The organism is Nonomuraea sp. NPDC050540 (assembly GCF_044457485.1).
Lineage (GTDB): Bacteria > Actinomycetota > Actinomycetes > Streptosporangiales > Streptosporangiaceae > Nonomuraea.
In genome coordinates this window covers 338,066-389,901 of sequence record NZ_JBITHA010000008.1, presented here as the reverse complement: position 1 = coordinate 389,901, position 51,836 = coordinate 338,066, and the positions used below count along the sequence as shown (strand labels likewise).

General features: G+C 70.4%; 46 protein-coding genes and 1 tRNA gene (1 of these 47 cut by a window edge). 28 read left to right on the top strand and 19 right to left on the bottom strand.

Annotated elements, in window-relative coordinates:
* Nucleotides 1-431: 431 nt before the first annotated feature.
* Complete coding sequence (locus ACIBI5_RS28705) at nucleotides 432-1,400, top strand: D-alanyl-D-alanine carboxypeptidase family protein (protein WP_397251839.1); 969 nt, start codon at nucleotides 432-434, stop codon at nucleotides 1,398-1,400.
* Here ACIBI5_RS28705 and mscL read toward each other — a convergent pair.
* The 3 genes from mscL to ACIBI5_RS28690 are packed head-to-tail and all read right to left on the bottom strand — an operon-like array spanning nucleotide 1,397 to nucleotide 3,158.
* Nucleotides 1,397-1,795, bottom strand: coding sequence for a large conductance mechanosensitive channel protein MscL (gene mscL / locus ACIBI5_RS28700; RefSeq protein WP_397251838.1), 399 nt, complete (start codon nucleotides 1,793-1,795; stop codon nucleotides 1,397-1,399). The two genes, ACIBI5_RS28705 and mscL, sit on opposite strands and share 4 nt — an antisense overlap.
* Nucleotides 1,796-1,818: 23 nt before the next feature.
* Entirely contained in the window at nucleotides 1,819-2,361 is a 543-nt protein-coding gene (locus ACIBI5_RS28695) for an SAF domain-containing protein (RefSeq protein ID WP_397251837.1), read from the bottom strand.
* The gene (locus ACIBI5_RS28690; protein ID WP_397251836.1) at nucleotides 2,358-3,158 is read right to left on the bottom strand and encodes an S-methyl-5'-thioadenosine phosphorylase; all 801 of its coding nucleotides are present in this window, start codon (nucleotides 3,156-3,158) and stop codon (nucleotides 2,358-2,360) included. The genes ACIBI5_RS28695 and ACIBI5_RS28690 overlap by 4 nt, the downstream gene beginning before the upstream one ends.
* 129 nt (nucleotides 3,159-3,287) lie before the next feature.
* On the opposite strand from ACIBI5_RS28690, the gene ACIBI5_RS28685 reads away from it, so the two are divergent.
* Nucleotides 3,288-5,255, top strand: a complete 1,968-nt coding sequence (locus tag ACIBI5_RS28685) for an MFS transporter (protein WP_397251835.1) — start codon at nucleotides 3,288-3,290, stop codon at nucleotides 5,253-5,255.
* Here ACIBI5_RS28685 and ACIBI5_RS28680 read toward each other — a convergent pair whose 3' ends face one another.
* The 3 genes from ACIBI5_RS28680 to ACIBI5_RS28670 all read right to left on the bottom strand — a co-directional run bounded on the left by ACIBI5_RS28680 (nucleotide 5,256) and on the right by ACIBI5_RS28670 (nucleotide 7,717).
* A complete protein-coding gene (locus ACIBI5_RS28680; RefSeq protein ID WP_379637789.1) occupies nucleotides 5,256-5,552 on the bottom strand; it encodes an FmdB family zinc ribbon protein in 297 nt (98 codons plus the stop codon). It lies immediately after the preceding gene.
* 67 nt (nucleotides 5,553-5,619) lie between these two features.
* The gene (locus tag ACIBI5_RS28675) at nucleotides 5,620-7,125 is read right to left on the bottom strand and encodes a potassium/proton antiporter (protein ID WP_397251834.1); all 1,506 of its coding nucleotides are present in this window, start codon (nucleotides 7,123-7,125) and stop codon (nucleotides 5,620-5,622) included.
* 22 nt (nucleotides 7,126-7,147) lie between these two features.
* The gene (locus tag ACIBI5_RS28670; RefSeq protein WP_397251833.1) at nucleotides 7,148-7,717 is read right to left on the bottom strand and encodes a 5-formyltetrahydrofolate cyclo-ligase; all 570 of its coding nucleotides are present in this window, start codon (nucleotides 7,715-7,717) and stop codon (nucleotides 7,148-7,150) included.
* 24 nt (nucleotides 7,718-7,741) lie between these two features.
* Between ACIBI5_RS28670 and galU the strand changes: the two genes are divergently transcribed.
* From galU to ACIBI5_RS28625, 9 genes are all read left to right on the top strand, one after another.
* On the top strand, nucleotides 7,742-8,644 hold the full coding sequence (gene galU / locus ACIBI5_RS28665; protein WP_397251832.1) for a UTP--glucose-1-phosphate uridylyltransferase GalU: 903 nt from the start codon (nucleotides 7,742-7,744) through the stop codon (nucleotides 8,642-8,644).
* Nucleotides 8,631-9,818: a gephyrin-like molybdotransferase Glp gene (glp, locus tag ACIBI5_RS28660; RefSeq protein WP_397251831.1), complete on the top strand. Its 1,188-nt coding sequence runs from the start codon at nucleotides 8,631-8,633 to the stop codon at nucleotides 9,816-9,818. Before galU ends, glp begins: the two co-directional genes overlap by 14 nt.
* Entirely contained in the window at nucleotides 9,815-10,282 is a 468-nt protein-coding gene (gene moaC / locus ACIBI5_RS28655) for a cyclic pyranopterin monophosphate synthase MoaC (protein ID WP_397251830.1), read from the top strand. Before glp ends, moaC begins: the two co-directional genes overlap by 4 nt.
* Entirely contained in the window at nucleotides 10,282-10,770 is a 489-nt protein-coding gene (locus ACIBI5_RS28650; RefSeq protein ID WP_397251906.1) for a molybdenum cofactor biosynthesis protein B, read from the top strand. The genes moaC and ACIBI5_RS28650 overlap by 1 nt, the downstream gene beginning before the upstream one ends.
* 40 nt (nucleotides 10,771-10,810) lie before the next feature.
* Nucleotides 10,811-11,455 (top strand): GNAT family N-acetyltransferase, encoded by a 645-nt coding sequence (locus tag ACIBI5_RS28645; RefSeq protein ID WP_397251829.1) that lies wholly within the window; start codon nucleotides 10,811-10,813, stop codon nucleotides 11,453-11,455.
* A 136-nt stretch (nucleotides 11,456-11,591) separates the two neighbouring features.
* The gene (locus ACIBI5_RS28640) at nucleotides 11,592-12,194 is read left to right on the top strand and encodes a hypothetical protein (RefSeq protein WP_397251828.1); all 603 of its coding nucleotides are present in this window, start codon (nucleotides 11,592-11,594) and stop codon (nucleotides 12,192-12,194) included.
* Between the two features lie 49 nt (nucleotides 12,195-12,243).
* Nucleotides 12,244-12,317 (top strand) — tRNA-Ala (locus ACIBI5_RS28635).
* A 504-nt stretch (nucleotides 12,318-12,821) separates the two neighbouring features.
* Nucleotides 12,822-13,712 carry an FtsX-like permease family protein gene (locus ACIBI5_RS28630; RefSeq protein ID WP_397251827.1) on the top strand — a complete coding sequence of 297 codons (891 nt, stop codon included), beginning with the start codon at nucleotides 12,822-12,824 and terminating at the stop codon, nucleotides 13,710-13,712.
* 99 nt (nucleotides 13,713-13,811) lie between these two features.
* Complete coding sequence (locus ACIBI5_RS28625; protein WP_397251825.1) at nucleotides 13,812-14,420, top strand: dihydrofolate reductase family protein; 609 nt, start codon at nucleotides 13,812-13,814, stop codon at nucleotides 14,418-14,420.
* Nucleotides 14,421-14,604: 184 nt separating this feature from the next.
* On the opposite strand, the gene ACIBI5_RS28620 is transcribed toward ACIBI5_RS28625, so the two are convergent.
* Nucleotides 14,605-15,372, bottom strand: a complete 768-nt coding sequence (locus ACIBI5_RS28620; protein WP_397251824.1) for an acyl-CoA thioester hydrolase/BAAT C-terminal domain-containing protein — start codon at nucleotides 15,370-15,372, stop codon at nucleotides 14,605-14,607.
* 60 nt (nucleotides 15,373-15,432) lie between these two features.
* Between ACIBI5_RS28620 and ACIBI5_RS28615 the strand changes: the two genes are divergently transcribed.
* Nucleotides 15,433-16,530, top strand: a complete 1,098-nt coding sequence (locus ACIBI5_RS28615; RefSeq protein WP_397251823.1) for a winged helix DNA-binding domain-containing protein — start codon at nucleotides 15,433-15,435, stop codon at nucleotides 16,528-16,530.
* Nucleotides 16,531-16,621: 91 nt separating this feature from the next.
* On the opposite strand, the gene ACIBI5_RS28610 is transcribed toward ACIBI5_RS28615, so the two are convergent.
* Nucleotides 16,622-17,803 carry a hypothetical protein gene (locus ACIBI5_RS28610; protein ID WP_397251822.1) on the bottom strand — a complete coding sequence of 394 codons (1,182 nt, stop codon included), beginning with the start codon at nucleotides 17,801-17,803 and terminating at the stop codon, nucleotides 16,622-16,624.
* 114 nt (nucleotides 17,804-17,917) lie between these two features.
* Nucleotides 17,918-19,534 (bottom strand): dolichyl-phosphate-mannose--protein mannosyltransferase, encoded by a 1,617-nt coding sequence (locus ACIBI5_RS28605; protein WP_397251821.1) that lies wholly within the window; start codon nucleotides 19,532-19,534, stop codon nucleotides 17,918-17,920.
* Between the two features lie 78 nt (nucleotides 19,535-19,612).
* On the opposite strand from ACIBI5_RS28605, the gene rsmI reads away from it, so the two are divergent.
* Complete coding sequence (rsmI, locus tag ACIBI5_RS28600; RefSeq protein ID WP_397251820.1) at nucleotides 19,613-20,461, top strand: 16S rRNA (cytidine(1402)-2'-O)-methyltransferase; 849 nt, start codon at nucleotides 19,613-19,615, stop codon at nucleotides 20,459-20,461.
* 10 nt (nucleotides 20,462-20,471) lie between these two features.
* The gene (locus tag ACIBI5_RS28595) at nucleotides 20,472-22,043 is read left to right on the top strand and encodes a dolichyl-phosphate-mannose--protein mannosyltransferase (protein WP_397251819.1); all 1,572 of its coding nucleotides are present in this window, start codon (nucleotides 20,472-20,474) and stop codon (nucleotides 22,041-22,043) included.
* Here the strand turns inward: ACIBI5_RS28595 and ACIBI5_RS28590 are convergent.
* Nucleotides 21,994-23,514, bottom strand: a complete 1,521-nt coding sequence (locus tag ACIBI5_RS28590) for a hypothetical protein (protein WP_397251818.1) — start codon at nucleotides 23,512-23,514, stop codon at nucleotides 21,994-21,996. The genes ACIBI5_RS28595 and ACIBI5_RS28590 overlap by 50 nt on opposite strands.
* Before the next feature lie 100 nt (nucleotides 23,515-23,614).
* Between ACIBI5_RS28590 and ACIBI5_RS28585 the strand changes: the two genes are divergently transcribed.
* The 3 genes from ACIBI5_RS28585 to ACIBI5_RS28575 all read left to right on the top strand — a co-directional run bounded on the left by ACIBI5_RS28585 (nucleotide 23,615) and on the right by ACIBI5_RS28575 (nucleotide 26,830).
* Entirely contained in the window at nucleotides 23,615-24,838 is a 1,224-nt protein-coding gene (locus tag ACIBI5_RS28585; protein WP_397251905.1) for a glycosyltransferase family 2 protein, read from the top strand.
* A gap of 115 nt (nucleotides 24,839-24,953) precedes the next feature.
* A complete protein-coding gene (gene cseB, locus ACIBI5_RS28580) occupies nucleotides 24,954-25,646 on the top strand; it encodes a two-component system response regulator CseB (protein ID WP_397251817.1) in 693 nt (230 codons plus the stop codon).
* Nucleotides 25,643-26,830 carry an ATP-binding protein gene (locus ACIBI5_RS28575; protein WP_397251816.1) on the top strand — a complete coding sequence of 396 codons (1,188 nt, stop codon included), beginning with the start codon at nucleotides 25,643-25,645 and terminating at the stop codon, nucleotides 26,828-26,830. The genes cseB and ACIBI5_RS28575 overlap by 4 nt, the downstream gene beginning before the upstream one ends.
* A gap of 2 nt (nucleotides 26,831-26,832) precedes the next feature.
* On the opposite strand, the gene ACIBI5_RS28570 is transcribed toward ACIBI5_RS28575, so the two are convergent.
* Together ACIBI5_RS28570 and ACIBI5_RS28565 are read right to left on the bottom strand one after the other, a co-directional pair.
* On the bottom strand, nucleotides 26,833-27,999 hold the full coding sequence (locus ACIBI5_RS28570) for a Cmx/CmrA family chloramphenicol efflux MFS transporter (protein ID WP_397251815.1): 1,167 nt from the start codon (nucleotides 27,997-27,999) through the stop codon (nucleotides 26,833-26,835).
* A gap of 50 nt (nucleotides 28,000-28,049) precedes the next feature.
* Nucleotides 28,050-28,622: a TetR/AcrR family transcriptional regulator gene (locus ACIBI5_RS28565; protein ID WP_397251814.1), complete on the bottom strand. Its 573-nt coding sequence runs from the start codon at nucleotides 28,620-28,622 to the stop codon at nucleotides 28,050-28,052.
* Between the two features lie 72 nt (nucleotides 28,623-28,694).
* On the opposite strand from ACIBI5_RS28565, the gene metG reads away from it, so the two are divergent.
* Entirely contained in the window at nucleotides 28,695-30,485 is a 1,791-nt protein-coding gene (gene metG / locus ACIBI5_RS28560) for a methionine--tRNA ligase (protein ID WP_379622310.1), read from the top strand.
* On the opposite strand, the gene ACIBI5_RS28555 is transcribed toward metG, so the two are convergent.
* Nucleotides 30,421-31,629: an FAD-dependent monooxygenase gene (locus ACIBI5_RS28555; protein WP_397251813.1), complete on the bottom strand. Its 1,209-nt coding sequence runs from the start codon at nucleotides 31,627-31,629 to the stop codon at nucleotides 30,421-30,423. The two genes, metG and ACIBI5_RS28555, sit on opposite strands and share 65 nt — an antisense overlap.
* 24 nt (nucleotides 31,630-31,653) lie before the next feature.
* A complete protein-coding gene (locus ACIBI5_RS28550) occupies nucleotides 31,654-34,701 on the bottom strand; it encodes an ATP-binding protein (RefSeq protein ID WP_397251812.1) in 3,048 nt (1,015 codons plus the stop codon).
* Between ACIBI5_RS28550 and ACIBI5_RS28545 the strand changes: the two genes are divergently transcribed.
* Nucleotides 34,700-35,584 (top strand): TatD family hydrolase, encoded by an 885-nt coding sequence (locus ACIBI5_RS28545; RefSeq protein ID WP_397251811.1) that lies wholly within the window; start codon nucleotides 34,700-34,702, stop codon nucleotides 35,582-35,584. The genes ACIBI5_RS28550 and ACIBI5_RS28545 overlap by 2 nt on opposite strands.
* 65 nt (nucleotides 35,585-35,649) lie before the next feature.
* Complete coding sequence (locus ACIBI5_RS28540; protein ID WP_397251810.1) at nucleotides 35,650-36,576, top strand: ubiquitin-like domain-containing protein; 927 nt, start codon at nucleotides 35,650-35,652, stop codon at nucleotides 36,574-36,576.
* A 5-nt stretch (nucleotides 36,577-36,581) separates the two neighbouring features.
* Here ACIBI5_RS28540 and ACIBI5_RS28535 read toward each other — a convergent pair whose 3' ends face one another.
* The 3 genes from ACIBI5_RS28535 to ACIBI5_RS28525 form a co-directional block, all read right to left on the bottom strand.
* A complete protein-coding gene (locus ACIBI5_RS28535) occupies nucleotides 36,582-37,640 on the bottom strand; it encodes an FG-GAP-like repeat-containing protein (protein WP_397251809.1) in 1,059 nt (352 codons plus the stop codon).
* A 61-nt stretch (nucleotides 37,641-37,701) separates the two neighbouring features.
* Entirely contained in the window at nucleotides 37,702-38,880 is a 1,179-nt protein-coding gene (locus tag ACIBI5_RS28530; protein WP_397251808.1) for a hypothetical protein, read from the bottom strand.
* Complete coding sequence (locus ACIBI5_RS28525; RefSeq protein WP_397251807.1) at nucleotides 38,877-40,544, bottom strand: serine/threonine-protein kinase; 1,668 nt, start codon at nucleotides 40,542-40,544, stop codon at nucleotides 38,877-38,879. Before ACIBI5_RS28525 ends, ACIBI5_RS28530 begins: the two co-directional genes overlap by 4 nt.
* Before the next feature lie 92 nt (nucleotides 40,545-40,636).
* Between ACIBI5_RS28525 and rsmA the strand changes: the two genes are divergently transcribed.
* The gene (gene rsmA / locus ACIBI5_RS28520) at nucleotides 40,637-41,476 is read left to right on the top strand and encodes a 16S rRNA (adenine(1518)-N(6)/adenine(1519)-N(6))-dimethyltransferase RsmA (protein ID WP_397251904.1); all 840 of its coding nucleotides are present in this window, start codon (nucleotides 40,637-40,639) and stop codon (nucleotides 41,474-41,476) included.
* A gap of 280 nt (nucleotides 41,477-41,756) precedes the next feature.
* Complete coding sequence (locus ACIBI5_RS28515) at nucleotides 41,757-42,548, top strand: NlpC/P60 family protein (protein ID WP_397251806.1); 792 nt, start codon at nucleotides 41,757-41,759, stop codon at nucleotides 42,546-42,548.
* A gap of 342 nt (nucleotides 42,549-42,890) precedes the next feature.
* On the opposite strand, the gene ACIBI5_RS28510 is transcribed toward ACIBI5_RS28515, so the two are convergent.
* Nucleotides 42,891-43,706 carry an arginase family protein gene (locus tag ACIBI5_RS28510; protein ID WP_397251805.1) on the bottom strand — a complete coding sequence of 272 codons (816 nt, stop codon included), beginning with the start codon at nucleotides 43,704-43,706 and terminating at the stop codon, nucleotides 42,891-42,893.
* Between the two features lie 136 nt (nucleotides 43,707-43,842).
* Between ACIBI5_RS28510 and ACIBI5_RS28505 the strand changes: the two genes are divergently transcribed.
* Nucleotides 43,843-44,745 (top strand): 4-(cytidine 5'-diphospho)-2-C-methyl-D-erythritol kinase, encoded by a 903-nt coding sequence (locus tag ACIBI5_RS28505; protein ID WP_397251804.1) that lies wholly within the window; start codon nucleotides 43,843-43,845, stop codon nucleotides 44,743-44,745.
* Between the two features lie 456 nt (nucleotides 44,746-45,201).
* Nucleotides 45,202-47,010: an ABC-F family ATP-binding cassette domain-containing protein gene (locus ACIBI5_RS28500; protein WP_397251803.1), complete on the top strand. Its 1,809-nt coding sequence runs from the start codon at nucleotides 45,202-45,204 to the stop codon at nucleotides 47,008-47,010.
* Nucleotides 47,011-47,508: 498 nt separating this feature from the next.
* Here ACIBI5_RS28500 and ACIBI5_RS28495 read toward each other — a convergent pair whose 3' ends face one another.
* Nucleotides 47,509-48,027, bottom strand: coding sequence for a MarR family winged helix-turn-helix transcriptional regulator (locus ACIBI5_RS28495; protein WP_397251802.1), 519 nt, complete (start codon nucleotides 48,025-48,027; stop codon nucleotides 47,509-47,511).
* Between the two features lie 55 nt (nucleotides 48,028-48,082).
* On the opposite strand from ACIBI5_RS28495, the gene ACIBI5_RS28490 reads away from it, so the two are divergent.
* The 4 genes in view from ACIBI5_RS28490 to ACIBI5_RS28475 are tightly spaced (at most 52 nt apart) and all read left to right on the top strand, a layout consistent with a single transcriptional unit that may run on beyond the window.
* A complete protein-coding gene (locus ACIBI5_RS28490) occupies nucleotides 48,083-48,862 on the top strand; it encodes a trans-aconitate 2-methyltransferase (RefSeq protein ID WP_397251801.1) in 780 nt (259 codons plus the stop codon).
* Nucleotides 48,859-49,188: a glyoxalase gene (locus tag ACIBI5_RS28485; RefSeq protein WP_397251800.1), complete on the top strand. Its 330-nt coding sequence runs from the start codon at nucleotides 48,859-48,861 to the stop codon at nucleotides 49,186-49,188. The genes ACIBI5_RS28490 and ACIBI5_RS28485 overlap by 4 nt, the downstream gene beginning before the upstream one ends.
* A gap of 52 nt (nucleotides 49,189-49,240) precedes the next feature.
* Nucleotides 49,241-50,698, top strand: coding sequence for a CHAD domain-containing protein (locus tag ACIBI5_RS28480; RefSeq protein WP_397251799.1), 1,458 nt, complete (start codon nucleotides 49,241-49,243; stop codon nucleotides 50,696-50,698).
* Nucleotides 50,695-51,836, top strand: partial view of a cytochrome P450 gene (locus ACIBI5_RS28475; protein WP_397251798.1) — the 5' portion only. It continues 49 nt past the right edge of the window; the window shows 1,142 of its 1,191 coding nt (coding positions 1-1,142); the start codon lies at nucleotides 50,695-50,697; its stop codon lies beyond the right edge, outside the window. Before ACIBI5_RS28480 ends, ACIBI5_RS28475 begins: the two co-directional genes overlap by 4 nt.

Sequence of the window (51,836 nt, the reverse complement as noted above, 5' to 3'; positions counted from 1 at the left end):
ACTGACGACACTGACGGCCTGACGAGACTGACGGCCGCACGGGCTGGCGGTGCGGTTCCGGGGTGTGGGGGGCGGGTGGGGTGCGTGGGTGGGCAATGGGCGGGAGTGGGGGGCTCCAGGTTTGGTAGGTGGTTGGGTCAAGCGGGTTGAGGCGCTGGGTGGACGGCTAGTGAACTGTGAGGGGCGGGGTGGGGATGCGGGTTAAAAACCCTAAACGGGATATAGCGGCTCTCCGGAGTTGGGTCCGGGCACTCGGGGGGCTGTAGTAACGTGCGTGCCTGACCAAGGTAACGAGTGTGCAAACGGAGGAGTCGAGCGTGCCAACTCCTCGATCAGCGGGTCTGATCGCGGTCGTCGTGGCGATGACTTCACTGTTCGCACCCCCGGTTCGTGCCGAGGCTCCGACCCACGTTCCTCCTGCCGCTGTCGTCGTGGATCCCGGCAGTCTTACGGAGCTTCGCAAGGAGGCCGAGAAGTCGGCCAAGGAGCTTGAGGACGCCACCAAGGCGCTGGAGCAGCGGCGTTCGAAGGTCGCTGCCCAGGAGAAGGAGCTCAAGACCAAGCTGCGCGCCCTCGATGAGGCCGAGAGCCAGCTGGCGGAGATCCGCAAGCCGGTCTCGCGGCTGGCCGAGCTGTTCTATCAGCAGCCCATCGGCGGCGATGGGATCATCCCGTTCCTGTCGGGGGACGCCGGGGTCGGGACGCTTCGGGCCATGAGCGACGCCAGTCAGATCGTCGCCGTCCGGCAGCTGGCCGTTGAGCAGACCAGCCGGCTCTACAAGGAGACGGAACGGCTGGCGTCCGAGGCTCAGGAACTGCGGGCCGGGAACCTCCTGGCCGAGGCGCAGATGGCGGCGGAGATCGACACCCTGCGCCTGCGCTCGGACAAGATCGTGAAGTCGTTGACCGCGGCGCTCGTGAAGATGGGCATCAAGATTGACAAGGTGGGGCGGGCGGCCCTGGCCTGTAACCCGCTGCGGATCACCGCGGCCGACGCCTATCCGAACGGGCTCATTCCTCGTACGCTGCTCTGCCCGCTGCAGCAGCGCGGGCACATGTTGCGGGCGGACGCGGCCATCGCGTTCGTCAGCCTCAACGAGGCCTATCGCAAGCAGTTCGGGCGCCAGATCTGCGTGACGGACGCCTATCGCAGCCTTTCCGAGCAGCAGTCCGTCTACTATCGGCGGCCGGGGTTCGCGGCGGTGCCGGGGCGGAGCAACCACGGGTTCGGGCTGGCGGTCGACCTGTGCGGAGGGGTGGAGCGCTTCCGGTCGGCCGAGTTCAACTGGCTGGAGAAGAACGGCAAGCGATACGGGTGGTTCCACCCCGACTGGGCTTACAGCAGTCCGTTCGAGCCCTGGCACTGGGAGTACGATCCCAAGATCGACTCGCTCATCTAGGCAGGGGTGAGCTCCGAGGTGCAGGCCGGGCAGCGCGTGGCGGCCTTCGGGATCTCCGTGAGGCACTGCGGGCACTCGTGGTGCGTCGCCTCCTCACCGGCGGCCAGGCGGTCCTTGTACGAGGTGTACGGCCGGACGATCAGGAAGTAGACGACCCCGGCGACCAGCAGGAACGAGATCAGCGCGTTGATGAAGTTGCCGTAGTTGAAGCTGGACCGCCCGATCATGAACTTCAGCGAGGAGAAGTCGGGCATGCCGCCGAAGGCGGAGATCAGCGGGGTCAGCAGGTCGGCCACGAACGAGTTGACGATGGCGGTGAAGGCCGCGCCGATGACGACCGCGACGGCCAGGTCGATCACGTTCCCCTGCATGAGGAACTTCTTGAATCCACTCATGTGCAGGGATCGTAGCTTAATGATTACGCAGGGTGAGGCTTAAGGATAACGGAGAGCCGTCCGCCGGACTGGGCCGCGGCGAGCTGGGCGGCCTGTGTCGTCGTGGTGGCCAGCACGATGAGGGCGCCCTGGTCGTCCTCTGTCCTGGGGGTCGAAAGGACCGTGACGTCGTCGGCCACGAGCTGGGCGGACTGGCTCTCCCACGCCGCCAGTACGCCGATCGTCGAGCCGGGTTCGATGAGCTTCGCGGCGTCCGGGTCGGCGATGCGGACGGGCGCGGCCACGAGGCCGGGCGCCAGCCGTACCGGATGGAGGAGGCGGACGTCTGTGAGGGGCTCGCCCCGGCGCATCGGCGCGGCGAGCACGCCGCTCGCGGGCGGCGCGCGCAGGGCGCCGTCGGGAGGCGCGTTGAGCGGGGCCAGGCGCAGGTCGCCTGGGCGCAGTGTGCCGGGGGTCAGGTCGCGGGCGGCCACGACCACGGGGGTGCCGGGCTCGGGGAGTACGGCCAGCAGCGCGGCGAGGGTCGCGGTGGCGGCCAGGACGGCCGCGATCAGGCGGCGTTTCATGGCAGGTCGAAGGGGAGCTTGATGCCGTCGAGGGTGGAGCCGCAGGGGCAGGTGCGCTCCGCGGGCAGGGCCTTCACCGTGTCGGCCACCAGCGTGCGCATGCGGGCGACGTTCTGCGCGAAGAAGGCCAGGACCTCGTCATGGGTGACGCCCGCGCCCGCCTCCACGCCGGCGTCGAGGTCGGTGACCAGCGACAGCGAGGTGTAGCAGAGGGCGAGCTCTCTGGCCAGGATGGATTCGGGGAAGCCGGTCATGCCGACGATCGTCCAGCCGTTGGCGGCGAACCACTGAGACTCGGCGCGTGAGGAGAAGCGCGGCCCCTCGATGACGACGAGCGTGCCGCCGTCGACGGCGTTCCACTCGCCGGCGCGGGCGGAGGACACCGCGACCGCGCGGCCGGACGGGCAGTAGGGGTCGGCGAAGGAGACGTGTACGGCCCCGCCCATGTCGTAATACGTCTGCACGCGGCCGGAGGTCCGGTCGACGATCTGGTCGGGGACGACGATCGTCCCCGGCCCGTGCTCGGCCTTCAGGGAGCCGACCGCGCTCGGCGCGAGGACCTGGCGCACCCCGAGCGAGCGCAATGCCCAGAGGTTGGCGCGGTACGGGATGCGGTGCGGCGGGAAGCGGTGGTCGCGCCCGTGTCTGGGGATGAACGCGACCGATCGCGAGCCGATGCGGCCGATGGTGACGACGTCGCTGGGTGGCCCGTAGGGGGTGGTGAGGGTGATCTCCTCCGCGTCGTCGAGCAGGGAGTAGAAGCCGGAACCGCCGATGACGCCGATGTCTGCACGCATGCCGCAGAGATTAGCGGGAGGGGTTGGGGGGTGGGTGGGGCAGAGCGGCGTTCTGTGGACAGTGGGGTGGCTGTGGACAGAGGCCACTCCGAAAAGTAGTCGAAAGACTACACACAGTACGATCTCGATATGCGGCAAAAAGGGCTGGGCCTCATCATCGTCGCGCTCATGCTGGGCATGCTGCTGGCGGCGCTCGACCAGACGATCGTGTCCACCGCGCTGCCGACGATCGTGAGCGACCTCGGCGGGCTGGAGCAGCTGTCGTGGGTGGTCACGGGGTACCTGCTGGCCAGCACGGTCTCCACGCCGCTGTGGGGCAAGCTCGGCGATCAGTACGGCCGCAGAGGACTGTTCATCGGGGCGATCGTCATCTTCCTCATCGGATCGGCGCTCTGCGGGCTCAGTCAGAACATGGGCCAGCTCATCCTGTTCCGTTCCCTTCAGGGGCTCGGCGGCGGCGGGCTCATGGTGCTGGCCCAGGCGATCGTGGGCGACGTCGTGCCGGCCCGCGAGCGCGGCAGGTACCAGGGCTTCTTCGGGGCCGTCTTCGCCGTCTCCAGCATCGTCGGGCCCCTGCTCGGCGGCCTGTTCGTGGACCATCTGTCCTGGCACTGGGTCTTCTACATCAACCTGCCGGTCGGCGCGGTGGCGCTGTTCGTGATCATCGCGGTCCTCCCCGGCCACGAGAGCAGGACCACACACAAGATCGACTACGCGGGCGTGGTGACGATCGGCGGCGCCACCAGCTGTCTGGTCCTGATCGCCACGTGGGCAGGCACCATGTACGCGTGGACGAGTCCGCAGATCGTCGGACTCGGGCTCGCCGCCGTGGCGCTCCTCATCGCGGCATATTTCGCGGAACGGCGGGCGGCCGAGCCCATCATGCCCCTCAAGCTGTTCAGGCTCAGAGCGTTCTCGATGACGTCGATCGTGGGCTTCGTGGTGGGTTTCGGCATGTTCGGCGCCCTCACCTACCTGCCGCTCTACCTGCAGACGGTCCATGGCGTCAGCGCCACGCTGTCCGGCGTCCATCTGCTCCCGATGATGGCGGGCATGCTGACCATGTCCATCGTCAGCGGGCAGATCATCTCCCGCACCGGCAAGTACCGATTCTTCCCGATCGCGGGTACCTTCATCGCCACCGTCGGCATGTTCATGCTCTCCCGCCTGACGGAGACGAGCGGCACCCTGGTCATGAGCATCGACCTGCTCGTCCTGGGCGTCGGCCTGGGCATGACCATGCAGGTCCTGGTCATCGTGGTACAGAACGCCGTCGACTTCGAGGATCTCGGCGTGGCCACCTCGGGCGCCACGTTCTTCCGCTCGATCGGCGGCTCCTTCGGCGTCGCCACGCTGGGCGCGGTCTTCACCGGCAGGCTCAACGCCGACATGGCGGAACTGGTGGCCAAAACCCCTATCCCGCCCGGCGTCGACCCCGCGAACATCCAGAAGGACCCCACACTCATCCAGAAGCTCCCGGGGCCCCTCGCCCAGGACTTTCTCCACGTCTACGCCGACGCGATCGCCACCGTCTTCCTGGTGGGCACGCCCATCCTGTTCGTCGCGTTCCTGCTGTCCTGGTTCATCCCGGAACAACGCCTGCGCGAGACCACCAAGGCCATGGACTACGGCGAGGGCCTGGGCGCGACCTCCGCCGAGCGCTCCTCGCTCGCGGAGGTGGAAAGAGGTCTGGTACGGCTGGCCGACGCCGACCTGCGCAAGGACTATTACGTACGCCTGGGCCAGCTCGCGGGCCTGTCCGGCCTGCCTCCCCAGAGCGTCTGGGTCATCGCCAGGCTGGGCGGGGAGGGCTGGGTCAAGGCCGCCGACCTGGCGGAACGGGCCAACGTCAGCAGACAGGAGGGCCGGCCGTACGTGGACAGGCTCACCGAGCGCGGACTCGTCACGCGCTCGCCGGACGGCGACTCGCTACGGCTGACCGAGCAGGGCGACGCGGCGGCCGAGCGGCTCCTGGAGCAGGCCAAGGCCGGGCTGGGCAGGCTGGTGGCGGATTGGGGGCCGAGCCCGCAGCTGGTGCGCCTGTGTGAGCGGATCGCGCCCGAGCTGCTCGGCGCGGAAGCCGACCGGCCGGGCTGATCAGCTGGAGGCCGCGGCGGGGGTGGAGGACTTCTCCGACGACGAAGACGAGGTCGTCGATGGGGTGGCGGTCTTCTCCGGAGTGGAGGACGCGGGCGTCGTGGTGGCGCTCGTGGACGACGATCGGTTGTCGGTCTTGTAGAAGCCCGACCCCTTGAACACGATCGCTGCGGCCGAGAACACCTTGCGCAGTTTGCCCTCACAGCTTGGGCAGACGGTCAGCGCGTCATCGGAGAACTTCTGAACGACCTCGAGAGGCTGCCCGCAGTCGTTGCAGACGTACTGGTACGTGGGCACGCATTCCTCCTCAGGGGTTGGCACTCGACCGTGGCGACTGCTAATGCTAACCGATGGGGTCAAACTTTCATTCCAGACCCCGCTCGCCGTACCATCCGGCCAGCTTGCCACGGCGGCTGACCGCCCGCAGCCGCAGCTCGACCTGTTCGCGGCAACTCGCGGTGGTCACGACAAGCAACTGATCTTCCGCCCTGATCCGGGTGGTCGTGGCCGGAACGAACGATCTGCCCTCGCGCACGATCAGCGTGACGTTCGCCCCGGCGGGCAGCCGCAGCTCGAAGATCTCCACGCCGTGCAGCTGCGAGCCCGGCGGCACCTTGACCTGCAGAAGGTCGGCGTTGAGCTCCTCCAGCGGGGCCGCCTCCACCTCCAGGTCGTGCACCTCGCCCGGCGCGCTCACGCCCAGAAGCCTGGCCACGAACGGCAGCGTGGGCCCCTGCAACAGCGTGAACACCATCACGATGACGAACACCTGGTTGAAGATGTCCTCCGACCCCTTCACCTCGGCCGCCCAAGGGATGGTCGCGAGCACGATCGGCACCGCCCCGCGCAGTCCCGCCCAGGACAGGAAGGCCTGTTCGCGCAGACCCGTCCTGCCCATGCGGGCCACCCGGGCCAGAAGCGCCGAGACCATGACCGAGATCGGCCTGGCCAGCAGCACGAGGACCGTTCCCGCGATGAGGCCGGGGATCACCGCCTTGGGCATCTCGCCGGGGCTGGCCAGCAGCCCGAGCATGACGAACAGCAGAATCTGCGCCAACCACGCCGCGCCCTCCGCGAAGCCCCTGGTGGCGGCCCTGTGGGGGAGGCGGGCGTTGCCGAGGATCAGCGCCGTCAGGTAGACGGCCAAAAACCCGGAACCATGCAGGTGTACGGCGCCGCCGTACGCCAGGAAGGTGAGGGAGAGGACCGCGAGCGGATAGAGGCCGGAGGCGGCTAGCGCGACGTGGCGCAGCGCCAAGGCCCCGAGCGGGCCGACGGCCAGCGCCACGACGGCGCCGATGAGCAGTTCGGCGCCGGTCTTCATGACGAACTCGCCGAGGCCGGGGATGGGGTCGGCGACGCTGCTCAGCAGGACGACCGCGATGACCGTGGGTGCGTCGTTGAAGCCGGACTCGGCCTCCAGGATGCCCGCCAGGCGCGGTGGCAGGGGCAGGCGGCGCAGGACGGAGAAGACCGCGGCCGCGTCGGTGGAGGCCAGGACGGCGCCGAGGATCAGCGCGGCCCGCCACTCGTAGCCGAGCAGGCCGGCGACGGCGAGCGCGACGACCAGGATGCTCACGGCCACGCCCACCGTGGCCAGGATCAGCGCGAGCGGCACGGCCCGGCGCACGTGGTTCCAGTTGGTGGTCAGGCCACCTTCGGCCAGGATCACCGCCAGCGCCGTGAGGCCGATGTGCTTGGCCAGGTTCGGGTCGTCGAACTGGATGCCGAAGCCGCTCTCGCCCAGCAACAGCCCGAAGCCGAGGAACAGAAGCAGGCTCGGAAGCCCGCTGCGGTGGGCGATGCGGACGGAGGCGATGGCGGCGATGAAGACCGCGCCACCAAGAAGGAGCCAGAACTCGACGGTCACCTGGCCCCCTCTCTCTTTGCAGTCACATAAGCCTAGTGAGTCCCATAGGAGTCACCGCATAACGGACCCGCTCGTCGTGGGACTCGGCGGGGACGCCGTCGATCAGCTCGCCGTCGTGCAGCAAGGCGACCACGGGGACGTTCGGACCGACCCTGGACAGGGCCCGGTCGTAGGAACCGCCGCCGCGCCCGAGCCGGACGCCGGTGCGGGCGTCGACGGCGAGGGCCGGGACGATCACCAGTGCGGCGGTACGGATCGCGTCCACGCCGCGCCGGGTGTCGATGGGCTCCATGATCCCGGATCGTCCAGGTGCGAGGGTATCTGGCCCGTCGTATACCGCCCAGTCCAGATCGTCATCATCTTTGTGCACAGGCAAGATCACTGTGGCCCCGTGTTTCCACAGGGCGAAGACAAGCCCGTGCGTCTCCGGCTCGCTTCCGATAGACCAGTAGCACGCCACCAGCCCCGCCATCTGGACCCACGGCTGATCAAGGAGGGTTTCCCGGATGCTTGTCGCGTTTGCCCTGCGTTGCTCGGGCGAGAGCGAGGTACGCGCCTCGATCAGGTCCCGGCGCAGCTTCATCTTGTCCACAGGTACCTCCACTAGGGTCTACTCATGGCTGACTTCGACCCTGTGACGAAAGCCGTCGTGCCCGCCGCGGGTCTGGGCACCCGGTTCCTCCCGGCGACCAAGGCGACACCCAAAGAGATGCTGCCCATCGTCGACAAGCCCGCGATCCAGTATGTCGTCGAGGAGGCCGCCTCCGCCGGGCTCCTCGACGTCCTCATGGTCACGGGGAAGAACAAGCGGTCGATAGAGGATCACTTCGACCGCGCCTTCGAACTGGAGGAGGTGCTCGAAGCCAAGGGCGACGAGCACAAGCTGTCCCAGGTCCGCGAGCCCGCCGCGCTGGCGACCCTGCACTACGTGCGGCAGGGCCAGCCGAAGGGGCTCGGCCACGCGGTGCTCTGCGCCAAGCAGCACGTCGGCGACCACCCCTTCGCCTGCCTGCTGGGCGACGACCTGATCGACTACCGCGACGAGCTGCTCAAACGCATGATCGAGGTGCGCGGCACCTATGGCGGCAGCGTGATCGCGCTCATGGAGGTCCCCAAGGAGCAGGTCTCCCTGTACGGCGTCGCCACCATCCAGGCCACCGGCGAGGACGACGTGGTCAGGGTGACCGACCTGGTCGAGAAGCCCCCGGTCGAGGAGGCGCCGTCCAACTGGGCGATCATCGGCCGCTACGTCATCGACCCGGCCGTCTTCGAGGTGCTGGAGAACACGCCGCCGGGCCGCGGCGGCGAGATCCAGCTGACCGACGCCCTGCGTACGCTGGCCGGGCGGCCGAGCTCGGAGGGCGGGCCGGTGCACGGCGTGCTGTTCCGCGGGCGCCGCTACGACACCGGCGACAAGCTCGACTATCTGCGCACCGTGGTGAAGTTCGCCGCCGACCGGCCCGACCTGGCCCCCGAGTTCGTTCCGTGGCTGCGGGAGTTCCTTCGTGAAATCGGTTGACGCGCACCTGGCCGAGATCCTGGCCACGGTGCGTACGCTGGCGCCGCTCGAGCTCGAGCTTGAGCGGTCGCTGGGCACCACGCTGGCCGAGGAGGTCGGCTCCCCGGTGCCGTTGCCGCCGTTCGACAACTCGGCCATGGACGGCTATGCCGTACGCGCGGCCGACCTCGCGGCGGTTCCCGTCACGTTGCCGGTGATCGACGACGTGGCGGCCGGATCCGACGAGCTGCGTGCCGTCGGGCAGGGTCACGCGGTACGCATCATGACCGGTGCGCCCGTTCCGGCCGGCGCCGACACCGTCGTGCCGGTGGAGTGGACCGACGGCGGCACCGTCACGGTCACGATCAACCAGGCCGCGCCCCTGGGCAACGCCATCCGCCGGGCGGGTGAGGACGTGCGGGCGGGCGAGGTCGTGCTCCGCCCCGGCACGGTGATCGGCCCCGCCCAGCTCGGCATCGTGGCCGGCGTCGGCCGCCGCCGGGTGTGGGTGCGCCCGCGCCCGCGCGTGGTCGTGCTCTCCACCGGCGCCGAACTGGTCGAACCCGGACTCCCGCTCGGCCCCGGCCAGATCTGGGACTCCAACAGCTTCACCCTCACCGCCGCCGTCCGCGAGAGCGGCGGCGACGGCTACCGCGCCGCGACCGTGGGCGACGACCCGGCCACGTTCCTGGAGCAGCTCGACGCCCAGCTCGTGCGGGCCGACGCCATCATCACCAGCGGCGGTGTCTCGATGGGCGCCTACGAGCCGGTCAAGGAGGCGCTCGCGCCGCTCGGCACGGTCCGCTTCGAGAAGGTCGCGATGCAGCCGGGCATGCCGCAGGGCTTCGGCGTGGTCGGCGAGGACCAGGTGCCGATCTTCGCGCTGCCCGGCAATCCGGTCTCGTCCTTCGTCTCGTTCATGTTGTTCGTACGGCCGGCGCTGCGTCAGATGCGCGGACTGCCGGCCGGAGCCCCGGAGACGTCGACGGCCTATGTCGTCGGGCCGCTGCGTTCGCCCGCGGGCCGGCGTTCCTACCTGCGCGGCGTGCTGTCGGAGGACGGCACCGTGACTCCGGTACGCGGCCAGGGTTCCCACCAGCTCGCGGCGCTGGCCTCGGCCAACGCCCTCATCCTGGTGCCCGAGGACGTCACCGACGTACCGGCGGGCGCTGCTGTGCAGGTGATCAGACTGTGAGTTTCACCCATCTCGACGAATCCGGCGCCGCCCGCATGGTCGACGTCTCCGCCAAGGACGTCGGCGCGCGCACCGCCACCGCGACCGGCCGCGTCCTGCTGTCGGAGGAGGCCGTGGCGCTGCTGCGCTCCGGGGAGGTGCCGAAGGGCGACGCGCTGGGCGTGGCCAGGATCGCCGGCATCATGGGCGCCAAGCGCACGCCCGACCTCATCCCGCTGTGTCATCCGATCGCGCTGCACGGGGTGAAGGTCACGCTCGACATCGTCGACGAGGGCGTGGACATCACCTGCGTCGTCAAGACGGCCGACCGCACGGGCGTGGAGATGGAGGCGCTCACCGCGGTGTCGGTGGCGGCGCTGGCTCTGATCGACATGGTGAAGGCGGTCGATCCAGCCGCGGTGATCACCGGCGTACGGGTGGAGGAGAAGACCGGCGGCAAGACCGGCCATTGGACACGGCCATGATGCGCGCATTGGTGATCCGGGCATTGGCGATCACGGTCTCCAACCGCGCCTCCGCCGGGATTTACGCCGATAAATCCGGACCTCTTCTGGTTTCGCTGCTGGGTGAGGCGGGGTGTGAAGTGGACGGTCCCGTGGTGGTTCCCGACGGCGATCCGGTCGAGGCCGCGCTGCGCGACGGCATCGCGGGCGGATACGAAGTGATCATCACGACCGGCGGCACCGGGCTAACGCCAATGGATCTCACTCCGGAAATGACCGCCCGGGTAATTTCCCGGGAAATTCCGGGTATTGCGGAGGCCATCCGGCAGGCGAATCGCGAAAAAGTGCCGACCTCGATTCTGTCGCGAGGTCTGGCCGGCCAGGCGGGCGACACCCTCATCGTCAACCTGCCCGGTTCCAGCGGTGGCGTGCGTGACGGCGTGGCCGTACTCGCGCCCATCCTTCAGCACGCGGTCGAGCAGATCCGCGGCGGCGATCACCCGCGCTGATGCGTGGCGACATGACGTCCGATGGGGGGATGATGAGGGTGTGGATCGACTTCGTGGCTGGCCGGCGACTCTGAGCGAAGGGCCAGTGGGTCTGCGGCCGTTGCGGCTGGGAGACGTCCGGGTGTGGCGCGAGACGCGCCTGCGCAACGCCGAATGGCTGCGCCCATGGGAGCCGAGCAACCCGGAGACGCCGCTGTTCAGGACCGGTCTCGGACCGTACGTGTCCATGGTCGGCACGCTGCGCAGAGAAGCCCGCCAAGGCATGGCGCTGCCCTGGGTCGTCACCTATCAGGGGCATTTCGCCGGACAACTCACCGTCGGCGCGATCGTGTGGGGATCCGCCCGTTCCGCGCAGGTCGGCTACTGGGTCGACGGCGCGCTCGCCGGGCGCGGCATCACGCCGACGGCGCTCGCCCTGGCCGTCGACCACTGCTTCTTCACCACCGGGCTGCACCGCATCGAAGCCAACATCCGGCCGGAAAATCACGCGAGCAGAAGAGTGGTTGAGAAGCTCGGTTTCAGGGAAGAAGGCATTCGGCGTCGCCAACTCCACATCGACGGAGCCTGGCGCGACCACATCTGCTACGCGTTGACCGTCGAGGACGTTCCCGGCGGTCTACTCGTGCAGTGGCGTCGCGCGCGTGAGTCAGCGGCTCACGGTGGGTCTCCGGTAGAAGAGGTTTGACGATCTCGCGACACACCGCATCGAATGCTCGTCAATTAGTGACACGCGGTCTTACGGTGCGTGACGTGAGCACATCGAAGACGCCAAGAACGCACAGGCGTTTTCATGCTGCCCTTAATCGTGTCCGGAGGTGGTCGTGAGCAGCGTCCTCCTCTATCTCGCCATCGTCGTCATGTGGTTGTGCGTCCTTGTCCCGATGTGGCTGCGCAGGGACAAGACCAACCTCGCCGAGCTGGCCGAGCTCGAAGAGGAGTACTACACGGGCGAGCACCAGCTGCCGGACCTGGAGCAGGTGCAGGGCGCCTCGCTGATGGACCAGCCGGACACCGGCGAGTACTCCATCGAGGAACCCGCCGCGCCCGTCGTGGACCCTCGGCAGTTCCGCGCGCGGCGACGGGCGATCATCGTGGCCCGGCGGCGGCGGTTGCTGTTCTTCACGTCGTTGCTGGTGATCGCGTCGCTGGTGACGGCGGCGGTGCGGATGATGCCGTGGTGGGGGGTTGCTCCCTCAATCGTGGTGATGGCGGCTTATCTTGGGTTCCTGCGCATCGCCGTACAGGTGGATCAGGAACGGCGGCGCCGCGCCGCCCAGTCCCGTGCCGAACGGCGGCGGCGGGTCCGGGAGCAGCGGCGGCTGGAGGCCGAGCGGGAAGCCGAGATCATCGAGTTCACGGCACGACAGCCGGACGTCCTGTTCGACCAGTACGCGGAACCGCCTCGGCGGGCGGTCGGGGACTGAATCGGTGGCGCGAGGACCCCAGGGAGTTTGCTAATCTGGTCGAGTCCTTGGGGATGTAGCGCAGTCCGGTAGCGCACTTCGTTCGCATCGAAGGGGTCAGGGGTTCGAATCCCCTCATCTCCACCCAGGTCAAAGGCCGCTTCCGAGAGATCGGAGGCGGCCTTCTGCGTTGCTGGGTGACCAACTGAGTGACTACGGGTTCTGATCAGCGGCGGTGAAGGTCCTCAATCGCCAGCACGACGGCTGTGACGAGACATCCCAGGCCCACACCTACCAACGCGATTACCGCTGAGGTCGCGTCGCTCCCCGTTCCCATACCGACGCCCAAAATGAGGAACAACCAGCCGACAAGTACGAAACCACGAGCTCCGCCGCGACGGGCTTCTCTTACGCGCTTCAATGATCACCCTTCGTCGTGTGAAGCTGTGTGATGATCATGCATCATCCGTCTGGAAAGAGCCGATCCATCGCTTCGGCGCCCTCCAGGAGCACCGGGCGGAGCTGCTTGCGGTAGACCGTCTCGGTGACCGTCGTGTTGCTGTGGCCCCACGAGGCGGGAGAAGTTCTCCAGAGTTACGCCTGAGTCCGAGAGCAGCGAGACAAGGGCTGGCGCCGATGGGTGTCCCGGTGAAGGTCACGGCGGGGCCGTTCATCCTGGCGCTGGTGGTGGGGTTGGTGGTGACGCTGCTGGCGGCTCGGGCCGCGGCGCGCAAGGCGGTGGGCGTGGGGCCGCTTGAAGTGCTGCGGGAGAGCGCGGCGCAGCGGCGGCTGCTGCCTTGGCCCAGGGCGGTCTTCGGAGCGGCGGCGCTGCCCGGGGGCATCGTGCTGCTGTACCTGGTGCTGCAGGTGAAGGAGTCGGCCGCGGTGCCGACCGGGCTGGGGGCGACGATGGCGCTCTGCGTGGGCGCGTCCGCGCTGGGCCCTGTCGCGCTGCGGGGGATGGGCTGGCTGTTCGGGGCGGTGGCGGCCCGGCTCGACCCGGGCGCAGGGATGCTGGCCAGGTCCTCGCTGATCACCCAGCCGCGCCGGGCGATGGCGGCCGCGTCCCCGGTGATGCTGACGATCGCGCTCGCCTGCACCTTCTTGTTCGCCGTGGCGACCACCGACGCGGCGGCGGACGTCACCCGCACGGGCCCGGCGGCGTGGGCGGCCCCGGTGCTGGTGGGATCGGCGGTGGCCTACACCGTGATCTCGGTGCTCAACGCGACGGCGATGACGATGGCCGAGCGGACCGAGGAGATCCGGCTGCTGCGCACCCTGGGGACCAAGCCGCGGCAGCTCACCAGGATGGTGTGCTGGGAGACGTTGACCGTGACGTGCGCCGGGACGCTGCTCGGGACGGGCATCGCCGCCGCATCGCTCACCGCGCTCGGCAAGGCCGCGACCGGCCGGGCGGGGTTCGCCTACTCCGTCCCGCAGTACGCGGGGCTGGTGCTGGTCTGCGTGGTGAGTGGCCTGGCCGGAGCGCTGGCCTCCACGCGGAAGGCACGGCGCGGGTCGCTCCGGCCCGATGACTGACCTTGAGGGCTCGTAGGGGAATCGTAGGGAGACCTTAAGCCGCTCCCGGCACGCTGTGGGCACAGACAGAGAGCAGGAAGAAACAGAGGGAGCGGGAAGATGGCGAGCAAGCTGATCGTCGGGACGTTCGTGTCGCTGGACGGCGTCATGCAGGGGCCCGGTGGCCCGACCGAGGACGAGTCCAACGGGTTCACGCGGGGTGGGTGGTTGCCGGCTCACGTCGACCAGGACTTCAACGAGATCATGGCGGACGTGCTCGAGCGGGCGGACGGGATGCTGCTGGGGCGCAAGTCCTACGACATTCTGGCCTCGTACTGGCCGGACGTGTCGGATGAGGACGGCGGCGCCAAGATCAACAGCATGGCCAAGTACGTCACCACCCGCTCGCCCAAGGAGGTGACGTGGAACAACAGCCACGTGCTTCAGGGCGAGGCCGCGCAGACGGTGGCCGAGCTCAAGAAGAGCACCGACGGGGCCATTCTCGTGCAGGGGAGCAGCGACCTGCTGCGCACCCTTCAGGAGGCCGAGCTGGTGGACGAGTATCACCTGCTGGTCTTCCCCGTGGTGGTCGGGGAGGGGAAGCGGCTGTTCTCCGAGGGGACGGCGCCCGCGGGGCTCAAGCTGGCCGCGTCGCGGGTGACCAGCACCGGGGTGGTGCATCTGGTGTACGAGTGGGCCGGGGCGCCGCTCTACGGGACGGTCGCCTAGCCCGGGAATGTTCTTGGCTGGGGGGTGGTTACACAACCCGTAGCCGGTGTGTCCAGTGTCCCAGGGCCTCATTTACCGCCTTCGCGGACTACCGTTCGGCTGGAGCCGCGTTGTGCATTTCGCCGATAGGCGACCTGCGCACCGTCTACTGAAGAAGGGCCTACGCCTCGGCGTGGGCCCTTCTTCATGTCCGCCCCCGAAGTGCCCTGAGGATCTCGGGCCACGCCCTTTCCCCGAGTTCGGCGTCGGCGTGCGGGCTTCCGCCGTACACGTAGGAGGCGGACGGCGCGGGGGCGGGCTCGCCGGGCAGGCGCGGGCGGTGGCCGGCCCGCGGGTGGGAGACGAGGCGGACCTCGCGCCGCGCGGTCAGGGCGTGCGCGAACGTCAGGGATGGCCACATCTGGTCGTCGCCGCCGGCCACGAGGACCACGTCGGCGCGGGAGCGTTCCAGGGGAATGGCGGACTCGGCGGGAGCCGCCGCGAGGCCACGCTCGTAGAACGCGCGGAAGGAGGTGGGCGGGCCGTCGGCCGGCCATTCCGGGGGATAGGGGGCGAAGGGGAGTGGGCGGCCGCGCCAGGTCCACGAGGACCGGTACGGCCCCGCCACGCCGAAACCGGCCCAGACCACCGAGGACGGCGACAGCGCCACCACGGTCTCCACCCGCGGCTCCACACAGGCGAGCGAGAGGGCCGCCTCAGCGCCCTTGGACAGCCCGAGAATGGTCAGCCGGCGCGCGCCCGCCTCGGTCAGCATGTCGAGTCCGGTGACGAATGTCTCCAGCGGAATCTCGCAGATTCCGGGCGACTGTCCCGGTCCGCCGAACCAGCGGATGGACAGAGCCGTCAGACCGTGTGCGGCCAGCAGGTCGCATCTGGCGGAGTCGATCCGGCCGCTGGATCCGGCCAGGACGAGGACGCCGACCTCGCCCGCACCGGCCAGGTGACTTTCCATGGTCATGGATCTTATGAGGTGGATAGTGTCGGTTCGGGCAGAGAGGACGCGGGCGGGTTCATGAACGTCGAACGAGAGCAGGTCATCGCCTTCCGGCTGCGCCGGCACCAGTTGGACGAGCGGGGCACGCTGGCCGACGCCGCGGCTACGGCGCCGCAGAACACGCCGCCCGGGTCGGCGCAGCTGGCGCTGCGGGCTCGGGCCGAGGTGGGCGTGGCGGAGGTCGAGGCGGCGATCGCCAAGCGGCGCACGTTGATCCAGACGTGGAGCCTGCGGGGTTCGCCGTGCCTGGTGAGCAGTGCGGAGTTGCCGCTGTTCACCCGTGGGCTGCTGCCCGACGACGAGGAGTCGTGGCGGGCGCAGATGGCCGGCTTTCTGCCGATGCTCGATCAGATGGGCAGGAGCGCCAGCGCGACCATGGAGCGGGTGATCGAGGCCACCAGGGACGCGCTGGACGGGCGTACGCTCACCAAGCGGGAACTGGGCAGCGCGCTGGCTCCGCGGCTGCCGGCGGAGTTCGCGCCGTGGATGGAGCCGGACATGTTCTCGTCGTTCAGCGCCATTCTCACGCGGGCGGCTTCGCTGACGGGGGAGTTCGCGATCGCGCCCCGGGTCGGCAACGAGGCGTCGTTGATGCGGGTGGATCAGTGGCTGGCCGGGGTGCCGGCGGACAAGGACGCGCGGGCGGGGCTGGTGCGGCGGTATCTGCGGCTCTACGGGCCCAGTACGGCTGACGACTTCGCCTCCTGGGCGGGGGTCAGCGTCCACTACGCGGCGCGCTCCTGGGCGAAGGTCGCGGGGGAGATGGCCGAGGCGGGCGGGGGGTTCGTGCTGGCCGAGGATCTGGCCGAGCTCAAGGGGGCGGAGCGGCCCAAGGGGATGCGGCTGCTGCCGCCGTACGAGCCGTTTCTGCAGTTGCGAGACCGGGGCACGCTGGCGCCTGACCCGGGGCTGCGGCCGCGGATCTGGAGGAAGACCGGCAACCCCGGGGTGATCCTTCTGGACGGCGAGACGGCGGGGTTGTGGCGGCAGCAGAAGAAGGGCGCCAAGCTGATGATCACGGTCGAGGGGGACGTCGATCGGGACACGGTCGCGGCCGAGGCCGCGCCCTACGCGGAGTTCCGCGGGTGCACGGAAGTACAGGTCATCCAGGGCTGACGCGGGGGGTGCGTGGAGGCGAAGGTCGTCCAGGGCTGACGCGGGTGCATGGAAGTGCGGGTCATCCAGGGCTTACGTCGGGGGGCGAAGGTCATCCTGGGCTGACGTATTGGCGTGGGCGGAGCGCGTGCGCCCGTAGCGCGGCCAGGGCGGCCAGGTGGCCGGTGGGCGTCAGCCGTACCACCAACTCGTCGCCGAAGGCGAGGTCGAGCGCGGTGAGTTGTCCGACGAGGTCGGACAGCGGGCGGGAGATGTCCTCGCGGCCGGTCGCCGGGTGCCAGCCCTCGCCCCCGACGATCTCGGCCACGCGGGTGTTCAGTTCCTGAGGCGACATCACGCTGCCGTCGGCGAGCAGCATGAGCGCGGCCTCCCGGACCGAGAGGTCGAACTCGTGGTCCACGCGGGACAGCAGCAGCCCGGTGGCGGTCGCCCACATCTGCTCCGGTGAGCGCAGCAGGCGCCGGCCCTCCTCGGTGATGGTCAGCTTGGAACCGTCGCGCAGCAGCGCCCCGAGGTCGTGCTCGGCCACCTCGCGCAGGCGCAGCGCCTCGGGCGATGGCGCCAGGCGCAGCGGGAGGCTTTCCGAGGAGGCCAGGGTGAGCAGCCGGTGCAGCGCGGGCAGCGGCTGGTGGGGAATGGGGGCGTGCAGGCGCACCTCGAACGGCTGCGCCAGCTCGCGCCTGGCCGGGCCGCGGCCCAGGACCCAGCGGTTGAGGCGCTCGCCGTGCACGCGGTTGAGCCAGCTGTCGCCGCCGAGCTCGGTACGCGGCTCGGTGAGCCAGCGGCGGGTGAGCGCGACGCGGTCGATCTCCTCACCGGACAGGATGGCCAGTTCGAGCGCGGCGGAGCAGGCCACGTGGGCGCCCAGCTCCTCCGGGCCCATGATCATGCTCCAGCGCAGGTCCGGGACGTCGGGAGGGAGCACGCCCGTGGCTTCGAGCGCCTCCTGGTAGGCGGCGGTGCCGGCGTCCTCGCCGTCGCGGGCGTAGGTGCGCAGGATCTGGGTGGTCGTGGGGGACTCGCACAGGGCGGCGTAGCGCTCCAGGCCGCCGATGGCCAGGAGCCTGCCGAGGGAGCGGGCCAGCCGCTCGTGGTCGCCGCCCACCTTCAGCGGAAGCGTGTACCAGAGAAACTCGCATACATCGAGCTGGGTCACCGTCTCCAACGGCTCCCCGCCCGTCAGCCACTCGACTGCGGTCCTGGCATCCTCGGCCAGGTCCGGCTCGGAGCGCTCCAACTCCGTGAGAAGCGCTGTGACATCCGGTGCACTCATGCCTCGAAGTTTGCCGTATGGACCCCAGGCCTGACGATGACCGAATCCGGTGCGTATTGGGTCGTGCACAGTGGCTACCCTATGAATTCATCCTATTGCGGCTTGTGATGCGGGTCAGATCCAGCGTTTGTCGAAGAGCATGCGTGCCTTCCACTCCGCGTAGGGGATCAGATCGGCGGTCAGGATGGGGTGCAACCACCAGAAATTCACCAGAGCCAGTAGGGCGAACGCGCCGACCGCGGCGGCCCCGACGGTACGCCGCATCGGCAGCGGACCGCCCGGAGGCGCCGCGGGGCCGATCAGCAAACCGGCACAGAGCGTGATGGCCAGCACCATGAAGGGAATCATAGGGATCGCGTAGAACAGGAACATCGTCCGGTTGTCCGCGATCGCGTAGTAGAACCACGGCAGCCAGCCCACCGCGTACGCCAGCAGCACCGCGCCCGCCCGCCAGTCCCGCGAGGCGACATACCAGGCGATCAACGCCACCAGCGCGGCCAGCGCCCCGAACCAGATCACCGGCGTGCCCACCCCGAGCACCGCCTCCGAGCAGTCCTTGACGCCGCAGCCGGTCTGCTTGCCCTCGTAGTAGAAGGCGACCGGGCGCAGCAGCAGCGGCCACTGCCACGGCTCCGACTGGTAGGGGTGCGTGGACTCCAGGCCGGTGTGGAAGCCGAGCACCTGCACCTGGTAGTTGAACCACGACTTGGCCGAGTCGATGACGAAGTAGAGCGGTCCTGACGAGGTCGCCTGCGCCCAGTTGCGGCCGTAGCCGTCGGCGCTGGCGAACCAGCCCGCCCAGGTGGCGACGTACGTGAGCGCGGGCACCAGCGCCACCGCGCCCAGCCAGGTCGGCGCGTCCTTGCCGAAGGCCCCCGCGTACGGCTTGCGCAGCCCGACCGCCCGGCGCGCCCCCATGTCCCAGATCAGCGACATGATCCCGAACGCGATGAGGAAGAAGATGCCCGACCACTTGACCGCGCACGCGGCGCCCAGGCACACCCCGGCGGCGATCCGCCACGGCCGCCACCCGAGCCACGGGCCCTCCGGCGTCATCGGCGAGGTCTCGTACCAGTCGACCAGCCGCCCGCGCATCCTGTCCCGGTCGACCACCAGGCAGGCGAACCCGGCCAGCACCCAGAACATGAGGAAGATGTCCAGCAGCGCGGTGCGCGAGAGCACGAAGTGCAGGCCGTCGAGTGCCAGCAGCAGGCCGGCGAAGCAGCCGAGCAGCGTCGAACGCGTCATCCGGCGCGCCAGCCTGGCGATGACCAGGATCGAGAGCGTGCCGACGATGGCGGCGGCGACGCGCCAGCCGTACGGGTTCATGCCGAACAGCCACTCGCCGAAGCCGATCATCCATTTGCCGAGCGGCGGGTGCACGACGTAGGAGGCGCATTTGTCGAGTGCGTCCTGGGTGCATTTCTGCCAGATGTCGGTGTTGCCGGCGAGCAGCGCCTTGTCGGCGTCCTTGATCGCGACCTTCTCGACGCCCCAGGTGATCAGCGAGAAGGAGTCCTTGGCGTAATAGGTCTCATCGAAGACGACGGCCTTCGGATGGCCGAGGTTGACGAAACGCAGCACCCCGCCGAACACCGCGATCAGAAGCGGGCCCACCCAGCCCCAGAGCACGCTGCCGCCCATCGGCGGGACCAGCCGGTCACGCACCGATCGCGGCTGCGGCTTGTTCGGATCGTCCACGGCCTGGTACTGGAAATCGGTCACGGCCATTCGGACATCGTACGGGCCCCAAGCCGTGGAATAGATAAGAAACACGGTGCAATTGGGGTGCCCTGCGACAATGGCCGGGTGACACAAGACGGCAAGTTGGTGCTGGCAGGAGCCCCGATCGGGCAAGCGGGAGATGTCTCCCCCCGGCTGAGACAGGCGCTCGAAAGCGCGGACGTGATCGCGGCCGAGGACACCAGAAGGCTGCGCAGGCTGGCGCATGACATCGGCGCGGAGATCACCGGCCGCGTGGTGTCGTACTACGACGCCAACGAGGCCGGGCGCGCCCAGGAGCTCGTCGAGACGCTCAAGGAGGGGCGCACCGTCGTCGTGATCACCGACGCGGGGATGCCGGGCGTGTCCGACCCCGGCTACCGCCTGACGCTCCTGGCCGTCGAGGCGGGCGTCACGGTCACCGCGCTGCCCGGCCCGTCCGCGGTCACGACCGCGCTGGCGATCTCCGGCCTGCCCAGCGACCGCTTCTGCTTCGAGGGTTTCCCTCCGCGCAAGGGCGGCGAGCGGGCGCGCCGCCTGGGCGCGCTGGCCGCGGAGGAGCGCACGATGGTCTTCTTCGAGGCGCCGCACCGCCTGGCCGGCTCACTGGCCGCGATGGCCGCCGCCTTCGGCGCCGACCGTCCCGCCGCGGTCTGCCGCGAGCTCACCAAGACCTATGAGGAGGTACGGCGCGGCGGCCTGGCCGAGCTGGCGGCCTGGGCCGAGGCCGGAGTCAAGGGCGAGATCACGGTCGTCGTGGCAGGTCATGTGGCCGGGGCGGGCGAGCAGGACATCGAGGCGCTCGTCGCCGAGGTCGACCGCAGGGCCGAGGCGGGAACCCAGCGTAAGCAGGCCGTCGCTGACGTGGCCAAGGAGGCCGGGATTCCCAAACGAGAGCTGTACGACGCGGTTCACAGGAGATCTCCGACGCCATAGGGTGCGCATCGTGAAGAACTGGGGGGTTTCCGCACAGCGGCTGGTTCCGCCGATGCAGGAAGGCGCACTGTGGGGGTGGCTCGGCCCCGCCCTCGTCGCCGCCTTCGGCGCGATCCTGCGGTTCTTCCGGCTGGGCGAGCCGCATGCCGTGGTCTTCGACGAGACGTACTACATCAAGGACGCCTACTCACTCCTCAAGTACGGCGTCGAGCGGACCTTCCTCGGCGACTCCAAGAACCCCATCGCCGACCAGCGCCTGGTCACCGGCAACCTGGACATCTTCAAGCAGTGCGCGGAGTCGGCGGAGTGCGCCAGCTACGTCGCGCACCCGCCGCTCGGCAAGTGGATGATCGCCGTCGGCGAGTGGATGTTCGGCATGACCCCGTTCGGCTGGCGCTTCATGGCCGCCGTCGTCGGCACGCTGTCCATCCTGATCCTGGCCCGCGTCACCCGCCGGATGACCCGCTCGACGCTGCTGGGCTGCCTGGCCGGGCTCCTGCTGGCGCTGGACGGGCTGCACCTGGTGCTCTCGCGCACCGCGCTGCTGGACATCTTCGTGATGTTCTGGGTGCTGGCCGGGTTCGCCTGCCTGGTGACCGACCGGGACCACGCACGGCGGCGGCTGGCCGACTGGTACGAGCGCTCACGGCTGTCGGACCAGGGGCCGCGGCTCGGGTGGCGGCCCTGGCGGCTGGCCGCCGGAGTCTGCATGGGCGCGGCCTGCGCGGTCAAGTGGTCGGGGCTGCCGTTCCTGCTGGCGTTCTTCCTGCTGTCGCTCGTATGGGACATGGGGGCCAGGCGGGCGGTCGGGCTGCGGCAGCCGTACAGGGGAGCCTTCTCGCTCGATCTCGCGCCCGCGATGGGCGCGCTCGCCGCGGTGCCGGCGGCGGTCTTCACGCTCTCGTGGACGGGCTGGTTCGTCTCGGCGCACGGGTGGGGGCGCAACTGGGAGCAGGCGACCTCGTCAGGGCCCGTCTTCTTCGTGCTGGACTCGGTGCGGTCGTGGGTGAAGTACCAGCTGCAGGTGCTCGGCTACCACACCGGGCTGGTCGAGGGGCATCCCTACCAGTCGAAGCCGTGGGAGTGGCTGGTGCTCAAACGGCCCGTCTCCTTCCACTACGAGGGCGATCTGCCGCCGACGGGATGCGGGGCCGACAAGTGCTCGCAGGCCGTGCTCGGGGTCGGCACGCCCGCGCTCTGGTACGCGGCGCTGTTCGCGCTCGTCGCGCTCGTCGTCTGGTACGTGGCCACGCGTGACTGGCGGGCGGGGGCGGTGCTGCTGGCGTACGCCGCCGGGTGGCTGCCGTGGGTGTACTACTGGCTGGCCGACAAGCGCACCATGTACCTCTTCTACATGGTGCCGCTCGTGCCGTTCATGGCCATGGCGCTCGCGCTGGTCGGCGGGCTGGTGCTCGGCAAGCAGAACGCGCCGCCCATGCGGCGGGCCGGGGGCGGCGCCGCCGTCGGGGCGTTCACGCTGGTCGTGCTGATCAACTTCTGGTGGCTGTATCCGGTCCTGTCGTCGGAGACGATCACGCACGCTCAGTGGTGGGCTCGGATGCTGATGCGCTCGTGGGTGTGACTTTCCGCTTGATGCCGTTTCGCAGGGTGATCGCCGCCGCGACGCACGCGAGGGGTACGGCCGGCAGCACGTACCGGTAGTCGAACTCGGCCGTGGCGGCCGGGGCCAGGAGCAGCCCGAACGCGGCCAGCCACGGCAGCGCCACCGGGCCGCCCCAGGTGCGCCAGCGGACGGCCACGCCGTACAGGCCGATCAGGAGGATGCCGCCAAGCATGATGCCGCGCAGGTAGAACACCTTCTGGTAGCCGCTCATGATGTCGGCCCAGGGGCTGACGATGCGGGTCTCCGGCGGGCCCTGCTCGTAGGAGTAGGCGTCGGTGTCGGTACGGCCCTGCGCGTGGGAGGGCCAGGTGGGCAGGCGTTTCGGCTTGCCGTTGACGAGCTCGTAATAGGGCCGGAACTCGTACATGTTGTAGGTGGAGGCGTCGGGGAAGCGCGGGCGGCCCCAGTGGAAGGAGCGCAGGAAGTCACGGCCCACGACCTGGAGGTAGTCGCCGGGCTGGGACAGGATCGCGCGCATGGCGAACTTGCTGGCCGCGTCGTTCTTGACCGACTCGAACGTCTTGCCGCCCAGGCGGTGCAGCGGCTGGCCGTACTCGGAGCGCCACAGGTACCACTGCGCGTACTCGGGCCGCTGGCTCACGGGCTCCTCGATGCACAGCAGCGCGATGTCGAGTTCCTTGCGCGGATCGATGTTCATCTTCGAGCAGTCGGCGAAGATGGCGGTGCGCATGTAGAGGATGAGCCCGTCGCTGTTGGTCATCGCGAATTTGCCGAAGCTTGTGGAGAACCACGCCATGTAGCAGAGCACGGGAACCGCGCACGCGGTGATCATCGCGACAATCGGCCGCCAGCCCACCCGCTTCACCAGCAGGTACGCCACGACCAGCGCCAGAATCGGCAACCCGATCGAACGCGTCAGCCAGGTCAGCGCCAGCAGCACCCCCACCAGCGCGCCGATCTTCCACGACATCCGCCGGTTCCACAGCACCAGCGTGATCACGCCCACGACCAGCAGTGTGAACATGGCGTCCGACATGATCAGCTGCTCGAGCTGGATCTGGTAGGCGTCGAACAGCACCGGCGCCGCCGCCAGCGTCGCGCCCCACGTCGGCAGGCCGAACCTGCGCCGGAGCAGCGCGTAGATCAACGCGGCCGTGGCCAGGCCCATGACGTGCTGCGTGAAGGTGACCAGGGCGAAGCTGTGGAACGGCTTCAGCGCCAGCAGCCAGAATCCGTAGCCATCCGGCCTGATCGGGTGCGGCCTCGGGTGCAGGGCGACCGAGACGTACTCGTAGGAGTCGTTGAACCACATCGCCGGGCCGTACCCGAGCATGGTCACGAGCCGCAGCAACCCGCCCACGGCGAGCGCTGCGGCGAACACCCGATGACGGCGCAGGAACGAGCGCAGACGCGCGGTTCGGCCACGGGCGGAGTCGTCCACTGGGGTTATCTCCGCGACGCTCACCATGGCAACAAGAATGCCAGGCGTTTTTCGGACTTGACCCGAGCATGGGTGGGCAGACGGCATGATGGTGTGCTGGATGTGCCGTGACTGGAAGGGCTACGACGTGGAACTGACGGTGGTCATGCCTTGCCTCAACGAGGCGGAGACCGTGGAAGTCTGTGTCCGCAAGGCGCTTGCGTGCATGGAGGAGCACGGGATCGAGGGCGAGGTGCTCATCGCCGACAACGGCAGCACCGACGGTTCCCAGCAACTGGCCAGGGACGCGGGCGCCCGTGTGGTCCACGTTGACGCGAAGGGCTACGGCAACGCGTTGATGGGCGGCATCAGGGCCGCGCGTGGCAAGTACGTCATCATGGGCGACGCCGACGACTCCTATGACTTCACCGGGCTGCTGCCTTTCGTCGAGCAGCTGCGCGAGGGCGCCGACCTCGTCATGGGCAACCGGTTCAAGGGCGGCATCGCCCCCGGCGCCATGCCCCCGCTCCACCGCTACCTCGGCAACCCCGTCCTGTCGTTCGTCGGCAGGCTGTTCTTCCCGAGCGCCATCGGCGACTTCCACTGCGGCCTGCGCGGCTTCCGCCGCGAGTCGATCCTGCGCCTCGGGCTGCAGACCGGAGGCATGGAGTTCGCCAGCGAGATGGTCGTCAAGTCCACGCTCCAGGGACTCGACGTGCGCGAGGTCCCGACCACGCTCTCGCCCGACGGCCGCTCCCGCCCGCCGCACCTGCGCTCCTGGCGCGACGGCTGGCGCCACCTGCGCTTCCTGCTCCTCTACAGCCCGAAGTGGCTGTTCTTCATCCCCGGGCTCGCGCTCATGCTCGTCGGCCTCGTCGCCGGCACCGCGCTGACCTTCGGCCCCGTCCGGATCGGCGAGCTCGCCTTCGACGTCGACACCCTGGTCGGGGCGTCGGCCATGGTGGTGATCGGCTTCCAGGCGGCGTTGTTCGCGCTGTTCACGAAGGTGTACGCGGCGGAGGAGGGCTTCCTGCCCGAATCGCCACGGGTCCGCAAGCTGATCAGCATCGTGACCCTGGAAAAGGGTCTCGTGGTCGGTGGCCTGCTGGCCCTGGCCGGTCTGATCGGGCTGGTCATGTCGCTGGTGCACTGGCAGGTGCGCAGCTTCGGCGAACTGGACCCGCGTGAGTCCCTGCGCCTCGTGGTGCCGGCGGCGACGGCGTTCATCATGAGCTTCCAGACCATCTTCGCCTCGCTGTTCATCAGCATCCTGGGCATCAGGCGCAGCCGCGAGACCCCGGTCGACTACGCGGCCAAGGCCGCCGAGGAGGCCGCCGAAGCGGTCACCCGCGAGGACTCCACCACCCACTGAGGCATCCCCGCCGCGCGGGCGCTTCCGGCCTCGGGCTGATTCACGGCTGATACATGCCCGAGGCGAAGCGGACGCGCGCGTACGGCACCATGGGTGTGTCGACGTAAGGGGTGAAATGTCTGATTTTCGGGAGGAGCCTCCCGTCAGGGTGCTGCTCGTCGAGGACGACGAGGTGATCCGCAAGGCGGTCGCCATGGCGCTGGAGCGCTACGGCTACCGCGTGAGCACCGCCCAAGACGGCCTCACCGGACTGGAGATGTCCCGGGAAGGCGGCCACGACCTGCTGCTTCTCGACGTCATGCTGCCCGGCCTCGACGGCATCGGCCTGTGCAGGAAGGTCAGGGAGACGAGCCTCGCGCCGATCCTGATGATGTCGGCCCGCGGCGACTCGCTCGACGTGGTCTCCGGGCTGGAGGCGGGTGCCGACGATTACGTGGTGAAACCGGTCGACACCGCCGTGCTCGTGGCGAGGATCCGGTCGCTGCTGCGGCGTGCCGCTCCGGCCCCGGAGTCCGCCGGAACCGGGGCGCTCGTCTTCGGCGATCTGTCCATCGACCGGGACGGTCTGGAGGTGACCCGGGCCGGACAGCCGGTCGCGCTGGCTCCCACCGAGCTGCGGCTGCTGCTGGAGTTCGCGGCCAACCCCGGGATCGTCCTGGACCGCCAGACGCTGCTCACCAATGTGTGGGACTACGGCTGGAACGGCGACAGCCGCGTCGTCGACCTGTGCGTGCAGCGGCTGCGCAAGAAGATCGGCGCCGACCGGATCGAGACCGTGCGCGGCTTCGGCTACAAGCTGCGCCGGTGAGGTCCCTTCGCTGGCGGATCGCCGCCCTGGTGGCCCTGGCCTGCTGCGCGGTGGCCGTGGTCGTCGGCGTGCTGGTCCACCGGGCCACGCTCGAACGCTCCATGGAGGTGGGCAGGGAACGCGCGTACAACGCCCTGACCGACATGGGGAGGGAAGAGACCAAGCCGGCCGGGGAGATCCCGCCGCCCCTCCTGTCCCAGATGCTCCTGTCGGACGAACCGGTCTTCTGGTTCGACGACCGCAACCCCGAGGTCCCCTGGATGTGGGGCGGTCTGCGCGAAGGTGACCGACTGCTGACCGTGCAGGTGGACATGGGCGTGCACATGCGGGCTCTGGTGGCCTTCGACCGGGACGTCGCCCAGGCTTCGCTCGGCGCGCTCGCGGTGATCGTCCCGCTGTCGCTGCTGCTGGCCGAGCTGCCCAACCGCCGGCTTCGGCGGGTGGCGGGGACCGCGCGGCGCATCGCGGAGGGCGACCTGGACGCGCGCATCGCCGACCCCGCCCGCCGCGGCGACGAGATCGCCGAGATCTCCACGGCCGTCGACTCGATGGCCGACAGCCTCCAGATCCGTCTCCAGAACGAGCAGCGCTTCACCGCCGACGTCGCCCACGAACTGCGCACCCCGCTCATGGGCCTGGTCACCTCAGCCGAGCTGCTGCCGGAAGGGGAGGCGACCGACCTGGTCCGCGACCGGGTGCGCGTGCTCCGCGCCCTCGTCGAGGACCTGCTGGAGATCTCTCGCCTGGACGCGGGCGCCGAGCACGCCGACCTCAGGCCGGTGGCGCTCGCCGACGTCGTCAGGGCGTCCCTGGAGCGGACCGCCCTCCCGGTACGGCTGGCCGTCACCGCCCCGGGCACCGCCGAGACCGACCCCCGCCGCCTCGATCGCATCCTGGCCAATCTGGTCATCAACGCCCACCGCCACGGCGGCGCCCCCGTGGAGGTGACGGTGGACGGCACGACGATCGTGGTCCGCGACCACGGCCCGGGCTTCCCCGCCGGCCTGCTGGCCGACGGCCCGCAGCGCTTCCGGACCGGAGCCGCGGAGCGCGGCCGGGGGCACGGCCTGGGCCTGACGATCGCGACGGGCCAGGCCCGCGTCATCGGCGCCGCCCTCGTCCTGGCCAATGCCCCGGACGGCGGCGCCGTCGCCACCCTTCGCCTGCCGCCCCCGGCAGGGTGAGCTCACACGGCGACGGGGACGGCGCGGCGGTGCAGCGCGTGGCCCAGCGCGCCCAGTCCCAGCGCGCCCGCGGCCATGGCGGCGCCCACCCAGCCCACGGACGAATAGCCGAACCCGGCGCTGATGCCCAGTCCAGCCAGCCAGGGGGCGAGGGTGTTGCCGACGTTGAACGCCGAGACGTTCGTGGATCCGGCCAGCGTCGCGGCGGAGCCGGCCAGGGCGTACACGCGGACGCTGACCGCCGGGTTGGTGGCCATGCCGGCGACGCCCATCAGGAAGACGGTGACGACCATGGCCACCGGGGATGAGGCCAGGAGCGCGACGCCGGCCGAGGTGACGAGCACTCCGGCCATGCCGATGTAGAAGGTGGTGAACGGCCGGGCGTCGGCCGTACGGCCGCCGATGGTGATGCCGATGAGGCTGCCGAGCCCGAACAGGGCGAGGACCAGTGAGACCCATCCTTCGGACAGGCCGGTCGTGTCGGTCAGGAGCGCGCCGAGGTAGCCGAAGCTGGCCATCATGGAGCTGAAGCTCAGCGAGACCGCGCCGTAGGTGATCCACAGCCGCAGGTTGGCCATGGCACGCAACTCGTCGCGCAGGCGCGGCACGGCCGCCGCCGCGGCCCGCCCCGCGGGCACCAGGGCGATGACTCCGGCGAAGGCCAGCGCGGTGAGCACGGCGACGGTCCAGAAGGCGGCGCGCCAGTCGGCGAACTGGCTGATGAGCGTGCCGGCGGGCACGCCCAGGACGGTGGACAGGGTGATGCCGCCCACGACGACGGCCAGCGCCCTGGCCCGGGAGCCCACGGGCACCATGTCGGTCGCGGCGACGGCGGCCACGCCGAAGAACCCGGCGTAGACGAAGGCGCCGACGACGCGGGTGGCGAACAGCACCCCGTAGCCGGGCGCGAGCGCGCCCACCACGTGCATGGCGACGAAGACCGCGAGGAAGGCCAGCAACGTACGGCGGCGCGGCCACCGCAACGTGAGCGCGGCCAGGAGCGGCGCCCCGATCACCATCCCGATCGCGAACGCCGAGATCAGCAGCCCGGCGTCCGGGACGGAGACGCCCAGGTCGGCGGCCATCGCGGGCAACAGCCCGGCGAGCATGAACTCCGAGGTCCCCATGGCGAAGATCGCCAGTCCGAGGACATAGACGGCGAGGGGCATACGTCTCCCTAGTTTTAGATTGATCAGTTCAAAATGAGGGCACGCAAACGTCAGAAGGCGCCGAGCGCCGTTCGGATGATCGCCTGGGCCGCCGCGGGTCCCGCGCCCCCGCGCAACGAGACCTGGATCCCGCTGATGGAGGCGATGACGAAGTGCGCGAGCGCGGTTGCGTCCTTGTCCGCCGCGAGCTCTCCCGAGATCTTGCCCGCCTCGATCGCCGCCCGCAGGGCCTCCAGTCGCCGCTCGTAGTCCCGCTTGAGCATCGCGGCCACCTCGGCGTCGTGCGGGGCCAGTTCGATCATCGTGTTCACCACCAGGCAGCCCCGGGGCAGTCCGTCGCGGGGCTCGACGGCCTGGCGCATCAGGGTCCCGATCTTCTCGCGGACGGGCGCCGGGCCCTCCAGCGCGTCAAGGATGCCCGCGGTCCTGATGTCCATGTAGTGCCGCAGGGACTTCTTGAACAGGTGGTGCTTGCTGGTGAAGGTGTTGTAGATGCTGCTGCGGCCCAGGCCGGTGGCGGTGCAGAGGTCCTGGGTCGAGGTCGCCTCGTACCCGGAGCCCAGGAACGCGCGCATCGCCGCGTCCACCGCGCGCTCCTCGTCGAACTGCCTCGGTCGTGCCATGGAACCGACGGTAGCACGTTTTGGACTGATCCATCTATTACTCCGGGTGGCGGGAACCCGTAGGCTTAGGGCATGTCCCAGCACATCTTGACCGCTGTCGCGTGGCCCTACGCCAACGGCCCCCGCCACATCGGGCACGTTTCCGGGTTCGGCGTGCCGTCCGACGTCTTCAGTCGCTACCAGCGCATGGCGGGCAACAAGGTGCTGATGGTCTCCGGCACCGACGAGCACGGCACCCCGATCCAGGTCCAGGCGGACAAGGAGGGCGTCACGGCGCGCGAGCTGGCCGACCGCTACAACCGGGTCATCGCCGAAGACCTCACCGGCCTGGGGCTGTCCTACGACCTGTTCACCCGGACCACGACGAACAACCACTACGCCGTCACGCAGGAGATCTTCAAGGGCCTCTACGACAACGGCTACATCTTCCCGAAGACCACGATGGGCGCCATCTCCCCGTCCACCGGGCGCACGCTGCCCGACCGCTACATCGAGGGCACCTGCCCCATCTGCGGCTACGACGGCGCGCGCGGCGACCAGTGCGACAACTGCGGCAACCAGCTCGACCCGATTCAGCTCATCAACCCCAAGAGCCGCATCAACGGCGAGACCCCGGTCTTCGCCGAGACCGAGCACTTCATGCTCGACCTGCCCGCCTTCGCCGAGGTGCTCGGCACCTACCTGCAGTCCAAGCAGGGCGAGTGGCGGCCCAACGTGCTCAAGTTCGCCCTCAACCTGCTCGGCGACCTGCAGCCCAGGGCGATCAGCCGCGACCTCGACTGGGGCGTTCCCATCCCGCTCGACGGCTGGAGCGAGCAGGCCAACAAGCGGCTCTACGTCTGGTTCGACGCGGTCATCGGCTACCTCAGCGCGAGCATCGAGTGGGCCAGGCGCAGCGGCGACCCCGACGCGTGGCGCCAGTGGTGGCAGAACCCCGACGCCAAGAGCTACTACTTCATGGGCAAGGACAACATCGTCTTCCACGCCGAGATCTGGCCGGCGATGTTGCTCGGCTACAGCGGCATCGGCGCTAGGGGCGGCAAGGCGGGCTCCCTGGGCGCGCTGAACGTGCCGTCCGAGGTGGTCTCCAGTGAGTTCCTGACGATGGAGGGCCGCAAGTTCTCCTCCTCGCGGCAGGTCGTCATCTACGTACGCGACTTCCTGGCCCGCTACGACGCCGACGCGCTGCGCTACTACATCGCGGTGGCGGGGCCGGAGAACCAGGACACCGACTTCACCTGGCAGGAGTTCGTCAACCGCAACAACGGCGAGCTCGTCGCGGCCTGGGGCAACCTGGTCAACCGCTCGATCTCGATGGCGGCCAAGAACTTCGGCGTCATCCCCGAGGCCGGCGAGCTGACCGACGCCGACCGGGCGCTGCTGGAGCGTTCGCGGGCGGCGTTCGGGCCGGTGGGCGCCGAACTGAACCGCTCGCGGTTCAAGAACGCCATCACCGAGGCGCTCGACGTGGTCCGCGACGCCAACAAGTACCTGGCCGAGCAGGAGCCGTGGAAGCTCAAGGACGACGCCGAGCGGCAGAAGTCGATCCTGTTCACCGCTCTCCAGGTCGTCGACGACGCCAAGACGATGCTGACGCCGTTCCTGCCGTCCTCGTCCAACAAGGTCCACGCCATGCTCGGCGGCGAGGGCGTCTGGTCGGGGATGCCGGAGATCCGGGAGGTCGACGAGGACGGCGGCACGCCGTACCCGGTGATCACCGGCGACTACAAGGACGGCGCGCGGTGGGAGCACCGGCCGATCAAGCCCGGCACTCCACTCGCGCCCCCCGTACCGCTGTTCAAGAAGCTCGATCCGAAGGTCGTCGACGAAGAGCTCGCGCGCCTGGATACTCCGGCAGAGTGATGGCCTCGGCGGTCTTCCTGACCGACTTGGCCATGAGGCCCTTCCACGGCATGTAGGGGAGAAGCTTGTAGTTCTGGTTGATGAACCAGGCCATGAACTTGCTCTCCGGGACCATGAACTTGCTGACCCCTACGGCCGACTTCTGCGCTCCGGCCACGTACTCGCGCATGATCCGCTCGTAGGCGGGGAAGCCGTCGACGTGGCCGTGGGTGGCGATCTCCCCGGCCAGCACGTACGCGCCGACCACCGACAGCCCGGTGCCCATTCCCGACAGCGGGGACGGGCACCAGGCCGCGTCACCGACGAGCGCGATCCGCCCGCGTGACCACTCGTCCATGTGGATCTGGCTGATCGAGTCGAAGTAGAAGTCGTCGGCCTTCCACATGTCCTCGAGCAGCCGCGGCACGATCCAGCCGACGTCCTTGAAGGCGTCGGCCAGGAGGCGCTTCTGCTCCTCGGCGTCGTGGCGGTCGTAGGTGAGCTCCGGCGAGCCGAAGAAGAACACCGCCTTGGCCTCGGTGTTGGCCCGCGAGGCGTAGGAGGACGCCACCTTGCCGGGCACGTTCAGGCCCTGGGCGTTGTAGTTGAGGTTGAGGTGGTTGGGCGTGGTGAAGACCGCGTTGTACAGCCCGAGGTAGGTGTGGAAGCGCGATTCCGGGCCGAAGGTCAGCGAGCGTACGTTGGAGTGCACGCCGTCGGCGCCGATGACCAGGTTGAAGCGGCGGGTGGCGCCGCGCTGGAAGGTGACGGCCACGCCGTGGGCGTCCTCGTGGAGTTCGGCGATCGAGTCGTCGAAGATGTACTCCGTCTTCTCCCTCGTCCGCTCGTACAGGATGCGGCCCAGGTCGCCGCGCAGGATCTCGACGTCACCGGCGAAGATGTCGTCGGGCATCTTGGCCAGCTTCTTGCCCGCCTCGTTGACGTTCCACAAGGCGCCCATGTTGGTCTGCTCGCGCTCGATGTCGGAGAGGATTCCCATCTTGCGCAGGACGCTCATGTGCGCCTTGCCGCGGAAGTCGACGGCGTGGCCGCCTTCACGCAGCGCGGGGGCGCGTTCGACGATCGTCGTGTTGATGCCGTAGGCGTTGAGCCAGTGGGCCAGGGCGGGTCCGGCGATGCTCGCGCCGGAGATCAGAATGTCCATGACCGTGAGCGTGCCCGGGGGAGCTCACCGGTGCCTCACCGGAGGCTCACCGGTCATCGCGGCGATCACGCCCAGCGGTGAGGCGTTGATGGCCTCGGAGCTGACGCCCGCGAGTCTGAGCGCCGCCTGCCTGCTCAGCTCCGCGCCCGCCCGGTGCGCGGCCGCGAACTCCCGCTCACCGAGCGCCGCACGGGCGCGCGCCTCCGCCGCGAGCCGGTCCTCATCACCGGGTACGGCACTGCCGCGCAGCGCCACGGCCGCCCCGAGCAGCCTCGCGGCCTCGGCCGGTTCGGCCAGCCCGGCCAGCGCCTCCACGGCCCGCGCGCTCTCCGGGACGGCCCCGGTCGCGACGGCCACCTCGACGGCCTGCCGGTAGGCCTCGGCGGCGGCGACCGGATCGCCTTCCGCCTCGGCCATCCGCCCGACGCCGACCAGCACCCGCGTGTGGTTGCCCGAGCTCTTGATCCATCCGGCGTCGGAGCGGGCCAGCGCCTGCTGGTACAGCTCGCGGGCCGCGGGCAGGTCGCCCGCCATCCTCGCCAGGTCGCCCAGGCCGCGCAGGGCGGCGGCGAGGTAGGTGGGGATGCCCGAGCGCCTGGCCACCTCGGCCGCCAGCTCGTAGTCGGCCCGCGCGGCCGCCGGATCGTCGCGCTGGCGCAGGTCGCCCCGGTTGCACAGCAGGTCGGCGTGGTCCTCGTCGGCGCCCAGCAGCTCGGCCAGCTCCAGCGCCCGGCTGGTGTGGGCCAGCGCCGCCACCCGGTCGCCGGTGTTGACGCCCAGCCAGCCCAGCGAGTCGAGGGCCAGCGCCGAGCCCCAGCGGTCGCCGAGCTCCTGGAAGCCTTCCAGCGAGGCGGTGAGGGCGGCGTGCGCGGCGGAGTACTCGCCGGCCGCCATGTGGGGGAAGGCCCAGATGATCCGGGACATCGCCCGCGCCCACGGATCGCCGCCGCTCTCGGCCCGGCGCAGCACGCGCAGGACGAGTTCCGGGTCGCCGCCGTTGGCCGTCATCAACGGCCACAGGAACGTCAGCAGCGGATGCCCGTGCTCCCGGTCGATCAGGGCGGAGGCCCGCCGCAGGTAGCGCTCCTCGCCCGCGATCAGCGCGCACAGGGCGTAGTCGTCGCCGAGCGCGGGGTCCGGTCGCGGGCCCGCCGCCGCCAGCAGCGCCGTGGCCTCGGCCATGGCGGTGGTGCGGATGCCGCGCATCCACAGGTAGTGGGCCTGCGCGCCGATCAGCCGCATGCCCAGCTCGACCGCTCCCGACTCGACGGCGAAGCGCAGCGCCTCACGCAGGTTGCCGTGCTCGGCGGCCAGCGCGTCCAGCCAGCGCAGCTGCTCGCCGCGGCGGAGGTGGGGGTCGGCCTCCAGGGCCAGGTCGAGGTAGTAGGCCGCGTGCGCCTGCCGTACCGCGTGGGGGGCGTCGAGCTTTTCCGCGCAGAAGGCGCGGATCGTGGCGAGCATGCGGTAACGGCCGCCCGAGACCTCCACGAACGACTTGTCGGCGAGCGAGTCGAGCAGCGCCTCCGCGTCCGGCAGACCGCTGACCCGCGCGGCGGCCGCGGCGCTCGCACCGCCGGCGAACACGGTCAGTCGCGCGGCCATCGCCCGCTCGTCGGCGCTCAGCAGCTCCCAGCTCCACGCGACGACCGCGCGCAGCGTGCGGTGCCTGGCCTCGGCGGTACGGCTGCCGCGCGACAGCAGCGGGAACCGCTCGGACTCCAGGCGCTCGGCCAGCTCGGCGGCCTCGTGGGTACGCATGCGGGCGGCGGCCAGCTCGATCGCCAGCGGCAACCCGTCCAGCGCGAGGCAGATCGACTCCACGACCGGCTGCGCGGCGAAGTCCGGCCGCACCGCCCGCGCCCGGTCGGTGAACAGCTTGACCGCGTCGGCCAGCGGGAGCGGGCGCACCGGCCACAGGTGCTCGGCGGTCAGCCCCAGCGGCTCGCGGCTGGTCGCCAGGACGCGCAGGCCGGGGCAGGCGGTGAGCAGCCGTTCGGCGAGCGCGGCGACGTCGTCGATGATCTGCTCGCAGTTGTCCAGCACGAGCAGCAGTTCGCGCCCGGACAGCGCCGCGACCAGGCGCACGGCCGGGTCGGCGGGCTCCTCGCGGTCTCCCGGCGGATGCAGGCCGCTGTCGCGGACGCCGAGCGCGGCCATCATGACCTGCGGCAACTGACTGCCGTCGCGGATGGCGGCCAGCTCGACCACCTGCCGGCCCGGCTGTTCGCGCACGACCTCCGTGGCCAGCCTGGTCTTGCCGACCCCGCCGGGCCCGAGCAGCGTCACCAGCCTGGCCCGCGCCAGCAGCGCCCTTACCCGTGCCGCGTCCTGTTCGCGGCCGACGAAGCTGGTGAGCGGGAGCGCCTCCTGCGGGGTGGGAGGATCTTCCCCGCGCAACAGTTCCCGGTGGATCGCGGACAGCTCGGGAGAGGGGTCCGCGCCCAGCTCGTCGGCCAGAAGCCGACGGGTGCGCTCATAGACGACCAGGGCTTCGGCGGGCCGGCCGGCCGCGTGCAGGGCGCGCATGAGCTGCGCGCGCGGGCGCTCGCGCAGCGGGTGGCTCTCGACCAGCTCGCCGAGCGCGGCCAGGGCCGCGCGATGGTCGCCGCGCCGCAGGTCGGACTCGGCCAGGTCCTCCAGGGCGGCGAGGTGCCGCTCCTCCAGATGTACGGCCGGCGCCGGCGACGCCCACCACCCGAGCGCCTCCCGCAGCAGCCCGGCGGCCCGATCCGGATCACCGGAGCCGAGCGCCTCGCGGCCCTGCTCGGCCAGGCGCAGGAAGCGGTGCACGTCGACGTCGTCCGGGTCCACGTTCAGCACGTATCCGGCCGCCACCCGCTCCACCGCGATGCCGTCGCGGCGCAGCCTGGACACCTGGGACTGCAGGGCGTGGTGCGCGTCCTTCGGGGGGCGCTCGCCGTACACCTCGTCGATGAGGCGCTCGGCGCCGACCGCGCGGCCGGGGCTCAGCAGGAGCGTGGCCAGCAGCGCGCGCCGGGCCGGGCCCCCGAGCGAAACCTCGCTCCCGTCCGCCCGCCAGGCGCGGACCGCCCCGAGCACCCCGAACCGCATGGCAGCCACTATAGGGTTGGGCGACGTGAGCAAGAGTCCCGCTGTTCCCGAGCCTCTGGGCGCCGAGGTCTTCGACAGCCACTGCCACCTGGACATCATGGTCGGCAACCGGCAGGCCTCATCAGGCGATCCGGTGGCGCAGGCCGCGCAGGCGGCGGCGGCCTCGGTGGAGACGATTCTGGCCGAGGCGCGCTCGGTGGGGGTTACGAGCCTGGTGACGATCGGCTACGACCTGACCTCCTCGCAGTGGAACGCGCGGGTCGCCGCCGAGCACCGAGGCGTCTACGCGGGCGTGGCGATCCACCCCAACGAGGCTCACGCGTCCACGCCCGAGGTGCTGGCCGAGATCGAACGGCTCGCGCGGCGCGCGGAGGTGCGGGCCGTGGGCGAGACCGGGCTCGACTACTTCCGCGACTGGGCTTCGAAGGACGACCAGCACGAGAGCTTCCGCGCGCACATCGAGATCGCCAAGCGCACCGGCAAGGCGCTGGTGATCCACGACCGCGACGCGCACGACGACGTGCTGAAGGCGCTGGCCGCGGAGGGGGCGCCGGACGTCGTCGTCTTCCACAGTTTCTCCGGCGACGCCGAGATGGCCGCGAAGTGCGTCGAAGCCGGATATTTCATGTCTTTCTCCGGTCCGGTCACCTACAAGAACGCCGGCTACCTGCGCGAGGCCGCCGCCGTCGCGCCCGCCGAGCTGATGCTGGTCGAGACCGACGCCCCCTACCTCCCGCCGGTGCCCCACCGCGGCAAGCCCAACGCCCCCTACCTGATCCCGCTCACCCTGCGCTGCCTGGCCGAGGTCAAGGGCGTCCAGCCGGAGGTGCTGTGCGAGGCGATCACCGCCAACGGGGCCACCGTCTTCGGCATCTTTTCGTGAACCGGTAGAGGCGGGCGGGTGCCCGCCGCTAGCGTCGGGCGCCCGAGTCTCTCCGGAGGTCGCCCGTGCGTGGCAGAAGGCGCGCCCCGCGCCCGCAGGTCCCATGGCGCTCGCCGTGGACGCTGGTGGTCGGTCTGGCCGCGGTCGCGGTCACGGGCGGACTGGCGGCCGTCGCGAGCATGTCCAAGGACATCAAGCTCGTCGTGGACGGTGAGACCGTCGTGATCCGCAGCTTCGCCGGGTCGGTGTTCGAGCTGCTGACGGAGGCCGAGGTGGCGGTGGGGCTCGGCGACTACCTGCGGCCGGGCGGGCACGACCAGGTCGTCGACGGCGCCACGATCGTGGTCCGCCACGCGCGCCCGCTCCGGCTGACCGTCGACGGGCGCACCAGCAACCGCATGGTGACCGCCACGAACGTCGCCGCCGCGCTCGACGAGCTGGAGATCGACCACGCGGGCGGCCGGCTGTCCGCGCCGCCCGACCGGATGGTGCCGCTGTCGGGGATGTCGCTGACCATGTACACCTCGCGGCGCGTGCGGGTGATCGCCGGGACGGACCGGAGGTGGACCAGAACCACCGCTGGAACGGTCCGGGAGGTGCTGCGGCAGGAGCGGATCGACACGCCTCGGGGATACAGGATCACGCCGCCGCCGGACAGCTTTCCGCGCCAGGGCACCGTGATCAGAGTGACGCCGCCGGGGCCGGTGCTGCCGCCGCGTACCGTGCCGGTGCAGGCTGCGGTCGCGAGACTCAACTGGGCCGGGCTGGCCCAGTGCGAGTCCCACGGCAATCCCCAGGCGCTCAATCCGGCCGGGCCCTACTACGGCATGTACCAGTTCAGCCTGGCCAGCTGGCAGTCGGTGGGCGGAGTGGGGACGCCGGTGATGTGGCCGGCCGAGGAGCAGACCTACCGGGCGCAGCTGCTGTACCAGCGGGTGAGCGCCCGGTGGGAGGGCCAGTGGCCGCACTGCGGGGCCCGCTTGTTCGGCTGAGACGCTCAGCCGGAGATGGCGTCGCCGAACTGGGTGCTGCCCGGAACCCGATAGGTCTGGATATTTCCGGATTTGAGGTCCAGGACAGCGACGGCGCCACCCGGACTGGCCGTCGGCATGCCGACGGCCAGGCTCGTCTCCGTGAGGGCCGCCGACCAGGGCTCCGGCTGCTGCCAGGGGCGGGCCTGTCCGGGCGGCACCTGCCAGGCGCCGTCGCTCCACACCGCCGCGTAGCCCTGGGGCGAGGCCGTCAGCAGGGTGGGGTTCGCCTTCCTGGTGAGGTGGGACCTGGGGGTGCCGTCGTCGGCGTAGAGCCTGACCTGGCCGCAACCGCTGACGACGTAGCCCTGGTGATAGGCGACGGAGGCGGCGTAGTTGCGGCAGCTCTTCGGCGGCTGGAGCCTGATCGCGCGCTCGCCGACGAGCGTCGCCGTCCTGTCGTACGGCGTGCCCACCAGGACCGCGTCCGGGCCCAGGGCCAGGGCGGTGCCGAACCGGTCGTACGGTTCGCCGGTGCCCGGGATGCCGGGTGAGTTCTGGGTGATCGTGCGGTGGATCGTGCCCTTGCCGGCCAGATGTACGGAGCCGGAGGCGGTGACGCCGTCGGCGTCGTCATGCGGGGCGCCGACGGCGATCTGGTCGCCGCGGACGGCCAGGGACTCGCCGAACCCGGCCCCTGGTTTCGGGTCTGGCGCGACGAGCTTTCCGGGGGGCCTCTTCTGGCCGCCGTACAGGATGTAGACGGCGCCCGCGGCCTGGTTGCCCCGCACGTCGGTGTACGGGGCTCCCGCCACCACGTCCGCGCAGCCGTCGCCGTCCACGTCGCCCATGCCCACGGCGGCGCCCAGGCCCCTGGCGTCCTTGTCGGGGGCCGGGAGCCTGGTCACCTTGCCCGCGCTGATCAGGTACAGCGCGCCCGGACCGGCTCGCCACTGTTCGGTGTCGCCCACCACCAGGTCGTCGCGGCCGTCGCCGTCCACGTCCCGGGGGCTCGCCTTGGCGCAGTCGGCCGCCGGGCGGTGGTCGCCGTCCGGCGTGGTGCAGGCCGTGACCAGCAGGGACATGACCGCTGCCACGGCCAGTGGCCTTGATGCCTTCAACGCCCTCCCTGCTGTTCGTGGGGGTTCAGCCGGTGACGCTGGAGCCGAAGTCGGCGCCGGCCGGGGGCTCGGCGCGCTGGACCTCCTCGGTGTTGCGGCCCAGGACGGCGACCTGGCCCGCGCGGCCCGCGTCGGGCTGGCCGGCCAGCAGGCGGTTGCCGCTGAAGGCCAAGGCCCGGCCGTCCAGGTTCAGGCGCCGGTCCTGGCCGGAGGACTGGAACGAGGTGAGCAGGACGCCCCCGCCGTACGGGCTGCCCGCGGCCAGCCGGCCGTCGGGTGAGATCGCCAGCGAGTAGCCGAAGCCCTGCGTGCCCTGGCGGATGGTCCTGACCGGGCGCAGCGCCGGGGTGTAGAGCTGCACGTAGCCGGGGCCGGGGGCGCTCACCGCGAGGCCCACGCCGTCGGTGTAGGCGAGCGCGTAGCCGAACCGGTCGCCGGCCTTCTTGGTGGGGGAGTCCCACTTCTGGCCCTGGAGGGTCGGCGCGGTGGCGTCCGTGATGATGGTGACCTGGCCTGAGTGGATCTTGCCGGCGCCGACCTGGCGGCCCGCCCCGTCGTCGTTCTCGTACGGCACGCCGACGAACAACGCCCGATCCTTGGACAGGGCCACCGAGTATCCGAACTGGTCGCCGACTTCGCCGTTGCCGGGGACCTCGGACGATTCCTGACTTATCCGCTTAAGGGGTTGGCTGCCGGACTTGATGTAGACGGATCCGGTGTCGGCGATCTGGGCTTCGTTCTCGTGGGGTGCGCCTACGGCCAGGAGGTTGCCGTGGGCGGCCAGGGACCAGCCGAAATGGGCGTCCTGCTGGGGTTGCGGGGCGGTGAGGAGCTGGGGTCGCGTGGCGGCTCCGCCGTACAGGATGTGGACCGCGCCCGCGTCGCGCACGCCCTGCACATCCGCGTACGGCGCGCCCACCACCAGGTCGGCGCAGGCGTCCGCGTTGACCCTGGCCAGCTTCACCGACCAGCCGAACGCGTCGCCGTCACCCAGGGACGGCAGGGGGAGGCTGACCACCTTGGTGCCGGAGAGCAGGTGTACCGCGCCCTTGCCGCCGTTGGCGAACGGGTCGCCGACGGCGGCGTCGTCCTGGCCGTCGCCGTCGAAGTCACTCTGGTTGTTGCAGGCCGTCGGCGTCGCCGCATGGGCGGGGGAGATGGCCAGGGCGGCGAGGGCGAGCGTGACGATGGTCCGGACGATCATGACAGTCGCACCTCGATCTGCTTGCCGCCGGTGAACATCGTGCCGGACAGCCGCGCCGCCTTCCTGACCGGCGGCAGGTCGAACACGAACACCCCGTCGAACCGTCCCCCCGCCGTCAGCGCGGCAGGGAGCTGGGAGGAGACCGGCAGCGGATCGTGACGGCCGTTCCTGTCGTCGATCAGGGTGAGGGCCGGGGTGCCGACCGTGGTGAGCTCGCCGCCGGGGTTCAGCAGGGTCCAGCGCAGCAGGCAGAGCCGGCCGTTGGCGGGGGTGGCGCCCTGGTATCCGGCCACGCCGCACTCGGGGGCGGTCGCGATGATCAGCTGCGGGCCGTCGAAGGCGTCGCTGAGCTGGAACCTGCGGCCCACGTCGGTGACGGCGGGCTCGCCCGCTTGCGGGGTGTTCTGGACCGCGGGGCTGTTGCGCGAGCCCTGCCAGATCAGCACACCCGTCGTCAGCGCCAGCGCCAGTACGGCCGCCGCCGCCGCGATCAGCCAGCGGGTGCCTCTTGTCCTGGGGCGGTCGGGGACGTAGCCGGCCGGGGGAGCGGTGGCGTACTCGACCGGTGGGAGGAGCTCCTCCGGCCGGTCGAGGTCACGGAAGGTATGGCCCGTCGGTACGGGCGTGCTCTGGTCCGCCGGGTAGGTCTCCGGCGTCGCCGCGGCGCGGGCCGGGGTGGTGGGGGCCTGGGTGGCGGTGAGGGGGAGTCTGGGGGGCGGGGTGGGGGTGATCGAGAAGGTGGAGGTGATGTCCGGGCTGTCCACGACGTTCTGCGGCGGCTGCCAGTCGCGCAGCAACTCGGTGCCCGCCAGCGTGGGCGGGTCGGCCGCCGGTGCCGGGGCGCCGCCGCTGACCAGGGCGAGGAGGAGGTCCTGGGCGGTGGGGCGCTGGGCGGGGTCCATGGCGGTGGCGCGCCGTACCAGATCGTCGAGAGGCGCGGGCAGCGTGCCGATCTCCGGCGGCCCGTTCAGGACGCGGGTGGCCAGCGTGATCACGTCGCCGCGCCCGAACGGGTGGCGGCCGCTTCCGGCGTAGGCGACCAGGCAGCCCCAGGAGAAGATGTCGGCGGCGGGGGTGACCTGTTCGCCGCGTACCTGCTCGGGGGCCCACCAGCCGGGGCTGCCGAGGAGTTCGCCGGAGAGGGTGAAGCCGGTCTCGCGGTCGAGGGCGCGGGCGATGCCGAAGTCGATCACGCGGGGACCGGAGAGGCTGAGGATGACGTTGGCGGGCTTGAGGTCGCGGTGCACGAGCCCGGCGACGTGGATGGCGGCCAGGGCGGCGGCCACGCCGAGGGCGACGCCGTGGAGTGGTCCGGCCTCCAGCGCGCCGAATCTCGCGATCTGCTCGGACAAAGGAGTGCCCGCGATGAATTCCGTGACCATGTAGGGACGGCCTTCGTCGCTGTTGCCGTTGTCCAGAACCTGGGCGGTGCAGAATGAGGCGACCCGCCGGGCGTTGTCCACTTCCGCGTGGAAGCGGGCCGCGAACCCCTCCTGGTTCGCAAACTCCGACTTCACCACCTTGAGCGCGACAAATCGCCCGCCTGGCGCCCGTGCCAGGAAAACCGTGCCCATGCCGCCCTCGCCGAGCCGCCCCAGCAGCCGGTAAGGGCCGATTTCCCGGGGATCCGCGGGGCGAAGCGGCGCGGCGCCCGTTGGCTCCATCAGGGATGTCCCTTCGTCTTTCACGCCATCCTCCCCTGTGGTGCCCCCCGTCCGCTATCTCAGGTTCTTCGGTGCGGGAGACTAGTTGGATGATGGACCTGCTAGGCCCGATAGAAATACGTAATTTGGCGGAGAAGCTCGATCTTCGTCCGACAAAGCGACTCGGGCAGAACTTCGTGATCGACGGCGGCACCGTCCGCCGCATCGTCCGGGTGGCCGAGGTCGCGCCGGACGACGTCGTGATCGAGGTGGGGCCGGGGCTGGGTTCGTTGACGCTGGCGCTGCTCGCGGCGGCCGAGCACGTCGTCGCGGTGGAGATCGACCCGGTCCTCGCCGCGCAACTTCCGGAGACGGTGGCAGGCCGCGGCCTGTCCGAAAAGCTGACCGTGGTCGGCGCCGACGCGCTGCGGATCGGCCCCGGCGACCTGGCCGGACACGTGCCGACCGCGCTGGTGGCGAACCTGCCCTACAACGTGGCCGTCCCCGTCGTGCTCCACCTGCTGGAGTCGCTGCCGTCGCTGCGCAAGTCGCTGGTGATGGTCCAGTCCGAAGTGGCCGACCGGCTCGCCGCGCCGCCCGGCTCCAAGGTGTACGGCGTGCCGTCCGTCAAGGCCGCCTGGTACGCCGACGTGCGCAGGGCGGGCCCGGTGGGCCGTACCGTGTTCTGGCCCGTCCCCAACGTGGACTCCGGCCTCGTCTCCCTGGTCCGCAGGGACCCGCCCGCGACCACCGCCACGCGTGAGCAGGTGTTCGCCGTCATCGACGCCGCCTTCGCCCAGCGCCGCAAGACCCTCCGCGCCGCCCTGTCAACGTGGGCCGGCAGCCCGTCCGCCGCCGAAACCGCCCTGCGCGCGGCCGGCGTCGACCCCTCGGCCCGAGGCGAACAACTCGACGTCACCGCCTTCACCCGCATCGCCGAGAACACCCCCTGACCTCACGCCCTGTAGCCCGCCGGGCGTCCGCGTGGGTGTATGGCGGGGCGGAGTCCCGCGTAGGTGTACGGCGGGGCGGAATCGCGTAGGCGTTCGGCTGGGCGGGGTTCCGCGTTGGCGTGCGGGTCCGCGTAGGCGTACGGCCAGGTCTGGCACGGCGTTGTCCACAACCACGCGCGTGACCCCGCGTCCCCATCCCCAGAACCGCGTTCGCCGCCAAAACCGCCACCCGATCCGCACGATCCTGGGCCTCCCATCCGATCCAGCCCAGGAGAACACCATGATGTGGCTCACCCTCGGCGGCGGCTTCCTGGCCACGCTGAGCACGGTCCCCGCGCCGACCGCCGAGTGCCAGGTGGTCATCACCATCCCGGCCGCCTACGCACACCTGGTCGTCCCGCGGCCACCCGGCCAAGAATCCGCGGCCCCTTCCCGGAGTCCCGGCTCCCGCGAGGTGAAGCGAGTGATCACCCTCCCGGCAGCGGCCTGCACCCGGTTGGAGCGTCCAACCTCCATCGGCCGTGACGGCGCACCCGCCAAACCCGCGCCGTCACGCTCCCACCCTCCCCATCCGTGGTGGACCACCCCCAAGCTCGAACGGATCACCGTCAAGCCCGCCCCTGAACGCCCCACCCCCAGCACGAAGAAGAACCCCAGACCGACCAAGGGCGAAGCCGCCGCCACAGCCGCCCTGGCAAGGCTGGGCACCCCGTTCTCCTGGGGCGGAGGCGCTCCCTCCGGCCCCACCCGAGGCATCGGCAGAGGCGCGAACACCGTCGGCTTCGACTGCAGCGGCCTCACCCTCTACGCGTGGTCGAAGGCAGGCGTGACCCTGGGCCACTACACCGGCACCCAGTTCCGCCAGGGCCGCCGGGTGGCGCTGTCCGACCTGCGCAAGGGAGACCTGGTCTTCTTCGGCGGCGGCAACGGCGACCCCACTCACGTGGGCCTCTACCTGGGCGACGGCATCATGATCCACGCCCCCAAGACCGGCGACGTGGTCAGGAAAACCCAGTTCCTGAAGTCGTCCTACTACCGCTCCATCTACCGAGGCGCCGTCCGCCCCGGCTAACCCACCCAACAACCCCGCTTGGCACCACGGCCCCTGGCTTGGCTCTGGGTGTCCGCCCGGCTCCACGGCTCCTCGCCTGGCTCCGGGCGTCCGCTTGGCGCCACGCCCCCGGCCTGGCATTGGGTGTCCGTCCGGCACCACGGCCCCGCCTGGCTTTGGTGCCCACGGCTCTCGTCCACAAGCCTGGGTCGTGGCACCGGACCCTCTCCACACCCCTGCGTCAGTCCTTACCGCTCGACCTCGGCCCACTCCCTCCCCGGGCCCTCGTCAGGCTGGGGCCCACCGGCATGCTGGCCGCCTCGGCGGTTGGCGGGCGCGGGGAGGGGTCGGGGTGGGGTCGGGTCAGCGGGTTTGGGTGCAGGTCTTGACCAGGGCGGAGACCAGGGGTGTCAGGGTGGCCTGATCGTCGGGGTCGTTGGGCTCGTACTCGGTGATCCCGAGCCCGGCGATCTCGAACCGGCCGGCCACAGCCTCCACCAGCCCCAGCAACTGCCCAGCCCCCAACCCGCCCCGAGCCGGTGCCCCCACCGAAGCGAACTCCCCAGGATCCAGCACATCCAGATCGATGTGAATGTAGACGGCGACCTCCCCGTCACCGGCCCGCGAAACCCCGTCCAGAAGAGCATCCGCACCGGCCAGATCCTCGACACGAAGGTGACGAACCCCGCGCTCCTCGATGAACGCCGCCTCGGCCGCGTCCAGGTCCCGCGCCCCGGCGAGGACGATCCGCCGAGGATCCAGGCTCACCTCGGGCAGCAGTTCACGATGCCCCTCGCCGGTGAGCGCCCGCAGCACCATCCCGTGAAAGGCCCCGGAAGGAGAGGTATCGGGCGTGTTCAGGTCCCCGTGGGCGTCGAACCACAGCACCACCAGCCGTTCCCCGTACCGGCGCACGGCCGCGGCGATCGGCTCGAGGTCGACCCCGCAGTCACCGCCCAGCGTCACAGGGAAGCCCTGGGCACCGGCTCGCGCGGCACGGACCCGGGAGGCGGTGACCGCGAGTTCAGCGGGAGTGGAGCCTTCCGCCACCTCGACCCGCACCCGGTCCCCGCCGGGCACCATCTCGGCCAGCAGCCTGGCCCCTTCGACGAGGCGCTCCGCCGTACGGGATCCCGACGACCGCCACTGCGGCACCTCGATAACCGAAATCAACGTCATCTGCCTACGATGCATCATCTCCGGATGAAAGGTGTGGCCGGGGTGACGTGCGGGTTCGGGATGGGGCGTGGGGCGGCCGGGAGCCCGCTACCATCGAGGGTCCTGACTCCGAGGCGATGAAAGTGGCAGCAGATCGATGAGTTCGGTGACCGCACGGGTGCCCGCCAAAGTCAATGTGCAGCTTTCCGTCGGGCCCTTGCGTGACGACGGCTACCACGACCTCGTGAACGTCTTCCACGCCGTATCGATCTTCGACGAGGTCGAGGCCAGGGAGTCGGAACTGGTCAAGGTCAGCGTCGTGGGCGAATGGGCCGACCAGGTGCCGCTCGACGACGGCAACCTGGCCATCCAGGCCGCCCGCGCGCTGGCCAAGCACGCGGGCCGCAGCTATGGCGTCGAACTCGTCATCAGGAAGGCGATCCCGGTGGCGGGCGGGATGGCCGGAGGCAGCGCCGACGCCGCGGGCGCGCTGGTGGCGTGCAACGAGCTGTGGGGGCTCGGCCTGCCGCCCGAGGACCTCATGGAGATCGCCGCGGACCTGGGCAGCGACGTACCGTTCTCCCTGCTCGGCGGCACGGCGGTGGGCACCGGCCGGGGCGAGCAGCTGACCGGCCTGGAGACGAGCGGAACCTTCCACTGGGTCTTCGCCATCGCCGACGGCGGCCTGTCGACGGCGAAGGTGTATGCCGAGTGCGACCGCCTGCGCGAGGCCACCGGCGAGGCGGTCGGATGGCCCCAGGTCAGCGAACCCCTGCTGACCGCCCTGCGCACCGGCGACGCGCAGGCCCTGGGCGCCGTCCTGACCAACGACCTGCAGCCCGCCGCCCTCATGCTGCGCCGCAGCCTGGCCCGCACCCTGGAAACCGGCCGCGACCTCGGCGCGCTGGGCGCCATCGTCTCCGGCTCCGGACCGACCTGCGCGTTCCTGGCGGCGGACGCCGACCACGCCCGCGACCTGGCCATCTCCCTCACCGCCTCCGCCGTCTGCCAAACCGCCGCACCCACCACAGGCCCCGCCCCCGGAGCCCACCTGATCTGACTCCGCCCTCGGCCTCCGAACGTTCCGTCCGAGCAACTGCGCGTCGGGGCTTGCTATCCGCTACGGATCCGCTGTGCGTTCGGGCTCTCCATCCGTTACGGCTCCGCCGCCCACCCGCCCCGCCGTACCCGGTGGACGTCTGTCGAGCGATGGCCGTGAGGGCTCACGTGGCACTCGCCGTAACAACTCCGCCCTTGACCCCCGAAGACACAGGCACACCCCGGTCGGGCACGACACAACCTGACCAGGGCAGACACGGGCACCTCGGCCACGCGGCAGAACACCGTGGCCAGGGCGACCGGCGGCGGGGCGACCGGCGGCGGGGCGACCGGCGGCGGGGGGCACCGCGTCGGTTCGGCCGTCTCGCAAGGTTGTGGGCCTGTGAAGGATTCGGCGCGGTGGGTGGGTTGGAGGGTGGATGGGGTGGCGTTGGGTTGCCAGTACGCTGGGACGGCCATGAATCTGGTCAATCTTGAGTCTGTTTCCCATGCCTACGGCCCCAAGCCGTTGCTCAGCGATCTCTCCCTCGGGGTGGAGGCCGGTGAGCGGATCGGGGTGGTCGGACGTAACGGCGGTGGCAAGACCACCCTGCTGGCGGTGATCTCCGGTGAGGTCAAACCGGACAGCGGCCGGGTCACGCACAACCGGGGCCTGCGGATCGGTGTCCTGTCGCAGCAGGACACGTTGGATCCCGGGCTGAGTGTGCGCGAGACCGTGCTGGGTGGGCGGGCTGAGCATGAGTGGGCCGGTGACCAGGGTGTACGGGAGATTCTGGCCAATCTGATCGGTGACCTTGACCTGGAGTCCAAGGCGTCGGAGTTGTCGGGTGGGGAGCGGCGGCGTACGGCGCTGGCCAAGCTGCTCATCGACGAACACGAGCTGATCATGCTCGACGAGCCCACGAACCACCTGGACATCGAGGCGATCGCCTGGCTGGCCGGGCACCTGGCGACGCGAAAGAGCGCGCTCGTGGTGGTGACGCACGACCGATGGTTCCTCGACGCCGTCTCCACGCGGACGTGGGAGGTCGTCGACGGCAAGGTCGAGCGTTATGAGGGTGGTTACGCGGCGTACGTCCTGGCCAAGGCCGAGCGGGCGCGCATCGCCCAAGCCGCCGAGGAACGCCGCCAGAACCTCATGCGCAAGGAGATCGCCTGGCTGCGGCGGGGCCCGCCCGCGCGTACCTCGAAGCCGAAGTTCCGCGTCGACGCCGCGCAGGCGCTGATCGCCAACGAGCCGCCCGCGCGGGAGAGCGTGGAGCTGGTGAAGTTCGCGACGGCGCGGCTGGGCAAGACCGTGTACGACCTCGAAGACGTCACCCTCCACGCCGGAGGCCCCGGCAGCGGGCCGATGGTGCTCGACGCGTGCACGTGGCAGTTCGGGCCGGGTGACCGGATCGGGCTGATCGGGGTCAACGGCTCCGGCAAGTCGTCGGTGCTGCGGCTGCTCGCGGACACGGTCCAGCCGGACACGGGCCGCGTGGTGCGCGGCAGGACGGTCCGCCTGGCACACCTGTCGCAGGAACTGACCGAGCTGGACCCGACGCGCCGCGTGCTGGAGACGGTCGAGGAGATCCGCAAGTACATCCAGGTCGGCAAGCGCGAGTGGACCGCCTCCCAGCTGCTCGAACGCCTCGGCTTCAAGGGCGAGGCGCAGTGGAAGGTCGTCGGCGAGCTGTCGGGTGGGGAGCGGCGGCGGCTGCAGTTGCTGCGCCTGCTCATGGACGATCCCAACGTGCTGCTGCTCGACGAGCCCACCAACGACCTCGACATCGAGACGCTCAACGAGCTCGAAGACCTGCTCGACGGCTGGCCCGGCACGCTGATCCTGGTCAGCCACGACCGCTACTTCCTGGAGCGCGTCGCCGACCGCTGCGTGGCGCTGCTCGGCGACGGCAGGCTGTCGATGCTGCCCGGCGGCGTGGACGAATACCTGGAGCGCCGCGCGGCCGGCACCGCCCTGACCGCCCGCCTCGCCTCCACCCCCGCCCCGTCCGGTACGGCTCCAGCCACCCCTTCGCCGGCCACCACCCCTTCGGGCCCGTCGGCCAAGGAAGAACGCGAACTCCGCAAGGAACTGAGCCGCCTGGAGCGCCAGCTGGACAAGCTGACCGGCCAGGAGGCCAAGCTTCACGAACAGATGGCGGCGGCGGCCAGCGACTACGAGCGGCTCGGCTCGCTGGACGCCCAGCTGAGGGACATCCAAACCCAGAAGGACACCATCGAAGCCGAATGGCTGGAAACCGCCGACCGCCTCGGCGAGTAGCCGCCGACCGCCTCGGCGAGCAACCCACCCCGGACTTACCAACGCCCCCAGGTGGCCAACATCGCCGGGTGATGCCGCGTGGCCGGGTGATGCCGCGTGGCCGGGTGGCGTCGCCGACCGTGCCGGGTAGGGCCGGGTAGCAGGGACACCCGGGTGGGCTGAGCGCCGTAGAGGGGCGCCGGGCTCCGCCGTACCGCGTCTCGCCGCGGCGGCGCCTGAAAAGCGTGGGTGGGCCCGCGTGCAGTGGGGCCGAGATACCCGGTGTGCCGTTGGCCTGGGGTGGGCAAGGGCGGAGTCGTTGCGGCGGGAACCTCGTGAGCCTTCACGACCGGCGCTCGACGGTCGCGCGCCCACGACGGCGGTGCGGGCGGCCCGGCGCTAGCCGTAACCCTAAAGGCGGCCACAACCGCAGAGCACGACAACCTCAGAGCACGACAACCGCAGAGCGCCGCGACCGCAGAGCGCCGCGACCGCAGAGCGCCGTAACGGCATAAAGCGTCAGTTGGAGGAACCTGCGTCGAACGGGGCGAGGAGGGTGCGGAGGAGGGCGGCGAGGGTGCGCTGGTCGGGCTCGTCGAGGCCGGCGAGGAGGTCGTGTTCGCGGCGTAGCAGTCCGGAGAACGCCGAGTCCACCCGCTGCAGTCCCGTGTCCGTCAACGAGACGAGCACGCCGCGCCGGTCCTCCGGGTCGGGGCGGCGGCGGACGAGGCCGGCCTGGGCCAGGCGGTCGATGCGGTTGGTCATCGTGCCCGACGTCACCAGCGTGGCGCGCAGGAGGGCGCCGGGGGACAGTTCGTAGGGTTTGCCCGCTCGCCGCAGTGCCGTCAGCACGTCGAACTCCCATGGTTCGAGGTCGTGCTCGGCAAAGGCGGCCCGGCGGGCCCGGTCGAGGTGCTTGGCTAGGCGGGAGACGCGGGAGAGCACCTGGAGGGGTTCGACGTCGAGGTCGGGCCGCTCGGTCCGCCAGGCGGCGACCAGCCGGTCGACCTCGTCAAGGGACTCGTGCGCATCCGTCATGGATGCAGTGTACTGTCTTGACATCGAGATACATATCTCGATATCAAATATCTCTATGTCGAGAGATATCTGGGACCCGTCAACGTACGAACGCTACGCCGACGAGCGGTCACGGCCGTTCTTCGAGTTGACCGCCAGAATCCAGGCCGACGCACCACAGTATGTCGTAGATGCCGGTTGCGGCACCGGCGAGCTCACCATGGCGCTGGCCGAACGCTGGCCGGAGGCGACGGTCGAGGGGTTCGACTCCTCGCCCGCGATGATCGCCAAGGCCCGCGAGACCGGCGGCAGGTTCACCGTGGCCGACGTCACCCTGTGGCGTCCCGACCGGCCGGTCGACGTCCTGGTCTCCAACGCGGTGCTCCAGTGGGTGCCCACCCACCGCGACCTGCTCGGACACTGGGTCGACGCGCTCGCCGACGGCGGCTGGCTGGCCTTCCAGGTGCCGGGCAACTTCGACGCGCCCAGCCACGTGCTGATCCGCGAACTCTGCCGCAGCGACACCTGGCGCGACAAGCTCGGCGAGTTCGACCGTGGCGCGCCGGTCTCCACGGCCGTGGAGTACATGGAACTGCTCAGCGCCATGGGCGCCCGCGTCGACGCCTGGGAGACCACCTACGTCCAGTTGCTCCAGGGCGAGGACGCCGTGCTGACCTGGGTTTCCGGCACCGCCCTGCGTCCAGTTCTCGACCGGCTCAACCCCGGCGAGCAGACCTCCTTCAAACGGGACCTCAAAAAGCTCTTCGATGCGGCATATCCTCGCAAGGAGTACGGCACCGCCTTCCCCTTCCGGCGCATCTTCGTAGTGGCCAGCAAAGAGGTGGCGCACGCGTGAAGCTCATCGCCATGCACCACGTCCAGCTCGCGGCGCCGAAGGGCAGCGAGCCGCAGCTCAGGGAGTTCTATTCCGGCTTCCTCGGTCTCACCGAGGTGCCGAAGCCGCCGGAACTGGCCAAGCGCGGCGGCGCCTGGTTCCGGGGCGACGGCGTGGAGGTGCACCTCGGCATCGAGGAGGACTTCCGCCCGGCCAGGAAGGCCCATCCCGCGTTCCTGGTGGACGAACTGCCCGAAGGCGAGGTGGACCTGCTCTTCCCCGGGTATCGCCGCGTCTACGTCACCGACCCCGTGGGGAACAGAATCGAGCTTCTGCAGGTCGTGTGAAGTTAACCTTCCAGTGGCATGATGTTCCGAAATCGGACACTTGCGAGGTGCTGTGGGCATCGAGATCGAAGACAAGTTCGACGTCGCCGACGATTACGCCATCCCGGACCTGAGCAAGATCGGTGACGTGGACGGGCCGAAGAGCTATCAGCTCGTCGCGCTCTATTACGACACTCCCGACCTGCGGCTGGCGGCCCTCGGGATCACGTTGCGGCGCAGGCGAGGCGGCTCCGATCCCGGCTGGCATCTGAAACTCCCCAAAGCCAAGGGGGCGCGCCAGGAGATCACCCACCCGCTGACGCGCAGCACCAAGGTCGTCCCGGCGCCGCTGGAGAACCTGGTGCGCGCCTTCACCCGGGGCGCGGAGCTCGTGCCCGTCGCCGAGCTGGACACCCGCAGGAACGTCACGGTCGTCTCCGTCGACGGCAGCCCGCTGGTGGAGATCGCCGACGATCGGGTCAAGGGCACCGTGTTCGGCGACGAGCCGCGCCTGGAGCGCTGGCGCGAGGTCGAGGCGGAACTGCTCGAAGGCGACCAGGCGCTGCTCGCCAAGGTGGGCAAACGTCTCATGAAGGCGGGCGCCACGCCGGCCGAGTCGTCCAGCAAGCTCGCGCGGCTGCTCGACCGGCCGCCCCGTCCCGGCGGGCCCGCCAAGGCGGGCTCCGCGGGCGAGGTCGTCATGGACTATCTCGACAGCCAGGTCAGCGCGCTGCTGTCGCAGGATCCCAGGGTACGGCGGGCCGAGGACGACGCCGTTCACCAGGCCCGCGTGGCAGCCAGGCGCATGCGCAGCGCCCTGAAGGCGTTCAAGAGCATCGTCACCGGCACCGAGCACCTCCAGGACGAGCTGCGCTGGCTGGGAACGGTCCTCGGCGAGGCCCGCGACCTGGAGGTGACCAGAGCCAGGTTCGCCGGCCTCCTGCGTTCGCTGGCCCCGGAACTGATCCACGGACCCATCCAGGAACGCCTGGGCGAGGACCTGCTCAAGCGCGAGCAGGACTCCTACAACCGGATCAGGGAGGCGCTGAGCGGCACCCGCTACTACACGCTGCTCGACGGCCTCGACGCGCTCGTGGCCGAGCCCGAGCTGGCCAAGCCCGCGGGCAGACCGGCCGAGGCGACGCTCCAGGGTGTCGCGGCCAAGAACTGGAAGCGGGTCACCGACGCCTACGACCACGCGCAGGCCATCGAGGACGAGGAACGCCGCGAGATCGCCATGCACGACGTGCGCAAGGCGGCCAAGCGCGCCCGCTACACGGCCGAGGCGCTCGGGATGAAGAAGCTGGCCAAGCACGCGGAGGCCGTACAGGAGATTCTGGGGCTCTACCAGGACGGCGTGGTGGCGCAGGAGACGCTCGCCAAGGAGGCCGAGAGCGCGCGGCACGCGGGCGAGGACACCTTCACCTACGGTCTGCTGATCGGCATGGAGAAGAGCACCGCCGAGCGGGCACACGCCGAGTTCCCGGCGGTCTGGGAGAAGACGGTGGAGGCTGTTAGAAAGATCCTATGAGTGAGCTCCCCGTCATCCCATTCGAGCGCACCACACCTCTGGACGTTCCCGCCGCCTACCGCGAGCTACGACTACAGCAGGGCATAGCCAAGGTCCGCACCCGGACCGGCGATGAAGTCTGGCTGGTCAGCGGCTATGAGGACGCCCGCAAACTGTTCGCCGAGCCGCTTCTGGGCCGCTCGCACCCCGAGCCGGAGAAGGCCCCGCGCATCTCCGGCTCGGCGCTCCTGGGCGGCCCGTCGGGCGACCACGCCACCGAGAAGGCCGACCACGAGCGGATGCGGCGGTTGTTCCAGCCGTCGTTCTCCGCCCGCCGGATGAAGGCACTGGCCGACCACGTCGGAACGCTGGTCGACGAGCGCCTGGACCACCTGGCCGGCCTGACGCCACCCGCCGACCTGCACGCCGAGCTGTCCTTCCCGCTGCCGGTGCTGGTGATCTGCCAGTTGCTCGGCGTGCCGTTCGAGGACAGGGACTACTTCGGCGAGGTCTCCATCCGCATGGGCGACATCGACGACGCGGTCAAGGGCGAGGCGGCCCGCGCCGAGATGGGCGCGTACATGGCCGGACTGATCGAGCGAAAACGCCGCGAGCCGGGCGAGGACGTGCTGACCGACCTCGCCGGGGTCATCGACGACGACGGTACGGTCGCCCGGCTCGCCGGCGGCCTGCTGTTCGCCGGGCACGAGACGACCGTCGGCCGCATCGACTACGGCGTGCTGCTCCTGCTTGAGCGTCCCGACCAGCTCGCCGAGCTGGAGGCGGACCCGTCGCTGGCGCCCGCGGCGGTCGAGGAGATCCTGCGCATGGCCGTGCCCAGCCTGCACGGCATCCCCCGCTGGGCCCGCGAGGACGTCGAGTACGGCGGGCTGACCATCCGCAAGGGCGAAGCGGTACTGATCTCCACCGACGCCGCCAACCGCGACGAACGGGTCTTCTCCGACCCCGACGTCTTCGACCTGCATCGCAAACCCGGCGACCCGCACCTCGGCTTCGGGTACGGCCCGCGCTTCTGCCTCGGCGCCACCCTGGCCAGGGTCGAGCTGGAGGCGGTCTTCAGCCGCCTCTTCCAGCGCTTCGAGGGCCTACGGCTCGCCGTCCCGCTGCCAGAGCTGGAGGTGAACACCGGCCGGCTGAC

Bases quoted from the DNA above. Each gene is read 5' to 3' on its own strand.
- mscL (WP_397251838.1), bottom strand. From the start codon at position 1,795: ATGAGTGGATTCAAGAAGTTCCTCATGCAGGGGAACGTGATCGACCTG.
- ACIBI5_RS28695 (WP_397251837.1), bottom strand. From the start codon at position 2,361: ATGAAACGCCGCCTGATCGCGGCCGTCCTGGCCGCCACCGCGACCCTC.
- ACIBI5_RS28690 (WP_397251836.1), bottom strand. From the start codon at position 3,158: ATGCGTGCAGACATCGGCGTCATCGGCGGTTCCGGCTTCTACTCCCTG.
- ACIBI5_RS28685 (WP_397251835.1), top strand. From the start codon at position 3,288: ATGCGGCAAAAAGGGCTGGGCCTCATCATCGTCGCGCTCATGCTGGGC.
- galU (WP_397251832.1), top strand. From the start codon at position 7,742: ATGGCTGACTTCGACCCTGTGACGAAAGCCGTCGTGCCCGCCGCGGGT.
- ACIBI5_RS28650 (WP_397251906.1), top strand. From the start codon at position 10,282: ATGCGCGCATTGGTGATCCGGGCATTGGCGATCACGGTCTCCAACCGC.
- ACIBI5_RS28625 (WP_397251825.1), top strand. From the start codon at position 13,812: ATGGCGAGCAAGCTGATCGTCGGGACGTTCGTGTCGCTGGACGGCGTC.
- ACIBI5_RS28620 (WP_397251824.1), bottom strand. From the start codon at position 15,372: ATGGAAAGTCACCTGGCCGGTGCGGGCGAGGTCGGCGTCCTCGTCCTG.
- ACIBI5_RS28615 (WP_397251823.1), top strand. From the start codon at position 15,433: ATGAACGTCGAACGAGAGCAGGTCATCGCCTTCCGGCTGCGCCGGCAC.
- ACIBI5_RS28610 (WP_397251822.1), bottom strand. From the start codon at position 17,803: ATGAGTGCACCGGATGTCACAGCGCTTCTCACGGAGTTGGAGCGCTCC.
- ACIBI5_RS28605 (WP_397251821.1), bottom strand. From the start codon at position 19,534: ATGGCCGTGACCGATTTCCAGTACCAGGCCGTGGACGATCCGAACAAG.
- ACIBI5_RS28590 (WP_397251818.1), bottom strand. From the start codon at position 23,514: ATGGTGAGCGTCGCGGAGATAACCCCAGTGGACGACTCCGCCCGTGGC.
- cseB (WP_397251817.1), top strand. From the start codon at position 24,954: ATGTCTGATTTTCGGGAGGAGCCTCCCGTCAGGGTGCTGCTCGTCGAG.
- ACIBI5_RS28570 (WP_397251815.1), bottom strand. From the start codon at position 27,999: ATGCCCCTCGCCGTCTATGTCCTCGGACTGGCGATCTTCGCCATGGGG.
- ACIBI5_RS28565 (WP_397251814.1), bottom strand. From the start codon at position 28,622: ATGGCACGACCGAGGCAGTTCGACGAGGAGCGCGCGGTGGACGCGGCG.
- metG (WP_379622310.1), top strand. From the start codon at position 28,695: ATGTCCCAGCACATCTTGACCGCTGTCGCGTGGCCCTACGCCAACGGC.
- ACIBI5_RS28555 (WP_397251813.1), bottom strand. From the start codon at position 31,629: ATGGACATTCTGATCTCCGGCGCGAGCATCGCCGGACCCGCCCTGGCC.
- ACIBI5_RS28545 (WP_397251811.1), top strand. From the start codon at position 34,700: ATGGCAGCCACTATAGGGTTGGGCGACGTGAGCAAGAGTCCCGCTGTT.
- ACIBI5_RS28550 (WP_397251812.1), bottom strand. From the start codon at position 34,701: ATGCGGTTCGGGGTGCTCGGGGCGGTCCGCGCCTGGCGGGCGGACGGG.
- ACIBI5_RS28535 (WP_397251809.1), bottom strand. From the start codon at position 37,640: ATGTCCCTGCTGGTCACGGCCTGCACCACGCCGGACGGCGACCACCGC.
- ACIBI5_RS28530 (WP_397251808.1), bottom strand. From the start codon at position 38,880: ATGATCGTCCGGACCATCGTCACGCTCGCCCTCGCCGCCCTGGCCATC.
- ACIBI5_RS28525 (WP_397251807.1), bottom strand. From the start codon at position 40,544: ATGGAGCCAACGGGCGCCGCGCCGCTTCGCCCCGCGGATCCCCGGGAA.
- rsmA (WP_397251904.1), top strand. From the start codon at position 40,637: ATGGACCTGCTAGGCCCGATAGAAATACGTAATTTGGCGGAGAAGCTC.
- ACIBI5_RS28515 (WP_397251806.1), top strand. From the start codon at position 41,757: ATGATGTGGCTCACCCTCGGCGGCGGCTTCCTGGCCACGCTGAGCACG.
- ACIBI5_RS28510 (WP_397251805.1), bottom strand. From the start codon at position 43,706: ATGACGTTGATTTCGGTTATCGAGGTGCCGCAGTGGCGGTCGTCGGGA.
- ACIBI5_RS28505 (WP_397251804.1), top strand. From the start codon at position 43,843: ATGAGTTCGGTGACCGCACGGGTGCCCGCCAAAGTCAATGTGCAGCTT.
- ACIBI5_RS28500 (WP_397251803.1), top strand. From the start codon at position 45,202: ATGAATCTGGTCAATCTTGAGTCTGTTTCCCATGCCTACGGCCCCAAG.
- ACIBI5_RS28495 (WP_397251802.1), bottom strand. From the start codon at position 48,027: ATGACGGATGCGCACGAGTCCCTTGACGAGGTCGACCGGCTGGTCGCC.
- ACIBI5_RS28490 (WP_397251801.1), top strand. From the start codon at position 48,083: ATGTCGAGAGATATCTGGGACCCGTCAACGTACGAACGCTACGCCGAC.